The following is a 56,045-nucleotide window of genomic DNA, read 5'->3' as shown; positions in this document are numbered from 1 at the left end:
AGCAAAGGAAAAGGTACAGAACCTTAGGTTGCTTAATGCGGACTTATCCGGGTTTTCAAATGTCACCTCCAGCATGCCCGAAGTGTGCCTACCCGCTTGGCTAATTGATTGGTGCTCAGTCGCTTTAGCTATGACCGTTTCCCAAGGAACAATCCAATAATCAACAGCACCGACTGGAATACAAACTTCACGGCGCTGACGATTGAAGCGTGCGGGCATGGGAGTGGGCCGAAAAAGTGCATTCACCAACATTAAAATCGGAATACCCACTATGACAGAACCGCCGATAGCTATATATAAACCCAATTCAGGCAAAGTCCCAAGAAAATAACAGGACATCGCAAAAAATAACAAAACACTTGGCCATAAAACCATTACTACCGAACCAATAGCATAGCTTCCAACATCCATATAAACATCATTTTTACGCCATATATTATTGAGAATATCTGTTGGCTTCTCTCCAGTAGGGATAGGTAACGGGGACAGGCAATCCACCTGCGACAACATGGTTTTTTGGCTTTCACTTGCTGATAGAGCACTCACTCTCCCTTCCTCTTTGGTTGCAAAAAATGACCATTTAATGTGGCACTTAATGCATAGCTCTGAGCTTTATCCAACACAGGCGTAGGGTCGTTGCGCAATGCAATTAAACCTTCACTTAGTGTAAATGTGAATGCTAAGCCATTCTCACCGCCGATAAATTTTTGAGAACCGAGCATAGAAGTTATGGGAGTCTGGTAGCGTATACGCAACGATACTTTGCTTGGCTTTGATCCCAATAAATTTGGGATGGCATTAAACAAACCACTGAGTCGAAGCCCCTGACCCTCCTGATAAGGAATCCATTGGCAATTGCTATTCCTAATCCAATGCCCACCGATATCCTGCAAAGATCTTGGCGGTGCGACTCTCTCGGAAGCGATATTATTTTTTATTTTTGCTCGCCATGCCGGAGTATCGATCGGATCGCCAATCATCACTACCTCCAAATAAGCACTAGAGGGCTCTGCGCCAGGTAAATCTATGATTAGAGAGTGAATTTCCTCTGCATTTTCGAAACCTTGACGATCAAGCGTTGGCAGCGCGCGGACAGCACCGTCGAAACTAACTCGTGGAGAATAGAGAATATTGTACAAGCGATCCATTTCTTCGCCTTGCCCAACTGATGATATAGGCGACATATAACTGGCGCGCTTTTTAGACCAACAGCAATAGCCAAGAAAGCTCTGTATAGGCGTTTGGCGCATATACCATACAACCAGATAAAGCATACCCAATACCAACAACAAATAATTAACAGACCCCATAAACATCAAATAGCGTGAATTTGAAACTACCAATCCGAACAAATGAGAAAGACTTTTCAAAGCGTAATTATATCCAAGAAAAGCTTGCGCAGCGGTGACAATTGTTTGCCCAGCTACAACCTTTTGCTGCAATTTCACCCATGGATCTATATGGCCTGCTGCACTATCCAGTTGTTTCTTTAGGGACATATATTCTGATAGAGCTGCCCCGAATGATAAGGACCCAATTACACCTCCAAAAAACGTCATTGCAGAACCATTAGAAATCAATACTTTTAACTGACCTTTTCCACGACTCCAAAATCCCTTGCGAACCTGAACATCCACTACAGCCATCAACGCCGCCCCGGCATACAGCGTTGCCGAGGCCGTATCGTATTGACGTTGTTCATCCATCCCTTCCAGCACACTCGCCTGGCTCAAATAATTATTTGCATTCCAACTATTAAGCAGCAACGCCGCGATGGCGATCACACCTCCGCTTTTTTGCACGGCAGGTGCGTTGACAATATCAGCGACACGACCGGCTCCTATCGCTTTACCGGTGGTGCTGGCCCATTGCGTTAACTCTTCAGCGTTGCGGCCAAACAGTTGGAGCACTTGCCGTCCTTTTTCATTAATGACCCGTAGACCCACTTGGCTACCGACTCGAGCGGCAATCATGACGGTCAACCATGGGCCTTTGAGAGGGGCGCCCGGTCCACCGCTAAGCAAAAGCAATGAAGCACCTAACCGCTTGATCAAAATGTTCCAAGGACCAGTCGCATTTTTGGCCAGACCTTTGAGGTCCGACAAAATACTCACTCCCTTTGGGCCCAGTATTTTGATCAATGCTTGTTCTGCATTAGCATGGTTCTCAATACTCAGCGCGGTAACCAACTCAACGGCACGACTACCGCTAACTACCGCTGCGTCGAGTGTGGGGCTCCACCCCGAAAACAACTGCTTTAACGCCCCATCATCCGCACTGCGTACATAATCCGCATATTGCTCAGCGCCAACTGTGCGCAAGCACTGCGCGCTAAGGCAGGCCAAAGCCAGTTCGTCCAGCCAGTGGCGGTGGTCGCTGTCTTGATAATCCACAAACCACGTACCGCTGTGGTGACGCGGCAGGTAGGTGCCACGATCGGCATACAGGGCTTCGTGTCGCTCTTTCAGGTGATCAAAGTGTTTCGGGGCTGTTTCGTCGAGCCATTGGTTCATGGCGGGCAGGTCGATGTATTGCTCGACTTTGTCGGAGGTGTGTTTGTTTCTCAAGTTGTTGACTTTGCTTTCCTGGTAATCGCGCACTACTTGCAGCACTTCATCATGCAATTGAAGTGGGATGAAGCCGCGGATGGGCGCTACTGCGGCTTGTTCACGCAGGTGTATTTCTGCCAGTCGGGTATCTGCTTCTACATTGGTGTGGGTGGTGCCGCGTCGAATGTTGGCGGTGTAACGTTGTCTCGCCAGTTGCTTCAGTTGGGTGCGCGCATTGAGCAACATCTGCGCCTGCTCACGCGTCAGTTCAATGTCCTGTTCCCGATAGCGGTAAATCAGCATCCCGATCACCTCGTCGGGATCCTCCGTAATCAAACTCCGCACAAACCCGCCAATGCTCAGCCGCAGGTTGTTATCGGCCTGCCACTGTTCATGCCGCGACTCGATCAGTTCTTGCTCGTGGTTGATGTCGCGCAAAACACCCAGGTCATCGTCAAGGCAGGCCAATACCGTGAACAACCCGCGTGACTGCGCATGAGCCCGTTCCATCAGGTCTTGCGTTCGAGTTGTAGCCCACTGCTCAGCGCTCCATTCACCCGGCGGCGTGACGTCGTCCGACACAGCCGGGTAGCTCGCCGACACTTTTTCCCGCTCATGCAGCCAATGCATGGCATCGGTGTAGGCCTTGATGTTGTCGGGCGTCGGATCTGCCATGACCTTCTTGCCCAGTTGGTCCGCACTCTCGCGTAAAGCCGGTTGATGACGCTGGTAATCAATCGCCATCGCCAAGTCATAGGTGCTCGGAATCAACTCGGCCATCACGCTTTTCGATTCACTCAACGGCGCGCAATGCGGCGCTTGCAGCGTATTGGCCACTTGCCGCAGGTCGAGTCGGCGCATGCGTTTGGCGCGCTGTTGAGGGTCGTGCAGGTCGGCGCAGGCGGCCGGGTTAAGCGGGATTTCGCTGTAGAGCAGCCAGGCGTCTTGTTGCTTGGCCAGCGCCAAGCCACTCAAGGTGCCTGACTGGACGACGGTGTCATCCTCATCCAGACCCTGGCTGAGCAGCAGGTTGTTTTCAGCCACTGCATAGCGCTGCAATGGGCCACTGCCTTGCCACACATAGACAAACCCCTTGCGCAAAAGGCGCGCAGCCATCGGGTGGCTTTGGGTCTGTGTGCCGGGCTGGCACGCCGGATGGCTGGCGGGTTCTTCGCTGAGGGCGTAGCGCACCGGCACGACAAATAACTGCGGCTGGCTGGCCGGGCACTGTTGAACGGTGCTGTTGATGTCAACGTGTTCGCAGGCACTGGCGGCGCGCCGGGCCTCCGACAGGTTGACCATTGAGGCCAGACGTTTATCAAGGTTCATAGCGCACGCTCTGCAGGCTTCATTTGCGTCATCAATTCGTCCAGTAACTGCTCCAGACGCTGTTCGGGGCCGACTGCTCGCTGGCTCAACACCTGGCGATAGACCGCATGCTCCGGGCCTTCGGGAAACTCATCACCGAAGGCGGCATACAGGCTTGCCCAGGCCATGACTTCGTCGTCGGCGCTGTAGCCCTGGCGCGCCGCATAGCGCTGACAACCCAGCGCCCATGCCTGTTGCGCCGGCTCGTCCAAACCCTGCAAACACGGCGCAAAGTAGCGCTGGCCATGCTCAACAAGGCGCTGTGTAAAGTGCTCGCGCCGGGCTTGGCACAGATGCTCCAGCGTCTGTGCACTCAACGTCAGCCAAGGCGTCGAGGCGTAGCGGGCGCAGGGTTGATGCGGGTTGTTCTGCTGGATAACCACGCCACCCGGCAGCCTGATGACGCGAACCGGGCCCATCAGTAAATCCCGCTCAGCCTCTGCCAGATCTGCCAGCCACAGGCGGGTAATGCACGGGTCGTAGAAACGGAAAAAAGCCGTGACATCGCCCGCAAGCCGGACATGGATCAGGCTACGCAGGTGCTCTAAAACAAGGGTTTCGTCTGCGTCAGACTCCAGCCAGATACCCGCTCGACCCTGCCAATGCTCAATAAAGGTGTTGGCCAGCGCACTGCCCGGCTCGACGCTAACCAGCACCGGACCAAAAGAAGCCATCTCGGCATAGCGGGTGGTCAGGTACAGCGAATGCCCAACCGTGATGTTCGCCAACTCAAACAGGCGCGCAAAGATATTCGGGATCAGATGACTGTCGAGCAGCAGGTAGGCGCGGGTCATGCCTGCCCCTCCTGCAAGGCTTCGCAGGCCAGGCACACGGGCGCCCGATTCGCACTGGCACTGGCAAAGGCGCGTTTTTGCGACTCAAGCGCAAGCGCAGTCATCACCTCGATCCCATCCGGATTGGCCGGCACTGCCGGCATGCCCGGTATCGGCACCCCGCCCGGCAAGATCGGTGAGCTGCTGTAAATCCCCAATGGAGTGAGTTGCAAGTGTTGCCCGCCCGCCATCAGGGTCAACAGCGGGCCGCCGTCGACCACCAGCGTGGCCCCGGCCTTGAAGTGCGCGTGCACCCCGGCTTCAACGGCCATGACCAGCCCCACGCGGGTGTGGCTGGTCATGGCGACGGCCTGGAAGTCATTCCCTTGCACTTCAACCTTGCGGTCGCCGCTGACGGTTTGCTGGTCTTCGCCCTTGAGCACCACCACGCTGGTGCCGCTGATGGTTTCTTCGCGCTGGCCATCGATCTGCAAGCGGCTGTCGTTTTCAATGTGTTGCTGCATGTCGCGCTGGGCATGCAGGTAGATTTTCTCTTGGCCCTGACGGTCTTCAAGGCGCAATTCGTTATAGCCACCACCGCCCGGTGCGCTGCGACTGCGCAAGGTGCTTTGGGTTTTATCGGCAGGCAGTGTGAGCGGCGTCGGAGTCACGCTCGACACCAGGCAGCCTGAAATAACCGGCTGATCGACATCACCCTCCAGGTAGCTGACCAGTACTTCCATGCCGACCCGAGGGATTGTCACCGCGCCATAGCTGTCGCCCGCCCAACTGGAGGCGACGCGCAGCCAGCAACTGCTGGTGTCGTCACTCGCTCCGCTGCGGTCCCAATGGAAGCTGACCTTGACCCTGCCGAACGCGTCGCAGTGGATCTCCTGCCCTGCCGGGCCGGTAACTCGGGCTGTCTGGCTGCCATGGATACGCGGCTTGGCAAACACCACGGGCGAGCGGTACGTCACGCCCTCGGGGATCGCCACAAAGTGGTTGCGATAGCCTTGGCTAAAGCCCTGTGAATGCAATAGAGCCGAGCGGCCACCTTGCTCTTCAAGCACCTGTGGTTGTTTGCCTTCGTGGTGAACGTGGGTCAGTAGCCACGGCACATTCCAGTCGCTAAAAGGGTGCTCGCTGAGGGTTAAAAAGTGACCGCTGCTCAAGCTCGGCTGATCACTGTGGCCGCTGGCCTGGCGATAATCGCTCTGATGCTGTTCCAGCGCTCGTTGGCTTTGGCGCTCGCCTTGAGCATCGCTTGTGAAGCGACCGGGGTAGCTGTAATGCTCAAGCGGGCGCTGCTTGAGGTCGCTTTGGCTGTTGGCCTCCAGCGTGCGGCTGGCAGCTTTAAAGTCGTAATCACGTCGCGCGGTACTGTTGGTTCGGGTTTGCAGGCGCAGATCAAACCCCTGAATCGCCGCCGCTGAGGCCACCATTCCGCCGCCGGGCACGTAAGGCGTTGCCGGTTGCAACGAGGTAAAAGCCGCCTGTCCATCACCGAACTGTAAGTAGTGGGCATCAGACGAATGCTTGAAGTGGTAACGCATGCCTTCTTCAAAACACAGCCGCTGAATGAAATGCAGGTCGGACTCGGCGTACTGCACACAGTACTCGCGAGGTTCGTAGGTCGATTGCAGCGTGAAACCGTAGGCATTGCCGAGAATGCCGTGCTCTTCGAGCAGGGTTTCGATGATCTGCTGCACAGTCTGGTTCTGGAAAATACGCTGATTGGTGCGGTGTTTCAGGTAGGCCAAACGTGGCACCAGCGTCAGGCGATAGTGCGTGAAGCGCTTGCCTGGGCTGCATCGGACGATCTGATAAATCTGCCCGTGAATACCGCGCCCTAGGCCATCAAAGGCCAAAAAAGCCGGGGTGTGCAGCAGCGCTTCGAGGTCCAGATCTGCGCGATCACACACCAGCTCAACGTCAAAGGCAAAGGGCGTGTTGAGCCCTTCGTCACCGCTGAAGGCCAGCACCTCAACAGGATGAGGGCAACGGTTGATGTTCAGCCTGAACGAGTTGTCGCGAGCAAATGCGGGCATCCATGACTCCTCTGACGCGAGGTCAGCGCAAAGGAGTGAACGCTAAAGGATGGGCACAGCGCAGGATGTAGGAGAAGTCTCTACTTACGAGGGAATACGGCCTTCGTTGTCGGAGATCCGTAAATCTGTGTGGGAGCGGGCTTGCTCGCGATCTTTTATACGGTCAAAAGATCGCGAGGCAAGCTCGTGCCTACAGAGGGAGGGTGAGGCTTAAGCAGCAGGCTTGCTGTTGCTGATCAACGTGCCCACACCGGTGTCGGTGAAGATTTCCAGCAGTACGGCGTTCGGTACACGGCCATCGACAATGTGCGCGGTGGTCACGCCACCTTGCACAGCCTCCAGCGCACAGCGAATCTTCGGCAGCATGCCGCCATAGATGGTGCCGTCTTCAATCAACCCGTCGACCTGCGCGGTGGTCAGGCCGGTCAGCACATGACCTTCCTTGTCCATCAAGCCGGCAATGTTGGTGAGCAGCATCAGCTTTTCAGCTTTCAGTGCCTCAGCCACTTTGCCCGCCACAAAGTCAGCGTTGATGTTGTACGACTCGCCGTCCGGGCCCACACCAATCGGCGCAATGACCGGGATGAAGTCACCCTTGGTCAGCATGTTGAGCAAGTCGGTGTTGATCCCGGTGACTTCGCCCACATGACCGAAGTCGATGATTTCAGGCGTGGTCATTTCAGGAGTCTGGCGCTTCACCACCATCTTTTTGGCCTGGATCAAACCGGCATCTTTGCCGGTCAGCCCGATAGCGCTGCCGCCATGACGGTTGATCAGGTTGACGATTTCCTTGTTCACATGACCGCCCAGGACCATTTCAACAACGTCCATGGTTTGCGAGTCGGTCACGCGCATGCCGTCGATAAAATGACTCTCGATGGACAAACGCTTGAGCAGATCACCGATTTGCGGGCCGCCACCGTGGACCACGACCGGGTGGATACCCACCGCTTTCATCAGCACGATGTCGCGCGCAAAACCGGTTTTCAGGTCATCGTTTTCCATCGCGTTGCCGCCGTACTTGATGACCAGCGTCTTGCCGACATAGCGGCGAATGTAAGGCAGCGCTTCGGACAAAACCTTGGCGACGTTAGAGGCGGCATCACGTTCGAGGGTCATTCAGGGCTCCGGTAAAACTCAGTCGATCAAAACGGTAGTTGAAGATCAGGTGCCACACGCTTGAGTTGAGCGTGGAAAACATCCTTGATGCGTTGCAGTTCGGCCTCGGTATCAGCCTCAAATCGCAGCACCAGCACCGGCGTGGTGTTGGACGCGCGAACCAGGCCCCAGCCTTGTGGATAGTCGACGCGCACGCCGTCAATCGACGTCAGCTCGGCGGTTTCACCCCATTGGGCGTCATGCAGGGCTTCAATGATGCTGAATTTGCTCTCATCCGTCACATCGATATTGATTTCTGGCGTAGAAATATCGTTCGGGAAGGTCTCAAACAGTTCTTCAGCGGTCTGCTGTTGTTTGCTGAGGATCTCCAGCAGGCGCGCAGCGCTGTAAATGCCGTCATCAAACCCGAACCAGCGCTCTTTGAAAAAGATATGCCCGCTCATTTCACCGGCCAGCAAGGCGCCGGTCGCTTTCATCTTCTTCTTGATTAACGAATGCCCGGTCTTCCACATCATTGGGCGACCACCGTATTCCTTGATCAGCGGGGTCAGGCGGCGAGTGCACTTCACATCGAAGATGATCTCGGCGTCCGGGTTGCGCTCCAGAACGTCCTGGGCAAACAGCATCAGCAAGCGGTCCGGAAACACCATGGTGCCGGTGTTGGTCACCACGCCGACACGGTCGCCGTCGCCGTCAAAGGCCAGGCCCAGGTCGGCATTGGTTTCTTTTACCTTGGCGATCAGGTCTACTAGGTTTTCAGGTTTGCCCGGGTCCGGGTGGTGGTTCGGGAAGTTACCGTCCACCTCGCAGAACAGCGGGATCACCTCACAGCCCAGCGCCTCCAGCAGTTGCGGCGCGATCACGCCGGCAGCGCCGTTACCGCAATCGACCACGACCTTGAGCTTCTTGGCCAGCTTGATGTCTTTGACAATTTCATCGGCGTAGCGCGACAAAATATCAACGCGCTCGATACTGCCTTCGCCCCACGTCAGGTCGTTGGTTTTCAGGCGCGTGTGCAGCGCCTGAATCTGCTCGTTGGCCAGGGTGTCACCGGCGATCACGATTTTGAAACCGTTGTAGTTCGACGGGTTATGGCTACCGGTGAGCATCACGCCCGACTTGCCCGCCAACACGTTGGCCGCGTAGTACAGCGCAGGCGTGGGCACCAGGCCCACATCGCTGACGTGGCAACCGCTGTCAGCAACGCCCTGGATCAAACGCTCGACCAGCGCCGGGCCAGACAAACGACCGTCACGGCCGATCGACACGTGGGGCTCGCCTTTGGCCAGGCTCTCGGAACCAATGGCGCGGCCAATCCAGTAGGCGGTTTCAGCGGTCAATGTTTGCGGCACCACACCGCGAATGTCATAGGCGCGAAAAATGGTGTCAGGGAAGTTGGGGGCGACCGAAGCAGGGCTGCTCATTACAGGGAAGACTCCATTCTTGAAGAGTGTGGGGAACGCGAATAAGGGTTAGAGAGTGCCGGAATGCCCGAAACCGCCAGCACCACGCTGGCTTTCGTCGAACTCCTCGACCAACTCAAAGTGCGCCTGCACCACCGGCACCAGCACCAGTTGAGCAATGCGCTCGCCGATGGTGATGTTGAAGGCCGTTTGACCACGGTTCCAGCACGACACCATCAACTCGCCCTGGTAATCGGAGTCGATCAGACCCACCAGATTACCCAGCACGATGCCATGTTTGTGGCCCAGGCCCGAGCGCGGCAGGATCAACGCAGCCAGGCCCGGATCGCCGATGTACACCGATAGTCCGGTCGGGATCAACAGGGTTTGGCCCGGTTCCAGCACGGTGTCTTCTTTGAGCATGGCGCGCAGATCAAGACCTGCGGAGCCAGGGGTGGCGTATTGCGGCAGCGGGAATTCGGTACCAATGCGTGGATCAAGGATTTTGGCTTGCAAAGCGTGCATTCGAGTTAAACCTGGTTCAGACGTTCGGCGATAAAAGTGATCAGCTGGCGGGCAATCTTGCCCTTGCTGGTCTGGGCAAATACGGTGGCATGCAGGTCGCGGTCAATCACGCTGCAGGCGTTCTCTTCGCTGTTGAAGCCGATGCTGGGGTTAGCCACATCGTTGGCCACAATCAGGTCGAGATTTTTGTCTTTCAGCTTGCGCGCGGCGTAATCGAGCAGGTGCTCGGTCTCTGCGGCAAAGCCGACACTAAAAGGGCGGTCCGGGCGCGTTGCAATGGTGGCCAGAATGTCTGGGTTGCGCACCATTTGCAGCAGCAGGCCGTCGCCTTTCGTAGGGTCTTTCTTGAGTTTTTGCGGGGCAACGACTTCCGGGCGGTAATCCGCAACCGCAGCCGACGCGATAAACACGTCACACGGGATCGCAGCCTCACACGCGGCGAGCATGTCGCGGGCGCTGACAACGTCAATGCGGCTGACGCGATCAGGCGTAGGCAAATGCACGGGGCCGGTGATCAGCGTGACGCGGGCGCCCGCCTCAACCGCTGCTTCGGCCAGGGCAAAGCCCATTTTCCCGGAGCTGTGGTTGGTGATGTAGCGCACCGGGTCGATGTTCTCTTGGGTCGGGCCTGCCGTGATCAGCACGTGCTTGCCGGTCAACGCCAGATGCTGGAAGCACTCGGCCGCGCAGTGCACCAGGTCATCGGCTTCGAGCATGCGGCCAAAACCCACGTCGCCGCAGGCCTGGCTGCCGGAAGCTGGGCCAAACACCTTGAGGCCGCGGCTCTGAAGCAATTGGGTGTTGGCTTGGGTGGCTGGGTCGCGCCACATGGCCTGGTTCATGGCCGGGGCAATGGCCACTGTGGCGTCCGTGGCCAGCACCAGCGTGGTCAGCAAATCATTGGCCAGGCCTTGAGCCAGACGGGCGATCAAGTCTGCAGTGGCCGGGGCGATCAGCACCAGGTCGGCCCATTTAGCCAGCTCGATATGGCCCATGGCCGCTTCTGCCGCCGGGTCGAGCAAATCCAGATGAACGGGGTGTCCAGACAAGGCCTGCATGGTCAACGGGGTGATGAATTCACTGCCGCCGCGCGTCATGACCACGCGCACTTCTGCGCCTTGGTCCAGCAGGCGGCGAACCAGCTCTGCACTCTTGTAAGCAGCAATGCCGCCGCCGACGCCCAAAACAATGCGTTTTCGATACAGCCGCTGCATAGGCCTGCCTTCTAGTTCGATGATGACTGCGCGGAAAATGGCCAAATGCCACGCAAAAATGATGGGCTAAGATAACACAGCGCTTGCTACGGAACAGCGGCGCACCCACACACGGAGGTGTCATGAGTATCAGAAATTGGCCTGCGGCTGAGCGCCCGCGCGAGAAACTTTTGGAACACGGATCGGCCAGCCTTTCGGATGCCGAACTGCTGGCAATCTTCCTGCGCACCGGGGTTTCGGGCAAAAGTGCTGTCGATCTGGCGCGGCATTTACTCACCGAATTCGGCAGCTTGCGCGCCTTGCTGGAGGCAGATTTGGGAGCGTTCAGTCGCCAGCTCGGGCTCGGCCCCGCCAAGTTCACCCAACTGCAAGCAGTGCTGGAAATGGGCCGCCGCCACTTGGCCGAGCGTCTGCGTCGGGACTCCGCCCTAGAGAGCCCGCAGGCGGTTCGCGACTACCTGAAATCCTTGCTGCGCCACGAGCCCCACGAAGTGTTCGGCTGCCTGTTTATGGACTCCAAACACCGCATGCTCGCCTTTGAAGTGCTGTTCAGAGGGTCGATCGACAGCGCCAGCGTTTACCCGCGCCAAGTGGTCAAACGGGCCCTGGCGCACAACGCGGCGGCCGTTATTTTTTGTCATAACCACCCGTCCGGCAATTCAGAGCCCAGCCAGGCCGACCGCACCCTGACCCAGCGCCTCACGGAGGCGCTGGATCTGATCGAAGTGCGGGTGCTGGATCACTTCATTGTCGGTGAAGGTGAGCCGCTGTCGATGGTCGAACACGGTTGGATGTGACGCTTAAGGCTTCACGCTAACCGTCGAAAAGTCCTGACGTCCAAACGGGCTTACCTGATAACCCTGTACGTCTTTACGGGTTAACGCGTAGGCCGTTGGATGTGCCAGCGGCAGCCACAAAGCCTGCTGCTGAATCTCTGCCTGAGCCTTTTGATACAGCGCGCTGCGCTTGTCCTGATCGCTGATGGTTTTGCCCTGACTGATCAGCGTGTCGAGGGTTTTGTCGCAGTAGCGGGCAAAGTTGGTCCCGGACTTCACCGCTGCACATGAAAACTGCGGCGTCAGGAAGTTGTCCGGGTCACCGTTATCACCCGCCCAGCCCATAAACAGCAGATCGTGCTCGCCCGCCTTGGCGCGACGAATCAACTCGCCCCACTCGATCACGCGGATATCCGCCTGAACGCCAATCTTCGCCAGATCCGCCTGCAACAACTGCGCCCCCAGGCTTGGGTTGGGGTTCAGCACGCTGCTGGTCGGACGCGTCCAGATCGTGGTTTTAAAGCCGTCCTTGAGGCCCGCTTTGGCCAACAGCTCTTTGGCCTTTTGCGGGTCATGGGCATAACCCGGCAGGTTTTTGGCGTAGCCCCAGGTGTTAGGCGGGTAAATGCCGTTGGCCGCCTGCCCGCTGTTTTCGAACACCGCCTTGAGGTACGTGTCCTTATCGAACGCCAAATTGATGGCCTGCCGCACTTCAGGTTTATCCAGCGGCGGATGCTGACTGTTGATGGCCACGAACGCGGTCATAAAGGCAGGCGTTTGCGCGACGGCCAGGGTGGTGTCCTTGAGGGCCGCATCGACATCTAGCGGTTTAGGCGAGAGGGCGATCTGGCACTCGTTGCGCCGCAGTTTTTGCAACCGCACGTTGGCATCCGGGGTGATGGCAAAAATCAGTGCGTCAACCGCAGGTTTGCCAGCGAAATAGTCCGGGTTGGCCTTGTAGCGCACCACGGCATCCTTCTGATAGCGGCTGAACACAAATGGCCCCGTCCCGATCGGCTGGCTGTTCATCAGTTCAGGGGTCCCCGCCTTGAGCAATTTGTCGGCGTATTCAGCTGAATAGATCGACGCAAAGCCCATGCTCAAGGCCGGCAGGAAGGTGGAGTCCGGGTGGCTGAGAGTAAAACGCACCGTCAGCGGATCCGGGGTTTCAATCTTCTTGATCAACTCGGGCAATTGCAGCGACTGCGCATGCGGGAAGCCGCTCTGCGCCACCTTGTGCCACGGGTTGGCCGGGTCGAGCATGCGCTCGAAGCTGAAACGCACGTCATCGGCGTTCAACTCACGCGTCGGCGTAAAGTAAGGCGTGGTGTGGAACTTGACCCCGGGGTGCAGCTTGAACTCGTACACAAGGCCGTCAGGCGACACTGACCAGCTTTGCGCCAGGCCCGGCACCAACTTGGCCGCTGTGGCGTCATAGTTCACCAGGCTGTTCATCAGCACGTCTGCCGAGGCATTGGTGGTGGTGAGCGAGTTGTACTGCACTACATCGAACCCTTCCGGGCTTGCCTCGGTGCACACACTCAAGGTGGCTGCATGAGCCAACGGGCTCAGGCACAGGGTGAGCAAAAAGGGGGCAGCAGCGAGACGCATATTCTGATTCCTTTGCAAGTCGTTGGCCCATCTGCAAGTGCAGTCTGGAAAACGCCTACCCTAGTGTTCTGATTGCCAAATGACTACTTTTTAATAGCATCGAATACCCTCGGTGCCTCCTGATTCTGGTTCTCAGACGCAAGGCCCGTATCGAGATTGGCCTGCACCTCACCTGAAACCTTTCATCTCGCGACGAGCGGTCGCCGCACGTTCGGCATAGGCTTTACCGTGGATTGCAGCTAGAATGCGGCCTTTATTAATCACTAGAAATCACACTGCATGTTGTTGCGCTTTAGTCTTTCTGGTATAAAGCAGCGCTCTTTTCTAGGGGCCCGGTTCCTTCGTTTGTAGGTGTAGCCGGTAAGACCCTTAAAGAAACGCGGCGCCTGGCGCCAAATGACTGAGAGATTAAGCGGCCAACCCATGCCGGGTTGGGCATGTGGTTTTAGAGGGCTGAGGCATGTCGAGAGTCTGTCAAGTTACCGGTAAGGGTCCGGTGACTGGGAATAACATTTCCCACGCAAATAACAAAACCCGTCGTCGTTTCCTGCCGAACCTGCAGCATCACCGCTTCTGGGTTGAAGAAGAGAAACGTTTCGTGCGTCTGCGCGTATCTGCCAAAGGCATGCGTATCATCGACAAGCGTGGCATCACTGTCGTGCTGGCCGAAATCCGTCGCGCTGGCAAGATCTAAGGGAGCTAATCATGCGTGAATTGATCCGTTTGGTGTCGAGCGCTGGTACAGGCCATTTCTACACCACAGATAAGAACAAGCGCACCACTCCGGACAAAATCGAAATCAAAAAATTCGATCCGCGGGTTCGCAAGCACGTTATCTACAAAGAAGCCAAAATCAAGTAATTGGTTTTTTCTTCTACAAAAAAGGCCCCTATCTCACGATACGGGCCTTTTTTGTTGCCTACAGAACAGCCAATGCGGGTTTAACCGCAGATCTGGCTACCCACTCGGTTCTGGTCATCGACCAGCACGCGCAGGCGGTATGCGTTGTACTCTTTGGTGTAACCTTTGCCCGGATGCTCGATACGAACATCTTTGGCGCCGTAGCTGGTGCGCAAAAATTCGACGACCTCAGGTGTCGCCTGAGGTGGAACAAGGTAGTTGATCACCAGGTTGGTGTTGCACTTGCCGTTTTCGTTCGCCACAGCGGTTAAAGGCACAGCACCCAAAGCCACAGCACCTGCCAGCAATACACCTTTTAACGTTGTAAAAGCAGTCATAAATCATCCTTACCTAATAAGTGTGAAAGGTGAAATCACCCGTCACGGCGTACTCATTCCGTGAGCCGCCTTCGCCTTTAGAGACTGGCTCAGATTGACCCGGCAGGCCGGGGCCAGCTGTTTCAAGATCTGTGCACCACGCACCTGTTGACGAACAATAAAAAAGCCCTGCCATCCGTGAATGGCAGGGCTTTTGATGGCTCTAAACAGGGCGTCTCAGGCCTTCTGCTCAAAGGCCACGTAAAACTTCCGACATGGCTCAAGCACTTCCCACGTGCCCTTGAACCCCGCCGGGATGACAAAACGATCACCCGCCCGCAGGGTCTTGGCGTTACCTTCTCGGTCACGCAATACCGAAACGCCCTGCACAATTTCACAATATTCATGCTCAGTGAAATTGACCTCCCACTGGCCCACGTCGCTTTCCCACATGCCGGCATTTAATTGCCCACAGTCACTGGCGTAATGGTTATGCAAGACCTGCTCAGGGTTGCCCTTCAAGAGCTTCTCGGGGGCCGGGGTGTAGCGCTCGGCTTGGGTATTGGCGGTGTTGAAGTCGACGACGTTTTCAATGCTCATTGATTGATCCCCCCGAAATAACAGCGTGATAGGCGTGAAAGCCTGAAGTCTATGTTTATTAAAACGAACAAGCCATGCTGTTTACGACCTCTCTGTCAAATATATTGAAAGTCCCCGGGACACTGGTTTAGGGTGGCGCATGCCTCGTGCCGATCATTCTGGATGATTGGCCAGCATTCCGGACACGCCACGCTACACTCGCGCTGGCGTAGGTATTTCAATAAAGAGGAGGACACTCGAATGACCACCCTGACGCGTAGTGACTGGGAACAACGTGCCCAACAGCTGAAAATCGAAGGTCGCGCCTTCATCAACGGTGAATACACCGACGCGGTCTCCAAAGAAACGTTCGAGTGCCTCAGCCCGGTCGATGGCCGCTTGCTGGGCAAGGTCGCCAGTTGCGATAGCGCAGACGCCCAACGCGCTGTCGAAAACGCGCGTGCGACCTTCGAATCGGGTGCCTGGTCCCGCCTGGCGCCAGCCAAACGTAAAGCCGTGATGATCCGCTTTGCCGGCCTGCTCAAGCAACACGCCGAAGAGCTGGCCCTGCTTGAAACCCTGGACATGGGCAAACCGATCAGCGACTCGCTGAACATCGACGTGCCAGGCGCTGCCAATGCCCTGAGCTGGAGCGGTGAGGCCATCGACAAGATTTACGACGAAGTGGCCGCCACCCCGCACAATCAGCTCGGCCTGGTTACCCGCGAAGCAGTGGGCGTGGTTGGCGCCATCGTGCCGTGGAACTTCCCCCTGATGATGGCCTGCTGGAAACTCGGTCCGGCCCTGTCGACCGGTAACTCGGTGATCCTCAAACCGTCCGAAAAATCCCCGCTGACCGCCATCCGCATCGCTGCGCTGGCCGTTGAAGCCGGTATTCCTGCTGGCGTGCTGAACGTGCTGCCAGGCTACGGCCACACCGTCGGCAAGGCGCTGGCCTTGCACAATGACGTCGACACCCTGGTGTTCACCGGCTCGACCAAAATCGCCAAGCAACTGCTGATTTACTCGGGCGAGTCCAACATGAAGCGCGTCTGGCTCGAAGCCGGCGGCAAGAGCCCGAACATCGTCTTTGCCGACGCCCCGGACCTGCACGCTGCAGCCAAGGCGGCGGCCAGCGCCATTGCCTTCAACCAGGGCGAAGTCTGCACCGCAGGTTCCCGCCTGCTGGTCGAGCGTTCGATCAAAGACACCTTCTTGCCGCTGGTTATCGAAGCGCTCAAAGAGTGGAAGCCGGGCAACCCGCTGGACCCATCGACCACCGTGGGCGCGCTGGTCGACACTCAGCAAATGAACACCGTGCTGTCGTACATCCAGTCGGGCCACAGCGAAGGTGCCAAACTGGTCACCGGCGGCAAGCAGATCCTTCAGGAAACCGGCGGCACCTACGTTGAGCCGACCATTTTTGACGGCGTGAGCAACGCGATGAAAATCGCCCAGGAAGAAATCTTCGGCCCCGTCCTGTCGGTGATTGCTTTCGACACCGCCGCCGAAGCCATCCAGATTGCCAACGACACGCCATACGGCCTGGCCGCAGCGGTGTGGACAGCGGACATCTCCAAGGCGCACCTGACTGCCAAAGCCCTGCGCGCGGGCAGCGTGTGGGTCAACCAGTACGATGGCGGCGACATGACCGCGCCGTTTGGCGGCTTCAAACAGTCGGGTAACGGTCGCGACAAGTCGCTGCACGCGTTCGACAAATACACAGAGCTGAAATCCACCTGGATCAAGCTGTAACACAACACGTGTAACACCCTGTGGGAGCGGGCTTGCCCGCGATACTGGCGCTTCGCTGCGCTGGCATCGCGGGCAAGCCCGCTCTCACATTGCATTGACCTTTTTTTGGAGCACAGACATGCGTTGGGCGACCTATTTTGCCGTGCTGGCCTCTGTGCTCAGCGTCGGTTTGGCGCTGGGCGTGAGCATGCCGCTGGTGTCGTTCCGGCTCGAAAGCTGGGGCTACGGCGGGTTTGCCATTGGCGTCATGGCCGCCATGCCGGCCATCGGCGTGCTGGTAGGCGCCAGCGTGGCCAGCAAGCTCGCGGCGCGCGTGGGCACACCGGCCCTGATGCGTCTGTGCTTATGGGCGGGCGCCCTGTCCATCGGCGTGCTGGCGTTGCTGCCCAGCTACCCGGTGTGGCTGGTGCTGCGCCTGCTGATCGGGGTGGTACTCACGGTCATTTTTATTTTGGGCGAAAGCTGGATCAACCAACTGGTGGTCGAGCAATGGCGCGGCCGCCTGGTCGCGCTGTATGGCTGCGCGTACGCCCTCAGCCAACTGTCCGGGCCGCTGTTGCTGGGCGTGGTGGGCTCTGAGGGCGACTACGGCTTCTGGATCGGCGTGGCCCTGCTGACACTGGCGCCCTTGCTGTTGCTGGGCCGCGACGGCGCGCCCGTCACCGAAGCGTACCGCGTGACCTTCAAGGATTTGCTGGAGTTTTGTCGCGGCTTGCCAGCCATTGCGTGGGCCGTGGCGCTGTTTGCCGCCTTTGAGGCGATGATTCTGACGTTGCTGCCCATCTACTGCCTGCGCCAAGGCTTTACCGCCGACATCGCACTGGCAATGGTCAGCACCGTGGTGGTGGGCGACGCCCTGCTGCAACTGCCGATTGGCGCGCTGGCTGACCGCGTGTCACGGCGCTCGCTGTTTACCGGCTGCGCGGTCCTGCTGATGCTGTCGAGCCTGGCGGTGCCGCTACTGCTCAACACCCTGCTGATCTGGCCACTGTGGGTGATATTCGGCGCCAGCGCGGGCGGGCTGTTTACCTTGTCGCTGATCTTGATTGGCGAACGCTACCGCGACGACGCGCTGGTGCGGGCCAACGCCCACGTGGCACAGTTGTGGGGCATTGGCTGCCTGATCGGGCCGCTGGCCGCAGGCGCGGGCAGCCAATGGATCAGCGGCCACGCCTTGCCACTGTTTATGGCCGCCGGAGCATTTGGCCTGGTGATATTGGTGCTGCGCCAAGGCGCATTCGGGGCAGAGCAAACCGCCACCTAGCACTACAACATCTTTTCCAGCCCAACCGTCTTGCTGAACCATGCATTTAGCCGGCGCCACCAACTGCCCGGCTCGCGGGTCAGGCTGTGCAACTGGCCGTGATCTTCGGTCACCCAGACGATCTGCCCTTTCTCCAGCACAGGCTCATAACTCAACGCGTGCGACATACCTTGCAAGGCCAGGTCGCGCGCCTGGGCGGCCAGTTCCGGGCTGTCCACCAGCACGCCGACTTCGGTGTTCCACAAGCCCGAGCGCGGGTCAAAATTGAACGAGCCGATAAACGACTTGCGCTGATCGAAGATCATCGCCTTGCTGTGCAAACTCGAATCAGAACTCAAGCCCGGCTTGAACAGGTGCAACCCGCTGCCGCCCGTGCTCCCCGGCTGACGGCGCAGCTCATACAGCTTGACCCCATGTTCCAGCAGCGCCTTGCGATACGGCGCGTAGCCACCGTGCACAATCGGCACGTCCGTGGCTTCCAGCGAGTTGGTCAACAAACGCACATCAACCCCGGCATCGGCGCGCCCGGTCAGGTACACCAAGCCCGTCTCACCGGGCACAAAGTACGCCGAAATCAAAATCAGCTCTTTGTTGACCCCGGAAAGGTCCGGGGCCAATTGGGTGGTCAGCAATAAGTGCGGATCCGGCTCGCCCTCCGCCAGCACCTTGCTCGGCGCATCCCACAGCGCCTGGTTCCACGCCCAGATCAACTCGCTGCGCCACACGTCCAGTTGCGGATCGGTTTCGTAAGCGGCGAGCTGCTGATACAGCGCCTGATGCGCCGCCTTAGACTGTTTGAGCGAAGCCTCCAGCGCGCCACGGGCCTTGGTCAACTCCACATGGGACAGCCGCGAAGAAACAAAATCGCCAATCGGCTGGCTCAGCGCGCTGTTCCAGTACTGGTCAAAGCTGTGTCCCAACTGCTCAGCCACCGGCCCCACACTGAGCAGGTCGATGTCGGTGAAGTTCAAATCCGGTTCAGCATCGAAATACTCATCGCCCAGATTGCGCCCACCCACAATCGCCACGCTGTTGTCGGCCAGCCACAGCTTGTTGTGCATGCGCCGGTGCTGGCGCGACAGGTTGAACAGCCGCCCCATGGCCCGGGTCACGCCAGTACTGCGGCCCAGTTGCAGCGGGTTGAACAGGCGAATCTGAATGTTGGGATGAGCCGCAAGGGTCGCCAGAATGTCGTCCAGCCCGTCGCTGGCAGTGTCATCCAGCAAGATGCGCACGCGCACCCCGCGATCCGCGGCCTTGAGCAATTCGTCGATCAACATGCGCGTACTAAGCCCGTCATGGACGATGTAGTACTGCAGATCAAGGCTGGTCTGCGCATTGCGGATCAGCTCGGCGCGTGCCCAAAACGCTTCACTGCCTCTGGGCAATAAACGAAACCCCGAACGGCCTTGATACGCCGCCGCCTGATCCAGAATCGAACGGCCAAAGGCCGAGCCCGACGCCGGTAATGCCTGGCTCGGCTCACGGTTGACTTGCACGGTGCTACACCCTCCCAGCCACAACGCGAACAGCAATATGCACAGTGATTTCAACGTGTGGTGCCCCATTAATGCTCGGCATGATTTGCGGCTTGCGCCAACAGCGCGCTGGCAGCTTCACCGACTTTACGCACCGCTTCTTCGATCTGGAGCGTTGGTTTGGCAGCGTAGTTCATTCGTAAACAATGACGGTACTTGCCGGACGCCGAAAAAATACTGCCCACGGCAATCTGTACGCCTTGTGCCAGCAGCGCGCGGTTGAGGCGCAAACTGTCAAAACCGTCCGGCAGCTCCAGCCAGAGCAAAAAGCTGCCCTGAGGTCGGCTGGCGCGGGTGCCCGGCGGGAAATAGCGGCTGACCCAACCGAGCATCAAGTCGCGATTACGCTGGTATTGCGTGCGCATCTTGCGCAAATGGGGCTCGAAATGTCCGTTTTTCAAGAACTCGGCCACGGCCAGTTGCGGGTGTGGCGCCGTTGAGCCGGTGTTGATGTATTTCATGTGCAGCACCCGCTCCAGATACCGTCCCGGCGCGACCCAGCCCACGCGCAGGCCGGGGGCCAGGGTCTTGGAAAATGAACTGCACAAGAGCACGCGGCCATCATCGTCGAACGACTTCACCGTACGCGGGCGCGGGTAGGTGTAGGCCAGTTCGCCGTACACATCGTCTTCGATAATCGCCACATCAAAGCGCTGCGCCAACGCCACCAGCGCCCGCTTACGGGCCTCGGGCATGATATAGCCCAGCGGGTTGTTGCAACTGGGGGTGACCTGAATCGCCTTGATCGGCCACTGCTCCAGCGCCAGTTCCAGCGCTTCGAGGCTGATGCCGGTGAGCGGGTCGGTAGGAATCTCCAGCGCTTTCATGCCCAGACCCTTGAGGGTTTGCATGGCGCCATGAAAGCTCGGCGAGTCAACCGCAACAATATCGCCCGGCTCACACACCGCCCGAATGCTGCAGGACAGGGCTTCGTGGCAGCCGGTGGTGATCACCAGGTCCTGGGGCCCCAGTTGGCAGCCTGAATCGAGCAACAAGCGCGCGATTTGCTCACGCAGGGCCAACACGCCGTAGACGTTGTCGTAATACAGGCCGGGCAAATCGAGGCGCCGGCTGATTTGCGCGAGGCTGCGCAGCAGCGGCTTGATGGTCGGCGTGTACACGTCCGGCATACCGCGCCCCAGCTGTATGACGTCTTTTTGCGGCACCGAACGCACCAGCTCCAGCACCTGCTCCCACTGCGAAATCTCGACCGGACGCTGCGCCGGTTTGCCCATGCCCGGCAAGGCGGGCAACTCGCGCTCCATTGGTACGAAATAACCTGATTTGGGGCGCGGCGACGCCAGTGCCTGGTCCTCCAGCACGCGATACGCCTGCTGCACCGTGCTCAGACTGACACCGTGCTCGACGCTCAAGGCCCGCACCGACGGCAAGCGGTCGCCCGGTCGGTAAAAGCCCTGCTTGATGCGTGTACCCAGCAACTCGGCGAGGTTGATGTATAGGGTCATGGCGGCACTCTCGAAAGGACGACCAGTACAGATCAGGCAAAAACCAAGGATTCAGCGCTCAAAAGCCCGCATCTGTATGCAATTAATAGCCGAATGCTGAATCTGTCATGGTTTTCGGCGCAGGGCCATCATGCTGACTCAATGCAATGGAGTCAAAAGGAGCTGCGCGATGAATGCCTTTAGCGATGGACACCCGAGACCTAACAGCCAGCCCACGCACCTAGGGCGCTGGAGTCTGTTCTGGCATCGCTCCCGCACCCGCCGCGCCTTGCGCAAGCTGGACGCGCAGCAACTGCAAGACGTGGGCTTGAGTGCCGAAGTGGCCAAACACGAAGGCCGAAAACCGTTTTGGCGCTCTTGACACAATCCCTGTAGGAGCGAGCTTGCCTCGCGAGCTTTAAAAAGATCAAAAGATCGCGAGGCAAGCTCGCGCCTACAGTAATCAGGCGAGTTCTTTGAGCCGGTGCCAGAGCATGCCCAGCGCCAGCAACGGCGAGCGCAGGTATTTGCCGCCCGGGAAGGTGATGTGCGGCACCTGATTGAACAGATCAAAACCGGTGCTGTGCTGGCCGCTGATGGCTTCGGCCAGCAACTTGCCCGCCAGGTGCGTGGCGTTCACCCCGTGGCCTGAGTAGGCCTGGGCGTAATACACATTGGGTTGATCCGGCAGGCGGCCAATTTGCGGCAAACGGTTGGCGCCAATCCCGATCATGCCGCCCCACTGGTAATCGATCTTCACGTCTTTAAGGTGCGGAAACACGTCCAGCATTTTGGGCCGCATGTAAGCGCCAATGTCCTGCGGGTCGCGGCCCGAGTAATGGCAAGCACCGCCGAACAGCAAGCGGCGATCTGCCGAGAGCCGGTAGTAATCCAGCGCCACGCGCTGATCGCACACCGCCATGTTTTGCGGCAGCAAGGCGTGGGCCTGGGCTTGGGTCAACGGCTCGGTGGCAATGATGTAGCTGCCTGCTGGGAGAACTTTCCCGCTGAGGTGCGGGTTCAAACCCTGAAGGTAAGCGTTGCAGCCCAGCACCAGGGTTTTCGCCCGGACTGAACCTTGCGCGGTGTGCACGCGCACTTCGGGGCCGTAATCGATGCGGGTGACGGCCGAGTGTTCGAACAATTTTGCGCCCAGTTGCGCCGCAGCGGCGGCCTCACCCAGGGCCAGGTTGAGCGGGTGCAGGTGGCCCGAACCCATGTCGATAAACCCGCCCACGTATCGTTCCGAACCCACCACGGTGTGCACTTCGTTGGCTTGCAGCAAGCGGGTTTCATGGCGATAGCCCAAATCGCGGAGTTCTTGCGCTTCTTCGGCAAAGCCTTCGAGGTCACGGGGCTTGTTGGCCAGGTCGCAGTAACCCCAGGTCAGGTCGCAGGCGATGTTGAACCGCTCGACGCGCTGGCGGACGATCTCCACGGCCTCCAGCCCCATCATCTTCATTTGCCGCACGCCGTCTTTGCCGATTACCCCTTCAAACTGGTCCAGGCCATGGCCGACGCCGCGAATCAGTTGTCCGCCGTTACGCCCGCTGGCGCCCCAACCGATTTTATGGGCTTCAAGCAGGACCACGCTCATGCCGCGCTCGGCCAGTTCCAGCGCTGTGTTCAACCCGGAAAACCCGCCACCGACCACGCACACATCGGCCACCACGTCACCTTGCAACACCGGATGGTCAGGCTGCGACAAGCTGCTGGCGGCGTAATAAGAGGCGGTGTGCTGGCTGCGCTGAACGGGGGCGCTCATGTGCGTAATCCTGATTGTTTATGTTTGGAAAATTTTACAGAGCATAAGCCGTGCCAATCGCGAGGGGCAAGACCGGCCGTACGGTGCTGTCTAGGCCGCCGCTTTTCAGGCAGACTCTGCGGCCTTTTCACGTGCGACGGGCAATAAATGAGCTGCAACAGTCATAAAATCCGCTTTCTCAGGCAGCAAATTCCGTCGTTTGAATGCGTGCCGGGTTGCCATGACTGCTGTGGGCCTGTGACCACGTCATCGGAAGAAATGGCCCGTTTGCCGCGCAAGACCGCAGCCGAGCAAGAAGCCGCCCTGAATGAGCTGAACTGTGTGCACCTGGGGCCGAACGGCTGCACGGTGTATGACGAACGCCCGCTTATTTGCCGCCTGTTCGGCACCACGCCAACGCTGCCCTGCCCCAATGGCCGTCGCCCGCTGGAGATGATTCACCCCAGCGCGGAGAAGCTCGTGCATGAGTACATTGCCAGCACCCGTCAGGTGCTGGTTTAACGCACCGTTATTGGGCCAGGCTTGAAGTGCTTTGCCCTACGGCCAAACCGGCGCGGATCGCGGCCAATGCGGCCAGGTAGTAGGTTTTGCCGTCAGGCGACTCCGCGAACGTCACAAACTCTTCCAGCTCCGGGTCCGACAAGTCGCGGTACACGTACAGCAACGTGTTATCCAGCTCCCCTGCGATCTGCTCCATCAGCCGCTGGCGCTGGCTGTTGAGCGCGCCTTGTACCTGTGTGCTGCCCAGCAGGCCAGGAATCATTGCACTCAGGCTGTCTGCCGCCACACCGGCAATGGCCAGCGTGACCTCGGCCCCCGCCTCGCTCGCCGGCAAGGCGTTGGACAAATGGTTAATCAGCAACTGCCGCGTGGCGCTGGCCTCAACGCGCGGCAAACCTTGCGCGTGCTTGGCCAACTGATCACGGCGGGTGGCCAGCAATTCAGCGGCGACAATTTTACGGCCCAGCTCTGACTGGAAAAAAGTCAGGGCTGGATCTGGATTCGGCAGCTTCTTGCGCATCTGCCCTTTGGCCCGCTGGTCCATCGCCTGCGCGGCAAAACGCTGGCTGCTGTTGTTGACCAGCGCCTGGTAAACCGCAGGCGGCAAGTTGTTGCGGTAGCGCTCTTGAGCGGCATTAAGGGCGTCAGTGAAATGCGCGCGTTGCTCAGGCCAACCGGCAACGGTGAATAGATCATCGAGGTGGTCTGCCCATGCGGGTAACGAACAACACATCATTAACAGTAAAAACAAGCGGCGCATGAAGGACTCCTGTCAGCTAGGCGCTATTGTCCGGGGCCAGCGTAGGACTTGTCGAGAATTCGTCTCGCCCCAGCGGCTTTAAATGACCAGATGAAATATTTCTGCGTGGCCAGCTAGACGGAGCTGTCAGATTTTCGGGCGTATCGATATTATGCGCGCCATGCAAATACCCTCTGATCACCCGCTGTTGCTACGCATCGTCGACGACCTGTACGCGCAGGGATGGTCACAGCAAAACATTTTTCTGCCCGAGGCTTTGACCCTCGAACTGGCGGCTGAGTGCCATAAACGTGCAGCCGAGGGCGAATTGACCCCGGCGGCCGTTGGCCGTGGCCCGGCGCAAGAGGTTCGCGAGGGTATCCGCGGCGACCATATTCAATGGCTGGAGCCGGGAGAGGCTCTAGCCTGCGACAACTATTTAGGGTTAATGGAAAGCCTGCGAATCGCCATGAATCGCAGGCTTTTTTTGGGCCTGGAGGACTTTGAAAGTCACTTCGCGCTCTACCCGCCCGGTGCGTTTTACCTCAAGCACCTGGACCGCTTTCGCGACGACGACCGACGCATGGTGTCAGCGGTGCTTTACCTCAATCAGGCTTGGCTGCCTGAGCACGGCGGGCACTTGCGCATGTACCTTGAGGACAGGGGTGATTACGACGTGTTGCCGACCGGTGGCTGCCTGGTGGTGTTTCTGTCGGGCGAGATCCCCCATGAAGTGCTGCCCGCCACCCGTGACCGGCTGTCATTGACCGGCTGGTTCCGACGCCGCGCCACCGAGGTGCTGCTATGAGCGCCAAGGTGCTGGTCAGCCGCTGCCTGCTGGGCCATCGCGTGCGCTATGACGGCGGCGCCAGCGGCCCCTATGACCAATTGGCGAAATGGCAGGACGAAGGCCGCGTGATAGCGCTGTGCCCGGAAGTCGCCGGTGGCTTGCCCACTCCGCGTGCGGCGGCCGAAATTCCGGGCGGGCAAGGCGTTGAAGTCCTCAGCGGCCGCGCGCCGGTCATCACCACTGACGGCGAGGACGTGACGGCAGCCTTTGTGTCCGGCGCCCAACAGGCGCTGGAGTTGGTCAAACAGCATGGCATTCGCATTGCTATCCTCAAGGCCAACAGCCCGTCGTGTGGCAATCGACTGACCTACGACGGCAGCTTCAGCGGCACCAAAGTGGCAGGCCAGGGCGTGACCGCTGCCCTGCTCAGCGCTGCCGGGGTTCGGGTGTTCAATGAGCTGGAACTGGCCGAAGCTGCGTACGCGTTGGCCGATATTTCCTGATGGCGTAGTCGCTGGTGTAGTCGCTGCCGAAGGCTGCGAAGGTTTGCAGCGTTTTTGAGAAACGGGTTGCTTCGCAACCCTTCGCAGCCTGCGGCAGCGACTACAGTTTTACGGTGTGTGCGTGTAACATCCGGTGCCACTTTGCCCAGGGGATTTATATGAGCGACAAGCAGAAACCACAACCCACTGCCTCTACCGCCAACACTTCACCCGCCGAAAGTGCCGATGCGGCCTTGCACCACATCGTCGATGGTTTTTTACACTTCCATCACGAGATCTTTCCTGAACAGGAAGCCTTCTTCAAAAAACTCGCCACGGCACAAAGCCCGCGTGCGATGTTTATTGCCTGCGCCGACTCGCGCATCGTCCCGGAACTGATCACTCAAAGTGCACCGGGCGATCTGTTTGTGACGCGTAATGTGGGCAACGTCGTTCCGCCTTACGGCCAGATGAACGGTGGCGTTTCCACCGCCATTGAGTACGCGGTGCTGGCACTGGGCGTGCAGCACATCATCATTTGCGGGCATTCGGATTGCGGCGCGATGCGCGCTGTACTCAACCCGGCCTCGCTGAAAAAGATGCCGACGGTAAAAGCCTGGCTGCATCACGTTGAAGTGGCGAAAACCATGGTGCAGGACAACTGCAACTGCGCCAACGAGTCCGAAAGCATGCACGTGCTGACGGAAGAAAACGTGATCGCCCAACTGCAACACTTGCGCACCCACCCGTCCGTGGCGTCGCGCATGGCCAGCGGGCATTTGTTCATTCATGGCTGGGTCTATGACATCGAGACCAGCGCGATCAAGGCTTACGACGCCGACACCGGCACTTTCCGCCCGCTGGACGGAACCAACCCGATCCCGAGCGCAACGCCTAAAGCCCGGTTTTAACCCCCGGACTGCAGGCATGAGCCTCGCGATCTTTTGCCCGTTAAAAGATCACGAGGCAAGCGGGGGATTACAACGCCAGGCCGACGCCCAACTGCTTGGACAGGCACGGCCAACGCTTCCACGCAGCCCCCGTGTCCGGGCTGGTGAGCTTGTCGCGATAGGCTTCAACCGACTCCAGCGCAAAGCTTTCTTCATTGAGCAGTTCATCCACCGCGTGGTGCACGGCCTCATCAAGCTGGTTGGCAAACGCTTCACCGACCAATTGATGGGCGATCAGGTTGGCCACGGTCATGTCCAGCGGAATCAACGGCTGGTGAAAGTGCTTGATGTAGAGATCGTTGACCTCTTCAACCAACCGATGCGCCAAGTACGCTTCGTCGAGCAAGCCCTCTAGCCCTTCATGACCGTCCAGCAGTGATGGGGGCTGAACAAAAAACTGCTCGGCAATTTTCAGCACAGGCTCGATCTGTGATTCGATACCCGCCTCGCGAGCGACCGCATGGGCTGCATCGAGCAAGTCCGGCACCTGGTCGATATAGGCGCTGACAAAACGGGTCATCACCGCGTTCCGATCGGGTTCAGGTAGCTGAATGGCCGAATGCAGGTTGGGAAGGCGGGTCGCCAAATGCCGGGTGAGCAGGCCACTTTTGGCATCAAGTTCTTGGGCACGCGAGATCTGCGCGCGAATATCGGCGGTGTTCATGGGAACTCCAAGGGGGGCGCTGAATCAGGGAAGTGCTTTAAAAGACGCTCACTGCAAAAGAGGGCCTTTTTTTCAGGGGGCGTATTGTCGGTCATTTTTTAATCGGGCAGTGAGTGCCATTTGTCGCGGGGGTCAGGTTTTCATTTTGGGCGCGCATCTTAACCGATCAGTGTTGTACCGTGGCAATGGGCCACAGGCTGTTAACCCGGCCTTCACGTACGCTGTCTTCTCGCGTTGTTTATCGACCACTACGTTGTGATGAACCTATGACTAAAACCCAAAGAAACGTCTTTATCCTGGTCGCGCTGCTGGCGTTGATCATGGGGCTGATCTTCAACAGCCTGATGTCGCGCAGCAGTCAGGGCAACAACACGGCGCTGACCGAGGCCGGGATTATTCTGCTGCCACAAAGTCGCCATCTGCCGGCCATCACCCTGACCAACCAGGACGGTCAGCCGGTGCTCATCAATGAGCTGAAGGACAAGTGGAGCCTGCTATTTTTTGGCTACACCTACTGCCCGGACATCTGCCCGACCACGCTTTCCCAGTTGCGCCAGATCAAAAGCGAGCTGCCAAAAGCGGTACAGGACAAGCTGCAAGTGGTGCTGGTGAGTGTCGACCCGAACCGGGACACCCCGCAGCAGCTCAAAAAATACCTGAGCTACTTCGACCCGCAATTTGTCGGCCTGACACCGGGCTCAACCGAGCAACTGCAAACATTGGCGAACGCCGTGAGCATCCCGTTTATCCCGCCAGATACCAGCAAGCCGAACTACACCGTGGATCACAGCGGTAACCTGGCGCTGATCGGGCCTGACGGCACTCAACGTGGTTTTATCCGCGCGCCGTTCAACACGCAAAAGATGGTTGCCCAGTTGCCGGGGCTGGTAGAGAGGAAGTAAGGGATTAGTACACACATCGGTGGGAGCGGGCTTGCTCGCGATGGGATCACCAAGGTGTGTCATCAGGATTCAATGGTATGAATCGCGAGCAAGCCCGCTCCCACAAGGGGATCGGGTTTGCCCGGATCATCGGTATCAGAACGCCGGCAGGATGGCGCCTTTGTACTTCTCAAGAATGAAGGCTTTCACTTCTGGCGTGTGCAGGGCAGCGACCAGCTTTTTCATGTCTTCAGAGTCTTTGTCGTCCGGGCGTGCAACCAGGATGTTCACGTAAGGCGAGTCGCTGCCTTCAATGACCAGTGCGTCTTTTTCCGGGTTCAGCTTGGCTTCCAGCGCGTAGTTGGTGTTGATCAGCGCCAGATCAACCTGGGTCAGCACGCGTGGAATCGTCGCTGCTTCGAGCTCGCGGAATTTCAGGTTTTTAGGGTTCTCGGTAATGTCCTTGACCGTCGACAGGATGTTTTTCGAATCCTTGAGCTTGATCAACCCCGCCTTGTCCAGCAGCAACAGCGCACGGCCGCCGTTGGTGGCATCGTTCGGGATCACCACGGTGGCGCCATCTTTAAGCTCATCAAGATTTTTGAGTTTGCTGGAGTAAGCACCCAGCGGCTCAAGGTGCACGGCCGCTACGCTGACAAGGTCAGTGCCTTTGGATTTGTTGAACTCATCCAGGTAAGGCTGGTGCTGGAAGAAGTTGGCGTCCAGACGCTTTTCCGCCACTTGTACGTTGGGTTGAACGTAGTCAGTGAACACTTTGACCTTGAGGTTCACGCCCTCTTTAGCCAAAGCCGGCTTAGCGAACTCCAGGATCTCAGCGTGAGGGACCGGAGTCGCCGCCACCGACAGATCACCTGCGTGGGCAGAAAATGCCGCTACAGCGGCCACAGCAGCAAATAACTTCTTCATTCAACAGCTCCTTGTGAACACCTGACTCCAGGTATCTGCCAGCACAACGCTGGCTATTATGTTTTTAAGCGAGGCTTTACTTGCGCGAGAAGTGCACCACCAGCCGATCGCCGACGGTTTGCAGAATCTGCACCAGAATCAACAACAGCACCACCGTGACAATCATCACGTCAGTCTGGAAACGTTGGTAGCCGAAACGAATCGCCAGATCCCCGAGGCCGCCCGCACCCACCACACCCGCCATGGCGGTGTAGGACACCAGCGTAATCGCGGTCACGGTAATCGCTGCAAAAATGCCCGGGCGGGCTTCTGGCAGCAAGGCGCTGGTAATGATCTGACGGGTGCTGGCGCCCATCGACTGGGTGGCTTCGATGATGCCACGGTCAACTTCACGCAAGGCCGTTTCTACCAGACGGGCGAAGAACGGGGTTGCACCGACCACCAAAGGCGGAATCGCACCCGCGACGCCCAGCGAGGTGCCGGTAATCAACACGGTGAACGGGATCATTACGATCAACAGGATGATGAACGGCAACGAACGCAGAATGTTCACCAGCAGCGACAGCAGGGCGTACACGGTTTTTTGTTCAAACAGTTGGCGCGGGCTGCACAGAAACAGCAGCACGCCCAGCGGCAGGCCCAGCAGGATGGTGAACAGCAGCGAACCGCCGAGCATCATCAGGGTATCGCCCGTGGCCAGCCAGATTTCGAACCAGTCGATATTGGTGAAAAAGCTCAGGAGAGAGTCCATTAGCGCAGCACCTCCATATGAACGTCAGCCGCAGTAAAGCGGGCGAAAGCGGCGTCCATGTCGCCACCGGTGATGGCGAGGGTCAGTTGCCCGTAGGGGGTGTCTTTGATGCGGTCGATCCGGCCCGCCAGGATGCTGTAGTCCACACCCGTTTCGCGGGCGATGGTGCCCAGCAGCGGCGCGTAGGTGGCCTGGCCCTGGAACGTCAGGCGCACAATGCGCCCCGGCACATGGGCGAAATCATCGCGCTGCTCGCCTTCGTCGATCTGCTCGTCTTCCTGCACAAATCGCTTGGTGGTCGGGTGCTTGGGGTGCAAGAACACCTCGGCCACCGGGCCTTGCTCGACGATCACGCCAGCGTCCATCACCGCCACTTCGTCACACACACGGCGGATCACATCCATCTCGTGGGTGATGAGCACGATGGTCAGCTTCAGCTCGCGGTTAATTTCAGCCAGCAATTGCAGGACCGACGCCGTGGTTTGCGGGTCGAGCGCGCTGGTGGCTTCGTCACACAGCAAGACTTTTGGCTTGGTGGACAAGGCACGGGCGATGCCCACGCGTTGTTTTTGACCGCCTGACAGCTGCGCCGGGTATTTCTTGGCGTGGTCTGACAGGCCCACGCGCGCCAGCAACTCGGCCACACGTTGGTCGATTTCACTGCGGGACAATTCGCCCGCCAGCGTCAGCGGCATCGCCACGTTGTCAGCCACGGTCTTGGACGCCAGCAGGTTGAAGTGCTGGAAGATCATCCCGACTTGTTGACGGAAACGCCGCAGGCCATTGGCATCCATGGCGGTCACGTCTTCGTTGTCGACGATGATCTGCCCGCCGCTCGGTGTTTCGAGGCGGTTGATCAGGCGCAGCAATGTACTTTTACCCGCGCCAGAATGGCCAATCAGGCCAAATACCTGACCGCTCTCAACACGCAAACTCGTGGAGTGCAGGGCGGGAATGTCCTTACCAGCGACCCGGTAAGTTTTATGAACGTTATGAAACTCAATCACGTAGCGAACCTTGTGGGGCGCGTAAATAGAAGATCAGCGGTTAGCCGGGCGCGCATTTTAGCCTGTCCTTATAGAGGTTCTTAGCATTTATTTGAGCGAAGACCTTTCATTTGGCGATAAGACGACTGATGGTCAGAAATAAGGAACGACCACAACAGGCGCCAGTCAGTACTAACAGCACCTCACATCCCGCAACGGGATATATGTCCAAGAAGCCCAGCCCGTGGGGCTTTCATCAACAAGGAGCTTAGTCTGATGAGTAGCAAAAAACCGTCTTCACCCAAGAGCCAGATGGCCGGCACCGACACCTTGGATCGTGGCAACACGAACGTCAAATTGGAAAACCTCGAAGCCTTCCGCGACGATGCGACCCAACAGGCGCTCAGAACCAATCAAGGCGTGAAGATTGCGGACAACCAAAACACCCTCAAAGCAGGGGCGCGTGGCCCGTCACTGCTGGAAGATTTCATCATGCGTGAAAAAATCACGCACTTTGACCACGAGCGAATCCCGGAGCGCATCGTCCACGCGCGTGGCACCGGTGCTCACGGCTATTTCCAGACCTATAAAGCCCACAGCTCCCTGACCAAAGCCGGTTTTCTGCAAGACCCGGATAAAAAAACGCCGGTATTCGTGCGCTTCTCGACCGTTCAGGGCCCCCGCGGCTCGGGCGATACCGTGCGTGACGTGCGTGGTTTTGCGGTCAAGTTTTTTACCGATGAAGGCAACTTCGACCTGGTCGGCAACAACATGCCGGTGTTCTTTATTCAGGACGCGATCAAGTTTCCTGACTTCGTGCACGCGGTCAAACCCGAACCCCACAATGAAATGCCCACCGGCGGTTCGGCGCATGACACCTTCTGGGATTTTGTCTCGCTGGTGCCGGAGTCTGCGCACATGGTCATCTGGGCGATGTCCGACCGGGCGATCCCGAAAAGCCTGCGCAGCATGCAGGGCTTTGGCGTGCACACCTTCCGCTTCATCAACGCCGAAGGGAAATCACATTTTGTTAAATTCCACTGGCGCCCTAGCGTAGGCACTTGCTCCCTGGTGTGGGACGAAGCGCAAAAGCTCGCCGGTAAAGACACCGATTACCATCGGCGCGATCTGTGGGAGTCGATTGAAACCGGCGATTATCCGGAATGGGAATTCGGCGTCCAGATCATTGCTGAGGAAGACGAACACACGTTCGACTTCGACATTCTTGACCCGACCAAGCTGATCCCCGAAGAACAGGTGCCGATTACACCGCTGGGCAAGATGGTGCTTAACCGCAACCCCGATAACTTTTTTGCGGAAACCGAACAGGTGGCGTTCTGCCCTGGGCATATCGTGCCGGGCATCGACTTCTCTAACGACCCGCTGCTGCAAGGCCGTCTGTTTTCGTACACCGACACGCAAATCAGCCGCTTGGGCGGGCCGAATTTCCACGAGATTCCGATCAACCGCCCTGTCTGCCCTTTTTCCAACAATCAGCGCGACGCTCAGCACCGCAGCACGATCAATAAAGGTCGTGCGTCTTACGAGCCCAATTCCATTGATGGCGGCTGGCCCAAAGAAACCCCGCCCGCCGCGCAAGACGGGGGCTTTGAGTCGTACCCGGAGCGCATCGACGCCAACAAAATACGTCAGCGCAGCGACTCGTTCAGCGATCACTTTTCCCAGGCCCGGCTGTTTTTCAACAGCATGAGCAAGCATGAACAAGAGCACATCATCGCGGCCTACAGTTTCGAACTGGGCAAGGTTGAGCGCGAACACATCCGCGCACGCCAAGTGGATGAGATCTTGGCCAACATCGACCTTGAGCTGGCCCGGCGTGTCGCCGAAAACCTGGGGTTGCCCGCACCCAAGGCCGGCACTGTGCCTGCGCGCAAAACCAGCGTCAGCGCTTCGCCCGCGCTGAGTCAGGCCAACTTGCTGCCGGGCAATATCAAAACACGCAAAGTGGCCGTACTGGCCGCCAACGGTGTCGAGGGCAAAGCCATTGAAGCGCTGAAAAAGGCGCTGACCGCTCAAGGCGCCCACGCCAAATTGCTCGGGCCGACGTCTGCCCCGGTCAAAACAGCAGAGGGCCAGTTGCTGAACGTGGACGGCTCGATGGAAGGTTTGCCGTCAGTGGCTTTTGACGCCGTGTTTGTGCCGGGAGGCGCAGAGTCGATCAAGGCACTGAGTGGCGACGGGGTGGCGCTGCATTACCTGCTGGAAGCCTACAAGCACCTCAAGCCCATCGCCGTGCACGGTGAAGCCAGGCAACTGTTGGATGTGCTGCATTTGCAGGTGGATGACGGGTTGTTGGCGATCAAGGACGCTCAGGACCTGAAGGCGTTTTTTGCAGCCATTGCGCAGCATCGCGTCTGGGCACGGGAACCGAAGGCCAAGGCTATTCCGGCTTAAGGGGTAGACGCCTGGCCGTTGCCCAAGTGCTATTAGCGCTTGGGCAACGGCCACGCTCTTTATTCGGGCTTGCTGGGCGTCAGCACCACTTGCGCTGGCACATGGCGGATGATCTGACGCTCAAGGCTCAGGTCAAAGCCGGGGTCGAGCTTTTTCACACGTTTACTGATCAACGTGGCCAGCCACGGGTAATCAGCGGTGCGTGGCACCTGCAGGCTGACGGCGCACTGATAATTGACAATGTCTTGCGCGATCAAATCCAGTTGATGGCGAAGTTTGCCAATATCGGTGATGTTCAAGGTAACGGTGGTGAACGGCGCCGCCGGGTCAATGACCTTGGCCGCTGGCCGCGCTTCCGCCGCCTTGAGCGCGGCTTCGGCTTTGTCCAGCTCGGCCTTGCGCGCCTGGGTGATGGCGCTGTTGACGCCACCTGTCAGGGCCGGGGCTTTAGGCATTAATGCCCGTGCACGGCTCAAGGCCGTCGCAGCGGAGTTGACATCACCTTTTTGCAGCAAGATCTGGCTGCGTTGCAGGTAAGCCTCAGCCAATTGGCGCTGATACTGCACCAACTGCGGGTCATCCGGGGTTTGGGCCTGCAAGGCGGCCAACTGGTCTTCGGCGGTCGCGAGTTCGCTGCTGGCCAGGTTTTGCTCCAGCTGTGCGATGGCACCGGCACGCGCTTGCTCGACCTGATTGACGGCCGGTGGCGTGCTTTGGCAGGCGCCCAGCAGCAAGGAAAATGCGGCCAGGAGCACATAACGTGAGTTAAACAGCTTCATTCCTGCGGCTCTCTAAGTGCGCAAAAAACGAGCAAGTCTACACCCCTCGACGGGGCAGAACAAAACTCAGCAGAAACAGCGCGGCAGCACACACCACAATGGAGGGCCCGGCAGGCGTGTCTTTGAACCACGACAAGGCCAGGCCACCACACACTGCCAGCATTCCCAGCAACGTCGCGCCAAACGCCATTTGCTCCGGAGAGCGGGCATGCCGTTGGGCGGCAGCAGCAGGGATAATCAACAACGACGTAATCAGTAGCACACCGACAATCTTCATCGCTACCGCGATCACCACCGCAATCAACAACATCAGGGCCATGCGCAGCGTTGCAACGGGTAAACCCTCAACCGTCGCCAGCTCTTCGTGCACGGTAATGGCCAGTAAAGGCCGCCACAGCGCCACCAGCAACGCCAGCACCACCGCGCTGCCGCCCATAATCCACATCAAGTCAGTCGGGCTGATCGCCAGCAGGTCACCAAACAGGTAAGCCATCAGGTCGATCCGCACTTCATGCATGAAGCTTAGTACCACCAGCCCAAGGGACAAGGTGCTGGGGGCGAGAATTCCGAGCAGCGTGTCGGAAGCCAGTGGCTGACGCTGCTGCAACGTCACCAGCAACACCGCCAGCAACAGGCAACCAACGGTCACGGCAATCGCCGGGCTAACATCCAGCAAAAAGCCCAATGCCACGCCCAACAAGGCGGCGTGGGACAAGGTATCGCCGAAATAGGCCATGCGGCGCCACACCACAAACGAGCCCAAAGGACCCGCCACCACCGCCAAAGACAAACCTGCCAGCAGGGCGTAAAGCAGAAAATCAGCCATGCTTGCAGCCTTCTCCATGAACGTGGGCATGCGCCGGGGCGGCGCCTTCAGTGACCACCGAGCCATGCAGATCATGGGCGTGGTCGTGATGGTGGTGATAAATCGCCAGGCTTTGTGCGTTTTTGCCGAACAGTTCAACGAAGGCCGGGTCGCCACTCACCTGCTCCGGGTGGCCAGAACAGCACACGTGGCGATTGAGGCACACCACCTGATCGGTGGTGCTCATGACCAGATGCAAATCGTGGGACACCATCAGCACGCCGCAGCCATGACGGTCGCGCAGGCGAGTAATCAAGCTGTACAGCTCGGCCTGCCCGGCCACATCAACGCCCTGCACCGGCTCGTCGAGCACCAGCAACTCGGGTTTGCGCAGCAGCGCACGGGCCAGCAGCACACGCTGCATTTCGCCCCCCGAGACACTTTGCACCGGGCTGTCGATGACCTTTTCGGCGCCGACCTCTTTCAAGGCGGCAAGGGCCTGGGCCCGGTCCACACCCGGCACCAGGCGCAAAAAGCGCAGCACCGAGAGCGGCAACGTAGGGTCAACGTGCAGCTTTTGCGGCATGTAGCCGATGCGCAACTTGGGTTTGCGCCAGACGCTGCCGCTGGTGGGCTTGAGCAAGCCCAACACCGCTTTGACCAGCGTGGTTTTACCGGCGCCGTTGGGGCCGATCAGGGTCACGATTTGGCCCGGCTCAACGCTCAACTCAATCATGTCGAGCACGTTTTGCCCGGCAAAGGTCACGCAGACCCCTTCAAGACGTATCAGCGCAGCGCTCATCAAGCCTCCCGGCAACCCGAACACAAACCGAGCACTTCCACGGTTTGCCCTTCGACAGTAAAGCCGACATCGCGTGCGCTGCTGATAATCGCGTCACTGATGGTTTTTTGTTCAAGCTCGATGGCCGCGTGGCACGTGCGGCAGATCAGGAACTGGCCTTGGTGCGCGTGCTCGGGGTGGCTGCAGCCGATAAAGGCGTTGAGCGATGAAATACGGTGCACCAGGCCATTTTCCAGGAGGAAGTCCAGCGCGCGGTACACGGTGGGCGGCGCAGCGCGGCGGCCGTCTTGCTCGCTGAGCACGGCCAGAATGTCGTACGCGCCCAGCGGCTTGTGGCTCTGCCACACCAGCTCCAGCACCCGCCGACGCAACGCCGTCAGGCGCAGGCCCTTTTGCGCGCACAGAACGTCCGCTTCAGAGAGCGCGCTGTGGACGCAATGAGAGTGGTCGTGGGGACGGCTGGCAAGCGGTGCAATAGACATGGGCGGCGACGATTTCCGAGAGAGACGTTATTATGTTACCCGTTTCAGCTGCCATGAGTGCCCATCGTGTCCCGTATTTTTGCGATTTTTATTGCTTTGTCTGCCAGTTTGTTGGTGATTAACCCGGCTCACGCCGAGGTCAATGTACTGACCAGCATCAAGCCGTTGCAGCTGATTGCCGCGGCTGTGCAGGACGGCGTGGGCAAGCCCGAGGTACTGTTGCCGCCCAATGCGTCGCCGCATAACTATGCGTTGCGCCCCTCCGACGTACGGCGTGTTCAGTCGGCTGACTTGCTGTACTGGATCGGCCCGGACATGGAAGGCTTTATGCCCCGCGTGATCAAAACCCGCACCTTGCCCTCAGTGGCCGTGCAAAGTTTGCCGGGTTTGAAGCTGCGCCATTTCTCCCAGGACAGCCATTCCCATGACGAAGATGCGGCGGCGGAGCATGATCACGATCACCGTCCTGGCACCCTCGACGCGCACTTATGGCTGGCGCCGGACAACGCCCGGGTGATTGCAGCCAAAATGGCCGCCGACCTGAGCGAAAAAGACCCGGCCCATGCGCCGCAATACCAAAGCAATCTCAAGGCCTTCAATGAGCGTCTGGATGCGCTGGATGCACGCCTGAAGACGAGCATGGCCGCGATTGTGGACAAACCGTTCTTTGTTTTCCATGAAGGTTACGACTACTTCGAAAGCGCCTACGGCCTGAAACACACCGGTGTGTTCAGCGTGGCGTCTGAAGTGCAGCCGGGTGCCCAGCACGTCGCGGCCATGCGCCAGCGTTTGCAAGAAGTTGGCAAGACCTGCGTCTTCAGTGACCCGCCGCTGCGCCCGCGCCTGGCCGACACCCTGACCGCCGGTTTGCCGGTCAAACTGGCCGAGCTGGACCCGCTGGGCGGCTTCACCCCGGCCACCGCGCAGGGTTATGAGCAACTGCTGGAAAAACTCGGCAACGACCTGGCAGGCTGCCTGAACAGCCTGTAAAGGCATAAACACCTGTAGCCGCTGCCGCAGGCTGCGATGGGTTGCGCAGCGACCCCGCTTTTGAATGAAAGCGAAGGTCCTGCGGCCCTTATCGCAGCCTGCGGCAGCGGCTACAAGGTATTGGTTACAACGCGAACGGTAGCGGCACGGTCACGGTTTGGCGTAAGGCCAAACGGCGTTCGAACTCACGCGGGTCGTGGATCAACACGTCTTGCCCCGCAAACGAGTGGGCCGCAATCAAACGTGACAACCAAAAGCGCACACAGGCCACACGCAACATCGTCGGCCACAACTCGGCTTCGCTGGCCGTAAACGGACGCAGCGCGGCATACGCACCCAGCAGTGCACGGGCACGCGGGGCGTCGAGCTGGCCGTCTTCGTCAGCACACCAGTCGTTCAGGGCAATCGCCACGTCGTAGAGCATTGGCCCCGAGCAGGCGTTGTAAAAGTCGATCAGCCCGGTCAGGTGCGTGCCTTCAAACATCGCGTTATCGCGAAACAGGTCGCCATGCAGGTTGGCCCTTGGCAAGGCCAGAATCTGCGCCTTGCGCTCGGTAATCTCAGCCAGCGCCTTTTGCAGCAAATCGGCCGCATCTGGCGACAAATCAGCCATCAATGCGGGCCCTTCCGCCAACATCCAGTCCAGGCCGCGGTCGGTTTTGCGTTCCAGCACGTTGTCACGCGTGGCCACATGCAAATGGCCCAACAGCTCGCCCACTTGGGCGCAATGTTGCGCGTTAGCCTCGCGAATGTGCTTGCCGGCCAGGCGCGGTTGCAGCAGCGCCGGCTTGCCTTTGAGCTCACGCAAGGCCTGGCCCTCGACGGTGCGCAGGGCAAAAGGCACCGGCAGGTCAGCGTCGTGGAGCACGTCCAGAAGCTCGATAAAGAACGGCATCTCTTTGATCGGGCCACGCTCAACCAGGGTCAGAACAAATTCGCCCTGCTCCAGGCTGATGAAATAGTTGGTGTTTTCGCTACCCGCGGCAATCCCCTGGAAATCGAGCAAACGGCCGAGATCATAAGGCGCAAGAAAAGTCTCCAGCTCCGGGCGAGTCAGTGGGGTGAATACAGACATGGTTTAAATTGCCAGTGCGGGCGCCGCGTGGGCGGCGCCAATTAAAGTTAAGACGCTATTTCCATTCGAAGATTTTCCACGAAGGAATCAGCATATCCGGCTGGTCGGAACGGATGAAGTTGGCATCAGTACCATCAGCGCGTACCAAAAAGTACGGCGGTGCTCCTTTTGGGGTCACCTTGATGGCATAAAGGAACCCGTTTTGACGGTATTCCTGAATGGTTTTATCGCCTTCCGTGCGAATGGTTACTTCTGGGTCACCGGTAGGTGCACTATCAGCCGCAAAGGTTACCAGCGGTGAGAATGCAAACAAGCCGGTCAACAACAGGCGATTAAGTGTGCGCATGATAACCTTGTCCCTTTGTCGTCATTGGTCCGGACATTCTAGCGCCGGACTCGCCGAAAAGGTTGATCCTGCTCATGAGCCAAGCACCCCTCGTCCTGGTGGACGGTTCTTCATATTTGTACCGCGCCTTCCACGCGCTTCCGCCGCTGACTACGTCCAAAGGCTTGCCGACCGGCGCCGTAAAGGGCGTGCTAAACATGTTGAAGAGTCTGCGCAAGCAGTACCCGGACAGCCCGTTTGCCGTGGTTTTCGATGCCAAGGGCGGGACATTTCGCGATGACATGTACGCCGAATACAAGGCCAATCGCCCGAGCATGCCCGATGACATGCGGGTCCAGATCGAGCCCTTGCACGCCAGCGTGATTGCCCTGGGCTTCCCGTTACTGTGCGTCGAAGGCGTTGAAGCGGACGACGTGATCGGCACCCTGGCCCGCAGCAGTGCCGCCGCGGACCGACCAGTGGTCATCTCCACCGGCGATAAAGACATGGCGCAGCTGGTGGATGGCCACATCACCCTGGTCAACACCATGACCGGCAGCACGCTGGACGTTGAGGGCGTCAAAGAGAAGTTCGGCGTCTCGCCCGAGCAGATCATCGACTACTTGGCGTTGATGGGCGATTCGTCCGACAACATCCCGGGCGTTCCGGGCATCGGCCCGAAAACCGCCTCGGGCTTGCTGGTGGGCGTCAACGGTGGCTTGGTTGAGCTGTACGAGCACTTGGACATCGTACCGACCCTGCCGATTCGCGGCGCAAAAAACCTGCCCGCAAAGCTCGAAGAACACCGTGAAATGGCATTTTTGTCGTACCAACTGGCCACGATCAAGATCGACGTGCCGCTGGACATCGGCCTCGACGACCTGCACCTCAAAGCGCCCGATTGCGACAAGTTGATCGAGCTGTACACCGAGCTGGAATTCAAAAGCTGGATCGCCGATGTTGAGCGCGACGCCAAGCGCGCGGGCCAGGTAATCACCCACGAAGCCCCTGCGGCGCCGACCGAAGAGCTGCAGTACGAAACCATCCTCGATCAGGCCCGTTTCGACGTGTGGCTGAAAAAGCTCAACGACGCCCAGCTGATTGCCTTTGACACTGAAACCACCGGGCTGGACGCGCAGCAAGCGCAACTGGTGGGTGTGTCGTTTGCGGTCAAGCCGGGCGAAGCGGCCTACATCCCGTTGACCCACTCCTACATGGGCGTGCCGGATCAACTGGACCGCGATACCGTGCTGCGCGCGCTCAAGCCGCTGCTCGAAGACCCGAACAAGGCCAAGGTCGGCCAACACGCCAAGTTCGACATCAACATCCTGGCCAACTGCGCCATTGGCGGTGATCAAGCCAACGGCATCGCGGTGCAAGGCGTGGCCTTCGACACCATGCTGGAGTCCTACGTGCTCGACTCCACGGCCACCCGCCATGACATGGACAGCCTGGCGCTGAAATACCTGGGCCACACCACGACCAGTTTTCAGGACATTGCCGGCAAAGGCGTCAAACAGCTGACATTTGACCAGATCTCGCTGGAGCTGGCCGGGCCGTATGCCGCAGAAGATGCTGACGTGACCCTGCGCCTGCACCACGTCTTGCACGAAAAACTGCAAGCGATCCCGAGCCTGAACAGCGTGCTGACCGATATTGAAATGCCGCTGGTGCCGGTTCTGGCCCGTATTGAGCGCCAAGGCGCGCTGGTGGACGCCAAGCTGCTGGGCGTGCAGAGCGTTGAGCTGGGCGACAAAATGGTGGCGCTTGAACGTGAGGCGTTCGAGATTGCCGGTGAAGAATTCAACCTCGGTTCACCCAAGCAATTGGGCGTGATCCTGTACGAAAAACTCGGCCTGCCGATCATCAGCAAAACCGCCAAAGGCCAGCCTTCGACGGCCGAAGCGGTGCTGGCAGAGCTTGCCGAGCAAGACTTCCCGCTGCCCAAGGTGCTGATGCAGTACCGCTCGATGAGCAAGCTGAAAAGCACGTACACCGACCGTCTACCCGAGCAGATCAACCCACGTACCGGGCGCATTCACACCTCGTATCACCAGGCGGTCACGGCCACCGGGCGCTTGTCGTCCAGCGACCCGAACCTGCAGAACATCCCGATTCGTACCGCCGAAGGCCGCCGGATCCGTCAGGCGTTCGTCGCGCCCAAAGGTTACAAACTGCTGGCAGCGGACTATTCGCAGATTGAACTGCGGATCATGGCCCACCTGGCCAAGGACGAAGGGCTGCTGCACGCCTTCCGCAACAACCTGGACGTGCACAGTGCCACGGCGGCCGAGGTGTTTGGCGTCGACCTGAGCGATGTCACCACCGACCAGCGCCGCAGCGCCAAGGCGATCAACTTCGGTTTGATCTACGGTATGAGCGCCTTTGGTCTGGCCAAGCAGATCGGTGTCGACCGCAAACAGTCGCAGGCCTATATCGACCGCTACTTTGCGCGCTATCCGGGCGTGCTGGAGTACATGGAGCGCACGCGCACCCAGGCGGCCGAGCAAGGTTATGTCGAGACTATTTTTGGTCGTCGCCTGTACCTGCCCGAGATCAACGCGAAAAACCCGGCGTTGCGCAAAGGCGCTGAACGCACCGCGATCAACGCCCCGATGCAGGGCACCGCGGCGGACATCATCAAGAAAGCCATGGTGGCTGTGGATAACTGGCTGACGGCCTCCGGCCTCGACGCCCGCGTGATCTTGCAGGTACACGACGAACTGGTGCTCGAAGTACATGAAGACCTGGTGGACCAGGTGCGCGACGAAATCCGCCTGCACATGAGCGAAGCGGCCACGCTGGCGGTTCCGCTGGTGGTCGAAGTGGGGGTTGGCGATAACTGGGACGAGGCGCACTAAAAGCGCCCTAAACCTGTAGCCGCTGCCGCAGGCTGCGATGGGCTGCGCAGCGGCCCCGCTTTTCGAAGGGCCTGCGGCCCTTATCGCAGCCTGCGGCAGCGGCTACAACGTTCGCGCTTTGCCCTGGCATCAAAATTAGTTTTTAAGCCACAGGAACTAAACCTGCTTAACACAACTCAGATTATTTGAATGGCTGGTGAAGCCCTTCAATGCTCCTAATGTTGTGTTAAGTGTTGGCAGATTCTGGACCCCGCCCCTAGCGGTCCAGTACTTGAACCCCGAACTTCCCTCCCCCATACGAAGTCCGGGGTTTTTTTTGCCTGCCATTTTTACTCGGCGCTTTCTTCTTCGCCTTTGTTCGGCAGTTCCAGCCAATTAGCCAGCACGGTGTACGCCTCTTCCAGGCCCATGCGCTTTGGCGAGGAGAACAGCTGGATGGTCACACTGTCGCCCCACTTCTTGCGGATGTCAGACTGAATTTTGAGCAGCGTGTTTTTAGCAGCGCCGTACGTCAGTTTGTCGGCTTTGGTCAGCAAAATATGCATCGGCATGCCGCTGGAGACGGTCCAGTCGAGCATCAACAGGTCGAAATCGGTCATTGGATGACGAACATCCATCATCAAGACCACGCCTTTGAGGCTCTCGCGGCTGCCGAAATACGCCTCAAGGTGACGCTGCCAGTGCATTTTCAACGGGATGGGCACTTTCGCGTAGCCGTAACCCGGCAAGTCGACCAGGCGACGGTCTTCGTCCAGCTTGAAGAAGTTCAGCAGCTGCGTACGGCCCGGGGTTTTCGAAGTACGCGCCAGGCTGGCGTGGGTCAACGTGTTGAGCGCACTGGACTTGCCGGCGTTGGAGCGCCCGGCGAAGGCGACTTCAAAGCCTTCGTCATCGGGGCATTGATCAACCTTGGCAGCGCTGAGCATGAAGGTAGCCTGTTGGCACAGACCGAGAATGGGGTTCTTGAGTTGCATGGGATTTCCGATGTGAGCGGCGTCAGGAATGGACGCGGCGTGCGTGTCGTTTCCGTTTCAGTGGCGCCAGTATATAATGCCGCAGATTTTGTGTGTGCTTTGTCCCGGCGTAGGACGAAGAACAAGAGCCAGGGTGCGCATTAGAACGCATCACGCTCCCAACCCTGAAAAAATCGTTTAAACGAATTGGCTGCTGCCGGTGCTTTGATGCCGCCTGACAGCGTTCAGGCTACACAGGATCCGGAAGCCGTGTACAACCGCGTTTGTATTGCCTGCCATGAAGGTCAGCGATTCATAACACCGAAACCGGGTGTAAAGGCCGAGGGTAAGTTAAGCAGACGTTGGTGCAACACGTGCCCCAGGGTGAAAAGGCGATGCCGCCGCGTGGTGTGTGCACGGACTGCAGTGTCGAGGATTACCAGCCAATCATCCAGTGGATGAATGAGTAAGCCCGGCCATAACTCTTAACCCTTAGCCGTAGTTGGATTAGCTGATGAACAAATTTTTCGTGAGTCTGCTGTTGACCATGGGCGTTAGTGGTATCGCCCAGGCCGCAAGCACCGCCCTTGTGGGTGATGCCGCCGCCGGTCAGGCAAAAAACGCTGTCTGTGGCGCGTGTCACGGCCCCGACGGCAATAGCATGGCCCCCAACTTCCCCAAACTGGCCGGGCAAGGCGATCGCTACCTGCTCAAGCAACTGCATGAAATCAAGGACGGCAAACGCCAGGTCCTTGAAATGACCGGCCAGTTGAATAACCTGAACGATCAGGACCTCGCGGACATCGCCGCCTACTACGCCAGCCAAAAAAGTTCTGTCGGCGCTGCTGACCCGGCCCTGGTTGCACGCGGAGAGGAGCTGTTCCGTGGCGGTGACCTGCAAAAAGGCCTGCCCGCCTGCACCGGCTGCCATGCACCGGACGGCCAGGGCAACGCACCTGCCGGCTTCCCCCATGTGGGCGGCCAACACGCCAGTTACATCGAGAAACAGCTCACTGACTTCCGCGAAGGCGATCGTACCAACGACGGTGATTCGATGATCATGCGCGCTATTGCAGCCAAGCTGAGCAACAAGGACATCAAGGCGTTGGCCAGCTACATTCAAGGTCTGCACTGATTTGTGTAGGCAGGATGCAGCCAACCCGCAATGCATTTATTGACGTTAACGGTCGTTTAATCTTTGAATGTAAGCGTGTCAGGGCAGCCCAGGCTGCCCTTTTTCCTGCTATCTGCCGCTACACTACCGAACTCAAGCCAGAACAGACCTGTCTTAAAACAGGCCACGTCAGGCGACCTTATTTGTCCAGGAGTAAAGCATGCGTAATCTGATTCTCAGCGCCGTTCTCGTCAGCGCCTCCCTGTTTGGCATGACTGCTCAAGCGGCCGATGTCCCGCTTGAAGCCGGCAAGACCTACGTTGAGTTGGCGAATCCCGTTCCGGTTGCTGAGCCTGGCAAAATCGAAGTGGTTGAACTGTTCTGGTATGGCTGCCCGCACTGCTATGCATTTGAGCCGACCATCAATCCTTGGGCGGCAAAGCTGCCAGCTGACGTACATTTCGTTCGTATCCCGGCCATGTTTGGCGGCCCATGGGACGCACACGGCCAACTGTTCCTGACCCTGGACGCCATGGGCGTAGAGAACAAAGTGCACGCGGCGATCTTCAATGCCATCCAGAAGGAAGGCAAACGTCTGACCGACAAAAACGACATGGCTGATTTCGTGGCCACTCAAGGCGTCGATAAAGACAAATTCCTGCAAACCTTCGACTCTTTCGCCATCAAAGGCAAAATTGCCCAGGCTAAAGAACTGGCCAAGAAGTACGAGGTTTCTGGCGTCCCTACCCTGATCGTCAACGGTAAGTACCGCTTCGACCTCGGCACCGCAGGCGGCCCGGAACAAGCGCTGAACGTGGCAGACCAACTGATCGCCAAAGAGCGCGCAGCTGAGAAAGCGGCGCCACAAGCGGCCAAAAACTAAGCGGCGCCCTCTCCCGTGCGGCGCTGGAAGAGCGAACGAATCGTTGGCCTGCACGAACCGCAGGTCAACGAAGATCATGTGCCGGGCAGTGGCCTGGCGGATGATAGACGCTTGCGTTTGCTCAGTTTCAATATCCAGGTCGGTAACAGCACCCACAGTTACCGCCATTACCTGACCCGCAGCTGGCAGCACCTGCTGCCACACAAAGGGCGGGCAGGTAACCTGGAGAAAATAGGCGACCTGTTGAGCGACTTCGATCTGGTCGCGCTGCAGGAAGCCGATGGTGGCAGCCATCGCTCTGGCTACATCAATCAGGTCAAGTACCTGGCCCAACAGGGCGAATTCCCCTACTGGTATCAACAACTCAATCGCAACCTGGGTCGCCTGGCGCAGCACAGCAATGGCGTGCTCAGCCGTTTGCGCCCCTCTGCCATTGAAGATCACCCTTTGCCAGGCCCCGCAGGGCGTGGCGCCATTTTAGTGCGCTTTGGGGACGGCCCCGATGCGCTGATCGTCGTCGTAATGCACCTGGCGCTGGGCACTAAAACCCGCACCCGGCAGTTGGCGTACGTTCGCGAACTGATTAGCGGCTACCAGCACCAAGTGCTGATGGGCGACATGAACACACACGCCAGTGACCTGCTCGACACCTCGCCGCTGCGCGATCTCGGCTTGCTGGCGCCGCAAATGCAGGCCACCTTCCCCAGTTGGCGGCCGCAACGTTGCCTCGATCATATTTTGCTCAGCCCAAGCCTGACCCTTGAGCGCGTGCAAGTGCTCGACCAGCCTATTTCCGACCACTTACCGGTGGCGGTTGATATCCGTCTGCCGGGCTCTGTGGGCGGCGACTTGTTGCCAGTGCTGAGCCCGCCTCATGAGCCACTGGCATGAGCGCCGATGACGCCTCACGCTGGAAAGAAAAGTACCTGAAGAGCGTCGAGCAACAAGACAAGCTCGAACGGCGCTGGAACGCCCGCCTTGATCTGTTGCGCCGTGGCCTGGTGCGCAGCACGCTGGCGGCCGAAGGCACCGACCGCACTGTTGACCAGTGCATGAAAGAAATGCGCGAAGCCGTGCGCACCGATGACATGGACGCCCCGTTGGCGGCCCTGCTCCCACGCCTTGAAAAAGCCGTGCTCGACTCCGAGCAACGCCGCGAAACCCGCATCGACCAAATGAGCGTCGCGCTCAACGCGCTGGTCACGCAGTTGCAAGCCCTGCCCTTGCCCCGCGACGTCAGCAAACCGCTAAAAGCGTTCGCCAAGCAACTCGATAACCGGGTCACCCAGGCGCGTGAAATCCCGCTACTGCTGAGTGAACTGAGCACCTTGCAGGGCCGCGCGCTGGCGCCACAGCAGCACACCGCTGAAGCGGCCAAGCCGGGCCTGTTGCAGCGCCTGTTTGGCACTCAAGAAGCTGACAAGGCCGATCTGCCCGAAAGCCCGGCACCCGCTCCCGTGCCAGTGCCCGCTCCGCCAAAAGTGTCAAGCGCGCCAGCCCCCAGGCCAACCGCCCCTGCGGCTCCCGAGCTGCCTGAAGCCATACCCGCACACGCCCAGCCTGAAGCCAACGTTGAGCCGCCACCTTCTGAGCCTCCAGTTCCGGAGACGACAGTCCCGGAGCCTGAGGTCGTCGATGAAGCGGTCGTCATCGGCGCCCTTGAATCGGTTGTAGCGCTCGTCGACGCCGAAAACGCGCGCCTCGAAGAGGGCGTTGAGGCGCCTGAACCTGCCGAGCCCGCAGCAGACTCAACCTTTGCCCTGCCCGAAAGCCCCGAGCCCACTTACAGCTCAGTAGCGGAGCATATTGAGTCCACCCTGCTCGGCTTGTTGAACGACCTGTCGCTGCCTGAGCACCATCGGCCCCAGGCCGAGCTCATGCGCAAGCGCCTCGAAAAAGGGCTTAACTGGTACGAATTACTGCCGATCCTCGATGATCTGGCGATTTTGATGCTGGCCGTTACTGACAGCGGCCAGCATGAGTTTGAAACCTACCTCAAGCAGCTCAATGAGCGCCTGGAGTCGTTTCAAAGCAACCTGCAAACCGCCAGCGCCGGGCACGCCCTGGGGCGCTCCGAGGCTGAGCAACTGGACAACCAGATACGCGAGCACGTCGACAGCCTGCAAAGCAGCGTGCAAGACGCCGTCGACCTGAACAGCCTCAAGCACATCCTCGAAAACCGTCTTGAAGGCTTGCTGGGCACGATGGACCACCACCGACAGCAACGGGACGCCCGTGAACAAGAGCTGTGCGCCCACCTGCAAGGCCTGTCCGAACGCGTGGCCTTCATGGAGCAGCAAGCTCAGGGTTACCGTGAACACCTTGAAGAACAGCGCCTCAAAGCCTTGATCGACCCGCTGACCGGGCTGCCTAACCGGGCGGCCTGGAGCGAACGGCTGGCCCATGAAGTTGTGCAATGGCAAACCCACGGCAACCCGCTGTTGATCGCCATGCTCGACCTTGACCACTTCAAGCGCATCAACGATGGCTATGGCCATCTGGCCGGCGACAAAGTGCTCAAGATCATCGCCGCACAATTGACCAAACACCTGCGCCCCGGCGATTTTGTGGCACGCTTTGGCGGCGAAGAGTTTGTCCTGCTCATCCCCAACACAGCGCTGCCTGCGGGCCTGCAATTGCTCGAAACGTTGCGCGCGGCCATTGAGGCCTGCCCGTTCCACTTCAAGGGCGAGCCGGTCACGCTCACGGCGTCTATTGGCGTGGCCCCCTTCGCCTTGGGCGAGCGCAGCGAACAGGTGCTTAAACGCGCTGACGAGGCCTTGTACCGGGCCAAGCACAAGGGCCGCAACGCAATAGAGTTCAGCCAGGCTTCAGCGTGACGCCCTGCCCGCGCAGGCAGCGTTCAGATACGTTCCGGGACCAGTCATGTATGCTGGCCAATTAATTGCTCAGATACCTTTTTTGCCATGAAATTTTTATCGTTGATCGTCTCTTTTATTCTGCTGGCCGGTTGCGCCAGCGGCCCGCGCATGGACACCAGCCACCCCTCGGCCAACCACGACAGCCGCGTGCAGTTCATCGTGCTTCACTACACCTCCACCTCGCTTGAGCGCTCATTGCAGTTGCTGACCAGCGGGCCGGTGAGCAGCCACTACCTGATTGGCGATACGCCCCCGACCATCTACAAGCTGGTCGATGAGAGCCAACGCTCCTGGCACGCCGGTGAAAGCCAATGGCGAGGCCGCACCTGGCTCAATTCAAGCTCGATTGGCATCGAGATCGTCAACCCGGGCTACCACGACACCCCGACCGGCCGCGTCTGGTACCCCTACACCGAAGGTCAGATCCAGTCGGTGATCGCGCTGCTCAAAGACATCTCGACGCGCTACAAGATCGACCCGCACAACATCATCGGTCACAGCGACATTGCGCCGTTGCGCAAGCTCGATCCGGGCCCGATGTTCCCCTGGAAACGCCTGGCCGAGGCCGGTTTCGGGATCTGGCCAAACGCCCAGGCCGTGGCCAGCGAACAGGCCCGCTATGCCAACGCGATGCCCAGCATCACCTGGTTCCAGCAGCAATTAGCGTTGTTGGGTTATGAGACGCCGCAAACCGGCGAACTGGACGTTGCCACGCGCCACGTGTTGGCGGCGTTCCAGATGCACTTCAGGCCTTCGCGTTTCGACGGCACCCCTGATGCAGAAAGCGCGGCGATATTGAACGTGCTGAATACGCAGCGGTAGAGCTATTGAAGCTGCGCAGTTCCTGTAGCCGCTGCCGAAGGCTGCGATAAGGGCCGAAGGTCCTTCGGGCAGGGTCGCTGCGCAACCCATCGCAGCCTGCGGCAGCGACTACCAGCCCTTACAGCGGCAGCGCCATGTAGAACTGCGTGCCTTGCCCCGGCCGTGAGTACACGCCAATTCGCCCGCCGTGCAGTTGCACAATCTCTTTGCACAACGCCAGGCCCAAGCCCGCGCCGCCCTTTTTCCGGCCCACTTGTACGAAGGGTTCAAAGATACGGCCTTGCTGGCCGTAGGCAATGCCCTCGCCACTGTCTTCAATGCTCATGATGACCCGCTCCCCGTGACGCCGCGCTTGCAGGCGGATTTGCCCGCCACTGGCGGTATGGCGCAAGGCGTTGTCCAGCAGGTTATCCAGCACGCGCTCCAGCTGCGCCTGATCAGCATTGAGCACCGGCAGTTCCGGCTGCAGATCAATCAATAGCTCGATGTTCTTGGCCGTCGCCCGATCGGCAAACCGTGCACGGGCCTCGTTGAGCATCTGCTCAAGGTTGCACGGGGCCAGCGTGAGCTTTTGCAGGCCGTTCTGATAACGCGAGAAATTCAGCAGGTCGTTGATCAATTGCATCAGCCGCTGCATCTCTTCGTTAACCGTGTTCAGCAAATCGGTTTCACGGGACTGCGGGTCAAAGCGTGCGCGCTCCAGAAACAAGCCAAACGCCATGTGCATGCCCGTGACCGGGGTGCGCAGCTCATGGGAGGCGCGCAACACGAACTCACTGCGCACGCGCTCAAAGGCCCGCTGCTCGGTCACATCGTGCAGCACCATCACCGCCCCAAGGATCGGCCCTTTGGGTTGGCTGACCGGTGTCAGGCTGTACGTCAGCAGGCGGGTTTCGCCCTCAATGTCGACGCTCAAGTCTTCAGGCGCGCGCTCAAGGCTGCCGCCGCGCAAGACCGTCAACAGTTGCTGGTCGAGTTCCGGGCGGCCCAATGCCTCGCCCAGCGGCTGGCCCAGACGGCCCTCGTCCCAGCCCAATTGGCGCTGGGCCACCGGGTTCAAATGCTCCAGGCGGCCTTGCTGGTCGATCATCAGCAGGCCGTCATCAATACTGTCGAGCACCGCCTGTAGCCGTTGCTGGCCCGCCAGCAGCTCATCGACGTTGGTTGCCTGATGCTGGCGCAACGCCTCGGCCATGGTCCCGAAACGACGGGTCAGCAGGTTCATTTCCGCCGCAGAGGACAGCGGCAGCACGACCTCATAGTTGCCTTTGCCGATGTTGTCAGCGGCCTTGGCCAATGCTTCGATGGGTGCGCCAAAGCGGCGGGCGATGCCATGGGCTGTCACAAAGCCGATTATCAGCACCGCCAGCCCGACCAGCCCCAGCAAGCCGGCAATGATGATGGCGCGATCACGGGCAGCCGCTTGCGCGGTGTAGATGTTATCGAGTGCCTTGCGGTGCTCTTCGATCAGACCATTGCGCAATGAGTTGAAACGGTCGGAGAGTTCCTGGTCACTGCCGATATCCAACGCGTTGGCATGGGCTTCTTTAAAGGCTTCCAGAAAAAGCTCGTAGTCCTCACGGGCTTGAGCAAAACCATTGTCCAGCTTGTGTTCGCGCTCATGCTCCATCCCTTCATCGAGCAAGGCCAGGTACTCGTTCGCCGACGATTCCAGCGCCTTGGGATCAGGGTGGTTGCGCAGCATCAGGATCAACTGGTCACCCAGGGTCTGACGCAGCTTGAGGCCCAAATCCAGGGTGATGAAGTTGTTGCGGATCAGCGCCTCCTGGGATTTGGCCATCTGCATCACGCTGACCACGCCCAGCAACAAGCCCAGCAGCGCCACCGTTATCAATGCCGAAATGCTCAGGAACAACCGGGTCCGCAGCTTGATCGCAAGTTTCATCAGATATGGCTCACAGGTTGTATTGCTTGCGCTTGCGATAGAGCGTCGAGGCGTCAATCCCCAGCGTTTTTGCCGCTTGGTCCAGGGTGTCACTGGTCGCCAGCACCGCACCGATGTGGGCTTTTTCCAACTGATCGAGACTCAAGGCCGCGCCAATACGCGGCGTATTGGGGGCGGTTTGTTCGGCCATGCCCAAGTGGCTGATTTCGACCACTTCTTGCGGGCAAATAATGCTGGCCCGTTCCACCACGTTACGCAGTTCGCGAATATTACCCGGCCAGCGGTAGTTAGACAGCGCCTGGCGTGCCTCCGGGCTGAAGCCGCGGGCAGGGCGGGCGTACTCTTTAACGAAGCGGGCCAAAAACCGGTCGGCCAACGTCAGGATGTCTTCACTGCGCTCGCGCAGGGGCGGCAAGTGCAAGGTGATGACGTTCAGGCGGTAGAGCAAGTCTTCACGAAAGCGCCCGTCGCGCACCATGTCTTCAAGGTTGAGGTTGGTCGCGGCGAGGATGCGCACATCGGCGCGGCGCGTCACGGGGTCACCGACACGCTCGTAGACCTTGTCCTGAATAAAACGCAGCAATTTAGGCTGCAAGGTCAGCGGGAAGTCACCGATTTCGTCCAGAAACAACGTGCCGCCGTCCGCCTGGCTGACCCGGCCCAAGGTGCTTTCGCTGGCCCCGGTAAAGGCGCCACGGGTGTGGCCGAACAACTCGCTTTCCATCAATTCTGCCGTCAGCGACGGGCAGTTAATGGTCACACAGGACTTTTTGGCGCGCTTGCTCCAGCCATGAATCGCTTGCGACAACTCGCCTTTACCCGTGCCGGACTCGCCGAGAATAAGGATGTTGGCGTCGGTGCCGGCGACCTGCCGGGCCGTTTCCAGCACGGCCATCATGGCCGGGCTATGCGAGTCGAGCCCGTCTTTGGGCTTGCGCACTTCACCTTCAAGCGCTTCGAGGCGGGCAGACAGTTGGCGTACTTCCAGTTGCTTGGCGGTGGCCAGGCGCAGTTGGTCAGGGCTGCACGGCTTGACCAGATAGTCAGCCGCACCGGCCTGAATCGCATCCACGGCGGTGTCGACAGCGGAGTGCGCGGTCACAATGACAACCCGCATCCACGGCGCTTGAATACGCATCTGGGCAAGCACATCCAGGCCGTTGTCCTCGCCCAGGCGCAGGTCCAGAAAACACAGGTCAAACACCTGACGTTGCAGCAGGGCGTCGGCTTGGGCCGCGCTATTGGCCGTGGCGACGGTGTACCCCTCGTCTTCAAGGCAATAGCGGAACGTGCGCAAGATAGCGGATTCATCATCGACCAGCAGAATGCGGCCCTGTTGCTCTTTGGATGATTCCATATCCGGCGTTCCTTTATGAGTGATCTTGGTTAGTGTCGGAATAATCGGGCAAGTTGCATGATTTTTCAGGAATGATTCAGAGGCTAACAGGGAAGGGCGTTGGACACCTCCTGTAACGCTCTGATTTTAAAGATTTTAGCGCTGCTGACAGCGGCATTGTCGAGTCCGATAAATTCTCCGGTGGCCTGCTGGAGCCGCATTCAGCGGGCAGCACTGTAGCGCGCTGGCGCTGATCGTGCAGAACGCACGGTGCCATCAGAGCTCATCGTGCAGGTTGCTCGCGTCGACCCTCTTCAAAAATCTGTAAGCGACTGATTTATATAGAATTATTACTTTCAAAAAAACTGGCATGCAGCCTGCAATATCTCTCGCATAGCCGTCACTGCCCCATGAGCGCAGCGGCGACACCCTCATAACAACAGCGAGTGGCAGGAGTTTGAGCATGAATCGTCAAGGTTTCGCCAGTCTGGGTATGACTTCACAGCACCTGCAGCAGGGCCTTTTCACCAGCTTGGCGCTGGTCATGACGCTCATCGGCGGCCAGCAATGGGCACATTGGCAGCAGCCCGCCCCAGCGCAATCGGTGCCAGCCCACGCCATCGCTGCTCAACAGACTCACTTCAGCGCCATTCGCTCCACGGCGCTGGGTTCTAGCACCCCGATGGGCCGCTATGACCTGGCAGCTTCTGAAGACACGCAAACCGCCAACACTCAATCCGTTCCGGAACGTTGGGTGTTTTAAGTGTTCACACGCTTAAGACCCTGACCGGGCCTTGAGTTGCAAAACGGCATCACCCTTTCGCACAGAAATAAGGAGATTCACCATGTTGAGCTGGGCAATTACCTTCCTGATCATCGCCATCATCGCAGCAGTATTGGGCTTCGGTGGCATCGCGGGCACGGCTACCGGTATCGCCAAGATCCTCTTTGTCGTATTCCTGGTGATGTTCGTTGTGTCCTTCATCTTTGGTCGTCGTGGTCGAGGCTGACGATGTACGGTCGATCCCTTAAGGCAATGGCGGCTGCCCTGTTGATGGGCAGCAGTGCCATGACCCTTGCCGCCAATGACGGTCAGTCCCGCGCCAACCAACTGTTGAGCGACCCGGACTACCGTCAGGCGTGGCAAAAAGTGGTTAAAAAAAAGGAGCGCTTGCCTGAGTGGGTCATGAACCTCTCTGGCAGTGCCGAGCAAATGAATGCGGTGACGCAAGACGGTGCCCCGTATTTAGTCGGCCCTTTGTGCGAAAACGAGCAATCGTGTTCCACCCAACGGCTGATAGTGGCGGTGAGCTTTGACAAAAAGCATGCCTACGCGTTGCTGGTTGAAGTGCCTGCGGGGCTGCCAACGGACAAATCGCCTGCACGTCATGCCGATTTCCGATACTTGGGCAAGCCTGACCCTGAGATCCAGGCGCTGCTCAAAGAGCAATTAAAGAAAGACCCTAACTGGTATTGAATGCCGGGCAGGGCGACAACGCTGTTTTCGAGTGCCAAAAGCCAAGGTTTTGCCTTGGTTTTTTTGCGTCTGCCGGACACTGCCTTTCGTCGGTAATTGCTTATCCCAGTTCATTTTTTCTGAAAAAGATGTGGCTTGAACTACCCTTTGAAACGTCGACCGTATATCGACTATTGGCAAATTGATGGCTTCTCATTTTTCGATTTGTGTTGTGGGATATTTCCGAAATGTTAGCGCTGTCTGCGAGCCTTCTTTAATGCCAAAAAGGCCTTGAAACAGCCGGTTTACGGCGGTTATGTCATCTATTCTGTCAGTGCAACCCTCCTGATTTTTGAGGTCTTGTCGGACAAAACCCATGCCGATTCGGCATAGGGTAGGCGTTTACGGCATTAGACGGTAACGCCGTGCATGGGAATAGTTGCGCCTTTTTTCGCCTGCCAAAGAGCCAGTCCGGCTCGATTTGGGCGACCTTCTACGGGGGTACAGGTTGGACTTTTCTGCGCTCTTGAGCGCTCTAGTCCGAGCCTGTACCCGAGTCCACTTGAAGTAAGGGTAATGACATGAAGAAGGCAAAACTTAGCCTCGCCTGGCAGATCCTAATCGGTCTGGTCCTCGGGATTGCAATCGGCGCACTGCTCAACCATTTCAGTGCTGAAAAGGCCTGGTGGATCAGTAACGTCCTGCAACCTGCAGGCGATATCTTTATCCGTCTGATCAAGATGATCGTAATCCCAATCGTGATTTCTTCACTGGTTGTCGGGATTGCAGGCGTGGGGGATGCGAAGAAACTCGGTCGCATCGGTCTAAAAACAATTATTTACTTCGAAGTGGTCACCACCATCGCGATCCTGGTCGGCCTGGTGCTGGCCAACGTGTTCCACCCGGGCGCCGGGATCGACATGAGCACGCTGGGCACGGTGGATATTTCCAAATATCAGGCCACTGCCGCTGAGGTGCAGCATGAACACGCGTTCATCGAGACCATCCTCAACCTGATCCCGTCCAACATTTTCGCAGCCATGGCTCGCGGTGAGATGCTGCCGATCATCTTCTTCTCGGTACTGTTCGGTCTGGGCTTGTCGAGCCTGAACGCCGAGCTGCGCGACCCGCTGGTGAAAACCTTCCAGGGCGTGTCCGAGTCGATGTTCAAAGTCACTCACATGATCATGAACTACGCGCCAATCGGTGTGTTTGCGCTGATCGCCGTGACCGTCGCCAACTTCGGCTTCGCCTCGCTGGTGCCATTGGCCAAGCTGGTGGTGCTGGTGTACGCGGCCATCCTCTTCTTCGCCTTCGCGGTACTGGGCCTGATCGCCAAGCTGTTCGGCTTCTCGGTGATCAAGCTGATGCGCATCTTCAAGGATGAGCTGGTCCTGGCTTACTCCACCGCCAGCTCCGAAACCGTATTGCCACGCGTGATCGAGAAGATGGAAGCCTACGGTTGCCCGAAAGCGATTTGCAGCTTCGTGGTACCGACCGGCTACTCGTTCAACCTTGACGGTTCGACCCTGTACCAAAGCATTGCGGCCATCTTTATTGCCCAGCTGTACGGCATCGACCTGTCGATCAGCCAGCAACTGCTGCTGGTGCTGACCCTGATGGTCACCTCCAAAGGCATCGCCGGCGTACCGGGCGTGTCCTTCGTGGTACTGCTGGCCACCTTGGGCAGCGTGGGCATCCCGCTGGAAGGCCTGGCCTTCATCGCCGGTGTAGACCGTGTGATGGACATGGCGCGTACCGCCCTCAACGTCATCGGTAACGCCTTGGCCGTACTGGTCATCTCGCGCTGGGAAGGCATGTACGACGCCGCCAAAGGCGAGCGTTACTGGAACTCGCTGCCGCACTGGCGCAGCAAGGAAGCCGCCAAAGGTTAATCACCTTCGCCTGGCGCTTCACTCCCCAAACCCCGGACTTGTCCGGGGTTTGTTGTTTTAGGCGTCACGACTTTTCCTCTCCTGTAGCCGCTGCCGAGGAACGAAGGCTGCGATGGGTTGCGCAGTGACCCCAAACGGCGGTCCTGCGGCCCGCATCGCAGCCTTCGTTCCTTGTCAGCGACTACAGGTTTTGCGAGTTCTGCGTTGAACGCCATTTTGCCAACCTCCCGGCGTTTGTCGTTTCTGAGGTCTGGCCGGTATCATCTGCCGCACTTATTAGGAGTTTCCCGATGCTTAACGGCCTATGGCTCAGCTTTTTCCTTGTCGCCACGGTGTCGGCGTTTGCCCAATGGCTGGTCGGGGGAAATGCCGGGATCTTCGCGGCCATCGTTGAAAGCATCTTTGCCATGGCCAAGCTGTCGGTTGAGGTGATGGTGCTGCTGTTTGGCACGCTGACGCTGTGGCTGGGGTTTCTGCGGATTGCCGAAAAGGCCGGCATCGTCGACTGGCTGGGCAGGGCGCTGGGGCCGCTGTTCAAGCGCCTGATGCCGGAAGTGCCGCCCGGCCATCCGGCCCTGGGCTTTATCACCCTGAACTTCGCAGCCAACGGCCTGGGCCTGGACAATGCCGCCACGCCGATCGGCCTCAAGGCCATGCGCGCGCTGCAAGAGCTGAACCCCAGCCCGACCAGCGCCAGTAATGCGCAAATCCTCTTCTTGGTGCTCAACGCCTCGTCGCTGACCCTGCTGCCCGTCACGATCTTTATGTACCGTGCCCAGCAAGGCGCGCCAGACCCCACGCTGGTGTTCCTGCCGATCCTGCTGGCCACCAGCGCCTCGACCCTGGTGGGCCTCTTCTCGGTGGCCATCGTGCAGCGCCTGCGCCTGTGGGACCCGGTGGTGCTGGCGTACCTGATACCCGGCGCACTGATTCTGGCGGGCTTTATGGCGCTGCTGGCGAGCCTGTCAGCGGCGGCGCTGGCGAGCTTGTCCTCGATCCTTGGCAACTTGACGCTATTCGGGCTGATCATGCTGTTTCTGGTGATCGGCGCGCTGCGCAAGGTCAAGGTTTACGAGGCGTTTGTCGAAGGCGCCAAAGAAGGCTTCGACGTGGCCAAGAACCTGCTGCCGTACCTGGTGGCGATGCTCTGCGCAGTGGGCGTATTGCGGGCCTCGGGCGCACTGGACTTTGGCCTGGACGGCATTCGCCATCTGGTCGAATGGCTGGGCTGGGACACGCGCTTTGTCGATGCGCTGCCCACGGCGATGGTCAAACCGTTTTCAGGCAGCGCGGCGCGGGCGTTGCTGATTGAAACCATGCAGACCAAAGGCGTCGACAGCTTCCCCGCCCTGGTGGCCGCAACCGTGCAGGGCAGCACGGAAACCACCTTCTATGTGCTGGCGGTGTACTTCGGTGCGGTCGGCATCCAGCGCGCCCGCCACGCCGTGAGCTGCGCCTTGCTGGCAGAGTTCTCAGGCGTGGTGGCGGCGATTGCGGTGTGCTACTGGTTCTTCGGCTAAACCGCGTAGGAGCGAGCTTGCCTCGCGATCTTTTGATCTTAAAGAAGATCGCGAGGCAAGCTCGCTCCTACACGTAATATCCGCAAAAACATCTGGTTAATTTTCAGCCCGCGCATTAGCTTAA

51 protein-coding genes and 2 pseudogenes (1 of these 53 running past the window's edge) are annotated in these 56,045 nt (G+C 58.9%); 25 read left to right on the top strand and 28 right to left on the bottom strand.

The genetic code is table 11. The features are described 5' to 3' along the window. The 8 genes and pseudogenes from AAEZ03_RS08245 to coaBC form a co-directional block, all read right to left on the bottom strand. Positions 1-546, bottom strand: the 5' portion of a protein-coding gene (locus AAEZ03_RS08245) for a hypothetical protein (RefSeq protein WP_502947914.1). Its footprint begins 390 nt before the window's first position; 546 of the gene's 936 nt are visible here — the first part of the coding sequence; the start codon lies at positions 544-546; its stop codon lies off the left edge, out of view. After that, positions 543-3,878: a toxin VasX gene (locus AAEZ03_RS08240; RefSeq protein ID WP_350577620.1), complete on the bottom strand. Its 3,336-nt coding sequence runs from the start codon at positions 3,876-3,878 to the stop codon at positions 543-545. The genes AAEZ03_RS08245 and AAEZ03_RS08240 overlap by 4 nt, the downstream gene beginning before the upstream one ends. Next, positions 3,875-4,711: a DUF4123 domain-containing protein gene (locus tag AAEZ03_RS08235; protein WP_350577618.1), complete on the bottom strand. Its 837-nt coding sequence runs from the start codon at positions 4,709-4,711 to the stop codon at positions 3,875-3,877. Before AAEZ03_RS08235 ends, AAEZ03_RS08240 begins: the two co-directional genes overlap by 4 nt. Next, on the bottom strand, positions 4,708-6,738 hold the full coding sequence (locus AAEZ03_RS08230; protein ID WP_350577615.1) for a type VI secretion system Vgr family protein: 2,031 nt from the start codon (positions 6,736-6,738) through the stop codon (positions 4,708-4,710). Before AAEZ03_RS08230 ends, AAEZ03_RS08235 begins: the two co-directional genes overlap by 4 nt. A 210-nt stretch (positions 6,739-6,948) precedes the next feature. Further along, on the bottom strand, positions 6,949-7,857 hold the full coding sequence (gene argB / locus AAEZ03_RS08225; protein WP_048387078.1) for an acetylglutamate kinase: 909 nt from the start codon (positions 7,855-7,857) through the stop codon (positions 6,949-6,951). Between the two features lie 26 nt (positions 7,858-7,883). After that, positions 7,884-9,260, bottom strand: a pseudogene (locus AAEZ03_RS08220) (phosphomannomutase/phosphoglucomutase); the annotation flags it as partial. 69 nt (positions 9,261-9,329) lie between these two features. Further along, entirely contained in the window at positions 9,330-9,785 is a 456-nt protein-coding gene (dut, locus tag AAEZ03_RS08215) for a dUTP diphosphatase (protein ID WP_048387082.1), read from the bottom strand. Between the two features lie 5 nt (positions 9,786-9,790). Then, positions 9,791-10,999, bottom strand: a complete 1,209-nt coding sequence (gene coaBC, locus AAEZ03_RS08210; RefSeq protein WP_048372415.1) for a bifunctional phosphopantothenoylcysteine decarboxylase/phosphopantothenate--cysteine ligase CoaBC — start codon at positions 10,997-10,999, stop codon at positions 9,791-9,793. 122 nt (positions 11,000-11,121) lie between these two features. Here coaBC and radC point away from each other — a divergent pair, with 122 nt between their 5' ends. Continuing rightward, positions 11,122-11,796, top strand: a complete 675-nt coding sequence (gene radC / locus AAEZ03_RS08205) for a RadC family protein (RefSeq protein ID WP_048372417.1) — start codon at positions 11,122-11,124, stop codon at positions 11,794-11,796. A 3-nt stretch (positions 11,797-11,799) separates the two neighbouring features. On the opposite strand, the gene AAEZ03_RS08200 is transcribed toward radC, so the two are convergent. Further along, complete coding sequence (locus AAEZ03_RS08200) at positions 11,800-13,386, bottom strand: ABC transporter substrate-binding protein (RefSeq protein ID WP_350577610.1); 1,587 nt, start codon at positions 13,384-13,386, stop codon at positions 11,800-11,802. Positions 13,387-13,846: 460 nt separating this feature from the next. Between AAEZ03_RS08200 and rpmB the strand changes: the two genes are divergently transcribed. Both rpmB and rpmG read left to right on the top strand, forming a co-directional pair. Further along, positions 13,847-14,080, top strand: a complete 234-nt coding sequence (rpmB, locus tag AAEZ03_RS08195; RefSeq protein WP_019410280.1) for a 50S ribosomal protein L28 — start codon at positions 13,847-13,849, stop codon at positions 14,078-14,080. Positions 14,081-14,091: 11 nt separating this feature from the next. Then, positions 14,092-14,247: a 50S ribosomal protein L33 gene (rpmG, locus tag AAEZ03_RS08190; RefSeq protein ID WP_003437824.1), complete on the top strand. Its 156-nt coding sequence runs from the start codon at positions 14,092-14,094 to the stop codon at positions 14,245-14,247. 80 nt (positions 14,248-14,327) lie between these two features. Here the strand turns inward: rpmG and AAEZ03_RS08185 are convergent, their stop codons facing one another. Together AAEZ03_RS08185 and AAEZ03_RS08180 are read right to left on the bottom strand one after the other, a co-directional pair. Further along, a complete protein-coding gene (locus AAEZ03_RS08185; RefSeq protein ID WP_350577606.1) occupies positions 14,328-14,624 on the bottom strand; it encodes an I78 family peptidase inhibitor in 297 nt (98 codons plus the stop codon). Between the two features lie 216 nt (positions 14,625-14,840). Next, complete coding sequence (locus AAEZ03_RS08180) at positions 14,841-15,203, bottom strand: cupin domain-containing protein (RefSeq protein WP_350577604.1); 363 nt, start codon at positions 15,201-15,203, stop codon at positions 14,841-14,843. Positions 15,204-15,443: 240 nt separating this feature from the next. Between AAEZ03_RS08180 and AAEZ03_RS08175 the strand changes: the two genes are divergently transcribed. Next, the gene (locus tag AAEZ03_RS08175) at positions 15,444-16,937 is read left to right on the top strand and encodes an aldehyde dehydrogenase (protein WP_048372429.1); all 1,494 of its coding nucleotides are present in this window, start codon (positions 15,444-15,446) and stop codon (positions 16,935-16,937) included. Positions 16,938-17,055: 118 nt separating this feature from the next. Next, complete coding sequence (locus tag AAEZ03_RS08170; RefSeq protein ID WP_153390049.1) at positions 17,056-18,201, top strand: MFS transporter; 1,146 nt, start codon at positions 17,056-17,058, stop codon at positions 18,199-18,201. A gap of 2 nt (positions 18,202-18,203) precedes the next feature. Here the strand turns inward: AAEZ03_RS08170 and AAEZ03_RS08165 are convergent, their stop codons facing one another. Then, the gene (locus tag AAEZ03_RS08165) at positions 18,204-19,769 is read right to left on the bottom strand and encodes a phospholipase D family protein (RefSeq protein ID WP_350577600.1); all 1,566 of its coding nucleotides are present in this window, start codon (positions 19,767-19,769) and stop codon (positions 18,204-18,206) included. After that, on the bottom strand, positions 19,769-21,205 hold the full coding sequence (locus AAEZ03_RS08160; RefSeq protein WP_350577598.1) for an aminotransferase-like domain-containing protein: 1,437 nt from the start codon (positions 21,203-21,205) through the stop codon (positions 19,769-19,771). The genes AAEZ03_RS08165 and AAEZ03_RS08160 overlap by 1 nt, the downstream gene beginning before the upstream one ends. A gap of 169 nt (positions 21,206-21,374) precedes the next feature. Here AAEZ03_RS08160 and AAEZ03_RS08155 point away from each other — a divergent pair, with 169 nt between their 5' ends. Next, positions 21,375-21,566, top strand: coding sequence for a DUF1127 domain-containing protein (locus AAEZ03_RS08155; RefSeq protein ID WP_350577595.1), 192 nt, complete (start codon positions 21,375-21,377; stop codon positions 21,564-21,566). 81 nt (positions 21,567-21,647) lie between these two features. Here AAEZ03_RS08155 and AAEZ03_RS08150 read toward each other — a convergent pair whose 3' ends face one another. Beyond that, positions 21,648-22,949, bottom strand: coding sequence for an NAD(P)/FAD-dependent oxidoreductase (locus AAEZ03_RS08150; RefSeq protein WP_350577592.1), 1,302 nt, complete (start codon positions 22,947-22,949; stop codon positions 21,648-21,650). A gap of 147 nt (positions 22,950-23,096) precedes the next feature. Between AAEZ03_RS08150 and AAEZ03_RS08145 the strand changes: the two genes are divergently transcribed. Then, positions 23,097-23,450 carry a YkgJ family cysteine cluster protein gene (locus tag AAEZ03_RS08145; protein WP_048372442.1) on the top strand — a complete coding sequence of 118 codons (354 nt, stop codon included), beginning with the start codon at positions 23,097-23,099 and terminating at the stop codon, positions 23,448-23,450. A gap of 7 nt (positions 23,451-23,457) precedes the next feature. On the opposite strand, the gene AAEZ03_RS08140 is transcribed toward AAEZ03_RS08145, so the two are convergent. Continuing rightward, entirely contained in the window at positions 23,458-24,210 is a 753-nt protein-coding gene (locus AAEZ03_RS08140) for a hypothetical protein (protein WP_350577589.1), read from the bottom strand. A gap of 151 nt (positions 24,211-24,361) precedes the next feature. On the opposite strand from AAEZ03_RS08140, the gene AAEZ03_RS08135 reads away from it, so the two are divergent. The 3 genes from AAEZ03_RS08135 (at position 24,362) to AAEZ03_RS08125 (ending at position 26,372) form a co-directional block, all read left to right on the top strand. After that, positions 24,362-24,997 carry a 2OG-Fe(II) oxygenase gene (locus tag AAEZ03_RS08135; RefSeq protein WP_350577586.1) on the top strand — a complete coding sequence of 212 codons (636 nt, stop codon included), beginning with the start codon at positions 24,362-24,364 and terminating at the stop codon, positions 24,995-24,997. Further along, the gene (locus AAEZ03_RS08130; RefSeq protein ID WP_350577583.1) at positions 24,994-25,482 is read left to right on the top strand and encodes a 2-thiouracil desulfurase family protein; all 489 of its coding nucleotides are present in this window, start codon (positions 24,994-24,996) and stop codon (positions 25,480-25,482) included. Before AAEZ03_RS08135 ends, AAEZ03_RS08130 begins: the two co-directional genes overlap by 4 nt. Before the next feature lie 158 nt (positions 25,483-25,640). Further along, positions 25,641-26,372: a carbonic anhydrase gene (locus AAEZ03_RS08125; protein ID WP_048372451.1), complete on the top strand. Its 732-nt coding sequence runs from the start codon at positions 25,641-25,643 to the stop codon at positions 26,370-26,372. 67 nt (positions 26,373-26,439) lie between these two features. On the opposite strand, the gene AAEZ03_RS08120 is transcribed toward AAEZ03_RS08125, so the two are convergent. After that, positions 26,440-27,075: a hypothetical protein gene (locus AAEZ03_RS08120; protein ID WP_350577579.1), complete on the bottom strand. Its 636-nt coding sequence runs from the start codon at positions 27,073-27,075 to the stop codon at positions 26,440-26,442. Positions 27,076-27,341: 266 nt separating this feature from the next. Here AAEZ03_RS08120 and AAEZ03_RS08115 point away from each other — a divergent pair, with 266 nt between their 5' ends. Next, positions 27,342-27,977: an SCO family protein gene (locus tag AAEZ03_RS08115; protein WP_153390055.1), complete on the top strand. Its 636-nt coding sequence runs from the start codon at positions 27,342-27,344 to the stop codon at positions 27,975-27,977. A 135-nt stretch (positions 27,978-28,112) separates the two neighbouring features. On the opposite strand, the gene AAEZ03_RS08110 is transcribed toward AAEZ03_RS08115, so the two are convergent. The 3 genes from AAEZ03_RS08110 to AAEZ03_RS08100 all read right to left on the bottom strand — a co-directional run bounded on the left by AAEZ03_RS08110 (position 28,113) and on the right by AAEZ03_RS08100 (position 30,641). Further along, positions 28,113-28,883, bottom strand: a complete 771-nt coding sequence (locus AAEZ03_RS08110; protein WP_350577576.1) for a MetQ/NlpA family ABC transporter substrate-binding protein — start codon at positions 28,881-28,883, stop codon at positions 28,113-28,115. A 76-nt stretch (positions 28,884-28,959) separates the two neighbouring features. Beyond that, positions 28,960-29,634 (bottom strand): methionine ABC transporter permease, encoded by a 675-nt coding sequence (locus AAEZ03_RS08105; RefSeq protein ID WP_048372458.1) that lies wholly within the window; start codon positions 29,632-29,634, stop codon positions 28,960-28,962. Further along, on the bottom strand, positions 29,634-30,641 hold the full coding sequence (locus tag AAEZ03_RS08100; protein ID WP_048387105.1) for a methionine ABC transporter ATP-binding protein: 1,008 nt from the start codon (positions 30,639-30,641) through the stop codon (positions 29,634-29,636). Before AAEZ03_RS08100 ends, AAEZ03_RS08105 begins: the two co-directional genes overlap by 1 nt. Positions 30,642-30,842: 201 nt before the next feature. On the opposite strand from AAEZ03_RS08100, the gene katE reads away from it, so the two are divergent. Beyond that, positions 30,843-33,035, top strand: a complete 2,193-nt coding sequence (gene katE / locus AAEZ03_RS08095) for a catalase HPII (RefSeq protein WP_350577672.1) — start codon at positions 30,843-30,845, stop codon at positions 33,033-33,035. A gap of 59 nt (positions 33,036-33,094) precedes the next feature. Here the strand turns inward: katE and AAEZ03_RS08090 are convergent, their stop codons facing one another. Genes AAEZ03_RS08090 through AAEZ03_RS08075 form a run of 4 tightly spaced genes read right to left on the bottom strand, consistent with a single transcriptional unit; the run spans position 33,095 to position 35,903 of the window. Beyond that, a complete protein-coding gene (locus tag AAEZ03_RS08090) occupies positions 33,095-33,814 on the bottom strand; it encodes a PA5502 family lipoprotein (RefSeq protein ID WP_282363739.1) in 720 nt (239 codons plus the stop codon). A 37-nt stretch (positions 33,815-33,851) separates the two neighbouring features. Further along, positions 33,852-34,640, bottom strand: a complete 789-nt coding sequence (gene znuB / locus AAEZ03_RS08085; RefSeq protein WP_048372465.1) for a zinc ABC transporter permease subunit ZnuB — start codon at positions 34,638-34,640, stop codon at positions 33,852-33,854. Then, a complete protein-coding gene (gene znuC, locus AAEZ03_RS08080; protein ID WP_048372467.1) occupies positions 34,633-35,421 on the bottom strand; it encodes a zinc ABC transporter ATP-binding protein ZnuC in 789 nt (262 codons plus the stop codon). The genes znuB and znuC overlap by 8 nt, the downstream gene beginning before the upstream one ends. Beyond that, a complete protein-coding gene (locus AAEZ03_RS08075; RefSeq protein WP_048372469.1) occupies positions 35,421-35,903 on the bottom strand; it encodes a Fur family transcriptional regulator in 483 nt (160 codons plus the stop codon). The genes znuC and AAEZ03_RS08075 overlap by 1 nt, the downstream gene beginning before the upstream one ends. Before the next feature lie 66 nt (positions 35,904-35,969). On the opposite strand from AAEZ03_RS08075, the gene znuA reads away from it, so the two are divergent. Further along, complete coding sequence (gene znuA / locus AAEZ03_RS08070) at positions 35,970-36,893, top strand: zinc ABC transporter substrate-binding protein ZnuA (protein WP_350577569.1); 924 nt, start codon at positions 35,970-35,972, stop codon at positions 36,891-36,893. A gap of 124 nt (positions 36,894-37,017) precedes the next feature. On the opposite strand, the gene AAEZ03_RS08065 is transcribed toward znuA, so the two are convergent. After that, the gene (locus tag AAEZ03_RS08065; protein ID WP_262123203.1) at positions 37,018-37,968 is read right to left on the bottom strand and encodes a homoserine kinase; all 951 of its coding nucleotides are present in this window, start codon (positions 37,966-37,968) and stop codon (positions 37,018-37,020) included. Positions 37,969-38,023: 55 nt separating this feature from the next. Beyond that, positions 38,024-38,314 (bottom strand): DUF2782 domain-containing protein, encoded by a 291-nt coding sequence (locus tag AAEZ03_RS08060; protein ID WP_048372475.1) that lies wholly within the window; start codon positions 38,312-38,314, stop codon positions 38,024-38,026. Between the two features lie 74 nt (positions 38,315-38,388). Here AAEZ03_RS08060 and polA point away from each other — a divergent pair, with 74 nt between their 5' ends. After that, a complete protein-coding gene (gene polA / locus AAEZ03_RS08055; RefSeq protein ID WP_282364687.1) occupies positions 38,389-41,154 on the top strand; it encodes a DNA polymerase I in 2,766 nt (921 codons plus the stop codon). A gap of 329 nt (positions 41,155-41,483) precedes the next feature. Here the strand turns inward: polA and yihA are convergent, their stop codons facing one another. Next, positions 41,484-42,128 (bottom strand): ribosome biogenesis GTP-binding protein YihA/YsxC, encoded by a 645-nt coding sequence (gene yihA / locus AAEZ03_RS08050; protein ID WP_153334465.1) that lies wholly within the window; start codon positions 42,126-42,128, stop codon positions 41,484-41,486. A gap of 207 nt (positions 42,129-42,335) precedes the next feature. Between yihA and AAEZ03_RS08045 the strand changes: the two are divergent. The 6 genes and pseudogenes from AAEZ03_RS08045 to AAEZ03_RS08020 all read left to right on the top strand — a co-directional run bounded on the left by AAEZ03_RS08045 (position 42,336) and on the right by AAEZ03_RS08020 (position 47,808). Further along, positions 42,336-42,596, top strand: a pseudogene (locus AAEZ03_RS08045) (c-type cytochrome). 25 nt (positions 42,597-42,621) lie between these two features. Next, a complete protein-coding gene (locus AAEZ03_RS08040) occupies positions 42,622-43,242 on the top strand; it encodes a c-type cytochrome (protein ID WP_350577563.1) in 621 nt (206 codons plus the stop codon). 199 nt (positions 43,243-43,441) lie between these two features. After that, a complete protein-coding gene (locus AAEZ03_RS08035) occupies positions 43,442-44,104 on the top strand; it encodes a thiol:disulfide interchange protein DsbA/DsbL (RefSeq protein ID WP_048372480.1) in 663 nt (220 codons plus the stop codon). A gap of 15 nt (positions 44,105-44,119) precedes the next feature. Beyond that, positions 44,120-44,995 carry an endonuclease/exonuclease/phosphatase family protein gene (locus tag AAEZ03_RS08030; protein WP_048372482.1) on the top strand — a complete coding sequence of 292 codons (876 nt, stop codon included), beginning with the start codon at positions 44,120-44,122 and terminating at the stop codon, positions 44,993-44,995. Then, positions 44,992-46,944: a GGDEF domain-containing protein gene (locus AAEZ03_RS08025; protein ID WP_350577558.1), complete on the top strand. Its 1,953-nt coding sequence runs from the start codon at positions 44,992-44,994 to the stop codon at positions 46,942-46,944. Before AAEZ03_RS08030 ends, AAEZ03_RS08025 begins: the two co-directional genes overlap by 4 nt. A gap of 87 nt (positions 46,945-47,031) precedes the next feature. Next, positions 47,032-47,808, top strand: a complete 777-nt coding sequence (locus AAEZ03_RS08020; protein ID WP_350577555.1) for an N-acetylmuramoyl-L-alanine amidase — start codon at positions 47,032-47,034, stop codon at positions 47,806-47,808. 118 nt (positions 47,809-47,926) lie between these two features. Here the strand turns inward: AAEZ03_RS08020 and AAEZ03_RS08015 are convergent, their stop codons facing one another. Then, on the bottom strand, positions 47,927-49,714 hold the full coding sequence (locus AAEZ03_RS08015) for a KinB sensor domain-containing domain (RefSeq protein WP_314917757.1): 1,788 nt from the start codon (positions 49,712-49,714) through the stop codon (positions 47,927-47,929). 10 nt (positions 49,715-49,724) lie between these two features. Continuing rightward, the gene (gene algB / locus AAEZ03_RS08010; RefSeq protein ID WP_350577551.1) at positions 49,725-51,071 is read right to left on the bottom strand and encodes a sigma-54-dependent response regulator transcription factor AlgB; all 1,347 of its coding nucleotides are present in this window, start codon (positions 51,069-51,071) and stop codon (positions 49,725-49,727) included. Between the two features lie 442 nt (positions 51,072-51,513). Here algB and AAEZ03_RS08005 point away from each other — a divergent pair, with 442 nt between their 5' ends. From AAEZ03_RS08005 to AAEZ03_RS07985, 5 genes are all read left to right on the top strand, one after another. Then, on the top strand, positions 51,514-51,813 hold the full coding sequence (locus AAEZ03_RS08005) for a hypothetical protein (RefSeq protein ID WP_262123186.1): 300 nt from the start codon (positions 51,514-51,516) through the stop codon (positions 51,811-51,813). An 82-nt stretch (positions 51,814-51,895) separates the two neighbouring features. Continuing rightward, entirely contained in the window at positions 51,896-52,060 is a 165-nt protein-coding gene (locus tag AAEZ03_RS08000; RefSeq protein ID WP_019828122.1) for a DUF1328 domain-containing protein, read from the top strand. 2 nt (positions 52,061-52,062) lie between these two features. Then, on the top strand, positions 52,063-52,527 hold the full coding sequence (locus AAEZ03_RS07995) for an inhibitor of vertebrate lysozyme family protein (protein WP_350577547.1): 465 nt from the start codon (positions 52,063-52,065) through the stop codon (positions 52,525-52,527). 560 nt (positions 52,528-53,087) lie between these two features. Further along, positions 53,088-54,401, top strand: coding sequence for a glutamate/aspartate:proton symporter GltP (gene gltP / locus AAEZ03_RS07990; RefSeq protein WP_048372502.1), 1,314 nt, complete (start codon positions 53,088-53,090; stop codon positions 54,399-54,401). A gap of 290 nt (positions 54,402-54,691) precedes the next feature. Further along, a complete protein-coding gene (locus tag AAEZ03_RS07985; protein WP_048372504.1) occupies positions 54,692-55,921 on the top strand; it encodes a spore maturation protein in 1,230 nt (409 codons plus the stop codon). Positions 55,922-56,045 lie beyond the last annotated feature (124 nt).

Origin of the sequence: Pseudomonas sp. HY2-MNA-CIBAN-0224 (assembly GCF_040310285.1) — a bacterium.
Classification (GTDB): Bacteria; Pseudomonadota; Gammaproteobacteria; order Pseudomonadales; family Pseudomonadaceae; genus Aquipseudomonas; species Aquipseudomonas helleri.
This window is presented reverse-complemented; position numbering and strand designations above follow the sequence as displayed.

What these genes read in the sequence shown, in the direction of transcription:
- AAEZ03_RS08240 (WP_350577620.1), bottom strand. Translation starts at nt 3,878, where the DNA reads ATGAACCTTGATAAACGTCTGGCCTCAATGGTCAACCTGTCGGAGGCC.
- AAEZ03_RS08235 (WP_350577618.1), bottom strand. Translation starts at nt 4,711, where the DNA reads ATGACCCGCGCCTACCTGCTGCTCGACAGTCATCTGATCCCGAATATC.
- AAEZ03_RS08230 (WP_350577615.1), bottom strand. Translation starts at nt 6,738, where the DNA reads ATGCCCGCATTTGCTCGCGACAACTCGTTCAGGCTGAACATCAACCGT.
- argB (WP_048387078.1), bottom strand. Translation starts at nt 7,857, where the DNA reads ATGACCCTCGAACGTGATGCCGCCTCTAACGTCGCCAAGGTTTTGTCC.
- dut (WP_048387082.1), bottom strand. Translation starts at nt 9,785, where the DNA reads ATGCACGCTTTGCAAGCCAAAATCCTTGATCCACGCATTGGTACCGAA.
- coaBC (WP_048372415.1), bottom strand. Translation starts at nt 10,999, where the DNA reads ATGCAGCGGCTGTATCGAAAACGCATTGTTTTGGGCGTCGGCGGCGGC.
- radC (WP_048372417.1), top strand. Translation starts at nt 11,122, where the DNA reads ATGAGTATCAGAAATTGGCCTGCGGCTGAGCGCCCGCGCGAGAAACTT.
- AAEZ03_RS08200 (WP_350577610.1), bottom strand. Translation starts at nt 13,386, where the DNA reads ATGCGTCTCGCTGCTGCCCCCTTTTTGCTCACCCTGTGCCTGAGCCCG.
- rpmB (WP_019410280.1), top strand. Translation starts at nt 13,847, where the DNA reads ATGTCGAGAGTCTGTCAAGTTACCGGTAAGGGTCCGGTGACTGGGAAT.
- rpmG (WP_003437824.1), top strand. Translation starts at nt 14,092, where the DNA reads ATGCGTGAATTGATCCGTTTGGTGTCGAGCGCTGGTACAGGCCATTTC.
- AAEZ03_RS08185 (WP_350577606.1), bottom strand. Translation starts at nt 14,624, where the DNA reads ATGACTGCTTTTACAACGTTAAAAGGTGTATTGCTGGCAGGTGCTGTG.
- AAEZ03_RS08180 (WP_350577604.1), bottom strand. Translation starts at nt 15,203, where the DNA reads ATGAGCATTGAAAACGTCGTCGACTTCAACACCGCCAATACCCAAGCC.
- AAEZ03_RS08175 (WP_048372429.1), top strand. Translation starts at nt 15,444, where the DNA reads ATGACCACCCTGACGCGTAGTGACTGGGAACAACGTGCCCAACAGCTG.
- AAEZ03_RS08170 (WP_153390049.1), top strand. Translation starts at nt 17,056, where the DNA reads ATGCGTTGGGCGACCTATTTTGCCGTGCTGGCCTCTGTGCTCAGCGTC.
- AAEZ03_RS08165 (WP_350577600.1), bottom strand. Translation starts at nt 19,769, where the DNA reads ATGGGGCACCACACGTTGAAATCACTGTGCATATTGCTGTTCGCGTTG.
- AAEZ03_RS08160 (WP_350577598.1), bottom strand. Translation starts at nt 21,205, where the DNA reads ATGACCCTATACATCAACCTCGCCGAGTTGCTGGGTACACGCATCAAG.
- AAEZ03_RS08155 (WP_350577595.1), top strand. Translation starts at nt 21,375, where the DNA reads ATGAATGCCTTTAGCGATGGACACCCGAGACCTAACAGCCAGCCCACG.
- AAEZ03_RS08150 (WP_350577592.1), bottom strand. Translation starts at nt 22,949, where the DNA reads ATGAGCGCCCCCGTTCAGCGCAGCCAGCACACCGCCTCTTATTACGCC.
- AAEZ03_RS08145 (WP_048372442.1), top strand. Translation starts at nt 23,097, where the DNA reads ATGAGCTGCAACAGTCATAAAATCCGCTTTCTCAGGCAGCAAATTCCG.
- AAEZ03_RS08140 (WP_350577589.1), bottom strand. Translation starts at nt 24,210, where the DNA reads ATGCGCCGCTTGTTTTTACTGTTAATGATGTGTTGTTCGTTACCCGCA.
- AAEZ03_RS08135 (WP_350577586.1), top strand. Translation starts at nt 24,362, where the DNA reads ATGCGCGCCATGCAAATACCCTCTGATCACCCGCTGTTGCTACGCATC.
- AAEZ03_RS08130 (WP_350577583.1), top strand. Translation starts at nt 24,994, where the DNA reads ATGAGCGCCAAGGTGCTGGTCAGCCGCTGCCTGCTGGGCCATCGCGTG.
- AAEZ03_RS08125 (WP_048372451.1), top strand. Translation starts at nt 25,641, where the DNA reads ATGAGCGACAAGCAGAAACCACAACCCACTGCCTCTACCGCCAACACT.
- AAEZ03_RS08120 (WP_350577579.1), bottom strand. Translation starts at nt 27,075, where the DNA reads ATGAACACCGCCGATATTCGCGCGCAGATCTCGCGTGCCCAAGAACTT.
- AAEZ03_RS08115 (WP_153390055.1), top strand. Translation starts at nt 27,342, where the DNA reads ATGACTAAAACCCAAAGAAACGTCTTTATCCTGGTCGCGCTGCTGGCG.
- AAEZ03_RS08110 (WP_350577576.1), bottom strand. Translation starts at nt 28,883, where the DNA reads ATGAAGAAGTTATTTGCTGCTGTGGCCGCTGTAGCGGCATTTTCTGCC.
- AAEZ03_RS08105 (WP_048372458.1), bottom strand. Translation starts at nt 29,634, where the DNA reads ATGGACTCTCTCCTGAGCTTTTTCACCAATATCGACTGGTTCGAAATC.
- AAEZ03_RS08090 (WP_282363739.1), bottom strand. Translation starts at nt 33,814, where the DNA reads ATGAAGCTGTTTAACTCACGTTATGTGCTCCTGGCCGCATTTTCCTTG.
- znuB (WP_048372465.1), bottom strand. Translation starts at nt 34,640, where the DNA reads ATGGCTGATTTTCTGCTTTACGCCCTGCTGGCAGGTTTGTCTTTGGCG.
- znuC (WP_048372467.1), bottom strand. Translation starts at nt 35,421, where the DNA reads ATGAGCGCTGCGCTGATACGTCTTGAAGGGGTCTGCGTGACCTTTGCC.
- AAEZ03_RS08075 (WP_048372469.1), bottom strand. Translation starts at nt 35,903, where the DNA reads ATGTCTATTGCACCGCTTGCCAGCCGTCCCCACGACCACTCTCATTGC.
- AAEZ03_RS08065 (WP_262123203.1), bottom strand. Translation starts at nt 37,968, where the DNA reads ATGTCTGTATTCACCCCACTGACTCGCCCGGAGCTGGAGACTTTTCTT.
- AAEZ03_RS08060 (WP_048372475.1), bottom strand. Translation starts at nt 38,314, where the DNA reads ATGCGCACACTTAATCGCCTGTTGTTGACCGGCTTGTTTGCATTCTCA.
- polA (WP_282364687.1), top strand. Translation starts at nt 38,389, where the DNA reads ATGAGCCAAGCACCCCTCGTCCTGGTGGACGGTTCTTCATATTTGTAC.
- yihA (WP_153334465.1), bottom strand. Translation starts at nt 42,128, where the DNA reads ATGCAACTCAAGAACCCCATTCTCGGTCTGTGCCAACAGGCTACCTTC.
- AAEZ03_RS08040 (WP_350577563.1), top strand. Translation starts at nt 42,622, where the DNA reads ATGAACAAATTTTTCGTGAGTCTGCTGTTGACCATGGGCGTTAGTGGT.
- AAEZ03_RS08035 (WP_048372480.1), top strand. Translation starts at nt 43,442, where the DNA reads ATGCGTAATCTGATTCTCAGCGCCGTTCTCGTCAGCGCCTCCCTGTTT.
- AAEZ03_RS08025 (WP_350577558.1), top strand. Translation starts at nt 44,992, where the DNA reads ATGAGCGCCGATGACGCCTCACGCTGGAAAGAAAAGTACCTGAAGAGC.
- AAEZ03_RS08020 (WP_350577555.1), top strand. Translation starts at nt 47,032, where the DNA reads ATGAAATTTTTATCGTTGATCGTCTCTTTTATTCTGCTGGCCGGTTGC.
- AAEZ03_RS08015 (WP_314917757.1), bottom strand. Translation starts at nt 49,714, where the DNA reads ATGAAACTTGCGATCAAGCTGCGGACCCGGTTGTTCCTGAGCATTTCG.
- algB (WP_350577551.1), bottom strand. Translation starts at nt 51,071, where the DNA reads ATGGAATCATCCAAAGAGCAACAGGGCCGCATTCTGCTGGTCGATGAT.
- AAEZ03_RS08005 (WP_262123186.1), top strand. Translation starts at nt 51,514, where the DNA reads ATGAATCGTCAAGGTTTCGCCAGTCTGGGTATGACTTCACAGCACCTG.
- AAEZ03_RS08000 (WP_019828122.1), top strand. Translation starts at nt 51,896, where the DNA reads ATGTTGAGCTGGGCAATTACCTTCCTGATCATCGCCATCATCGCAGCA.
- AAEZ03_RS07995 (WP_350577547.1), top strand. Translation starts at nt 52,063, where the DNA reads ATGTACGGTCGATCCCTTAAGGCAATGGCGGCTGCCCTGTTGATGGGC.
- gltP (WP_048372502.1), top strand. Translation starts at nt 53,088, where the DNA reads ATGAAGAAGGCAAAACTTAGCCTCGCCTGGCAGATCCTAATCGGTCTG.
- AAEZ03_RS07985 (WP_048372504.1), top strand. Translation starts at nt 54,692, where the DNA reads ATGCTTAACGGCCTATGGCTCAGCTTTTTCCTTGTCGCCACGGTGTCG.